The sequence below is a fragment of the Clavibacter sp. VKM Ac-2873 genome (assembly GCF_015351075.1).
In the GTDB taxonomy this organism is placed as follows: Bacteria; Actinomycetota; Actinomycetes; order Actinomycetales; family Microbacteriaceae; genus Clavibacter.
The window spans coordinates 61111-117254 of the sequence record NZ_JADKRS010000005.1 but is presented as its reverse complement, the minus strand read 5'-3'; the positions used below and the strand labels follow the sequence as shown (position 1 = coordinate 117254).

General features: G+C 72.3%; 54 protein-coding genes and 1 tRNA gene (1 of these 55 running past the window's edge). 32 read left to right on the top strand and 23 right to left on the bottom strand.

The genetic code is table 11. The features are described 5' to 3' along the window. Positions 1-25 precede the first annotated feature (25 nt). The 6 genes from ITJ44_RS13930 (at position 26) to ITJ44_RS13905 (ending at position 4681) form a co-directional block, all read left to right on the top strand. Positions 26-367 carry a hypothetical protein gene (locus ITJ44_RS13930; protein WP_194636143.1) on the top strand — a complete coding sequence of 114 codons (342 nt, stop codon included), beginning with the start codon at positions 26-28 and terminating at the stop codon, positions 365-367. 59 nt (positions 368-426) lie between these two features. Then, positions 427-1302, top strand: a complete 876-nt coding sequence (locus ITJ44_RS13925) for a hypothetical protein (protein WP_194636142.1) — start codon at positions 427-429, stop codon at positions 1300-1302. A 37-nt stretch (positions 1303-1339) separates the two neighbouring features. Beyond that, complete coding sequence (locus tag ITJ44_RS13920; RefSeq protein ID WP_194636141.1) at positions 1340-1927, top strand: hypothetical protein; 588 nt, start codon at positions 1340-1342, stop codon at positions 1925-1927. After that, positions 1924-2655, top strand: a complete 732-nt coding sequence (locus ITJ44_RS13915; RefSeq protein WP_194636140.1) for a hypothetical protein — start codon at positions 1924-1926, stop codon at positions 2653-2655. The genes ITJ44_RS13920 and ITJ44_RS13915 overlap by 4 nt, the downstream gene beginning before the upstream one ends. After that, positions 2655-3986 (top strand): type IV secretory system conjugative DNA transfer family protein, encoded by a 1332-nt coding sequence (locus tag ITJ44_RS13910; RefSeq protein WP_194636139.1) that lies wholly within the window; start codon positions 2655-2657, stop codon positions 3984-3986. The genes ITJ44_RS13915 and ITJ44_RS13910 overlap by 1 nt, the downstream gene beginning before the upstream one ends. Positions 3987-4102: 116 nt before the next feature. Then, positions 4103-4681, top strand: a complete 579-nt coding sequence (locus ITJ44_RS13905; RefSeq protein ID WP_194636138.1) for a hypothetical protein — start codon at positions 4103-4105, stop codon at positions 4679-4681. Positions 4682-5287: 606 nt separating this feature from the next. Here ITJ44_RS13905 and ITJ44_RS13900 read toward each other — a convergent pair. Continuing rightward, positions 5288-6400, bottom strand: a complete 1113-nt coding sequence (locus ITJ44_RS13900) for a type I restriction endonuclease (protein ID WP_194636137.1) — start codon at positions 6398-6400, stop codon at positions 5288-5290. 131 nt (positions 6401-6531) lie between these two features. Here ITJ44_RS13900 and ITJ44_RS13895 point away from each other — a divergent pair, with 131 nt between their 5' ends. The 3 genes from ITJ44_RS13895 (at position 6532) to ITJ44_RS13885 (ending at position 9960) form a co-directional block, all read left to right on the top strand. Then, complete coding sequence (locus tag ITJ44_RS13895; RefSeq protein WP_194636136.1) at positions 6532-6852, top strand: nucleotide pyrophosphohydrolase; 321 nt, start codon at positions 6532-6534, stop codon at positions 6850-6852. Continuing rightward, positions 6839-8617, top strand: coding sequence for a DUF2075 domain-containing protein (locus tag ITJ44_RS13890; RefSeq protein WP_194636135.1), 1779 nt, complete (start codon positions 6839-6841; stop codon positions 8615-8617). The genes ITJ44_RS13895 and ITJ44_RS13890 overlap by 14 nt, the downstream gene beginning before the upstream one ends. A gap of 197 nt (positions 8618-8814) precedes the next feature. After that, positions 8815-9960 (top strand): LLM class flavin-dependent oxidoreductase, encoded by a 1146-nt coding sequence (locus tag ITJ44_RS13885; protein ID WP_194636134.1) that lies wholly within the window; start codon positions 8815-8817, stop codon positions 9958-9960. A 24-nt stretch (positions 9961-9984) separates the two neighbouring features. Here the strand turns inward: ITJ44_RS13885 and ITJ44_RS13880 are convergent, their stop codons facing one another. Further along, on the bottom strand, positions 9985-10587 hold the full coding sequence (locus tag ITJ44_RS13880; RefSeq protein ID WP_194636133.1) for a hypothetical protein: 603 nt from the start codon (positions 10585-10587) through the stop codon (positions 9985-9987). A 25-nt stretch (positions 10588-10612) separates the two neighbouring features. Further along, complete coding sequence (locus ITJ44_RS13875; protein WP_194636132.1) at positions 10613-11290, bottom strand: hypothetical protein; 678 nt, start codon at positions 11288-11290, stop codon at positions 10613-10615. 272 nt (positions 11291-11562) lie between these two features. Between ITJ44_RS13875 and ITJ44_RS13870 the strand changes: the two genes are divergently transcribed. The 9 genes from ITJ44_RS13870 (at position 11563) to ITJ44_RS16195 (ending at position 22510) form a co-directional block, all read left to right on the top strand. Beyond that, on the top strand, positions 11563-12936 hold the full coding sequence (locus tag ITJ44_RS13870; protein ID WP_194636131.1) for a cytosine permease: 1374 nt from the start codon (positions 11563-11565) through the stop codon (positions 12934-12936). Then, positions 12933-14492 (top strand): hydantoinase/oxoprolinase N-terminal domain-containing protein, encoded by a 1560-nt coding sequence (locus ITJ44_RS13865; protein ID WP_194636130.1) that lies wholly within the window; start codon positions 12933-12935, stop codon positions 14490-14492. The genes ITJ44_RS13870 and ITJ44_RS13865 overlap by 4 nt, the downstream gene beginning before the upstream one ends. After that, positions 14485-15612 carry a DUF917 domain-containing protein gene (locus tag ITJ44_RS13860; protein WP_194636129.1) on the top strand — a complete coding sequence of 376 codons (1128 nt, stop codon included), beginning with the start codon at positions 14485-14487 and terminating at the stop codon, positions 15610-15612. The genes ITJ44_RS13865 and ITJ44_RS13860 overlap by 8 nt, the downstream gene beginning before the upstream one ends. 23 nt (positions 15613-15635) lie before the next feature. Further along, entirely contained in the window at positions 15636-16730 is a 1095-nt protein-coding gene (locus ITJ44_RS13855; RefSeq protein WP_370551704.1) for a DUF917 domain-containing protein, read from the top strand. Next, positions 16727-18289: a helix-turn-helix domain-containing protein gene (locus ITJ44_RS13850; protein ID WP_194636127.1), complete on the top strand. Its 1563-nt coding sequence runs from the start codon at positions 16727-16729 to the stop codon at positions 18287-18289. The genes ITJ44_RS13855 and ITJ44_RS13850 overlap by 4 nt, the downstream gene beginning before the upstream one ends. 192 nt (positions 18290-18481) lie before the next feature. Further along, on the top strand, positions 18482-19264 hold the full coding sequence (locus ITJ44_RS13845) for an L-threonylcarbamoyladenylate synthase (protein ID WP_194636126.1): 783 nt from the start codon (positions 18482-18484) through the stop codon (positions 19262-19264). Positions 19265-19626: 362 nt separating this feature from the next. Then, on the top strand, positions 19627-19977 hold the full coding sequence (locus ITJ44_RS13840) for an Lsr2 family protein (RefSeq protein WP_043583279.1): 351 nt from the start codon (positions 19627-19629) through the stop codon (positions 19975-19977). Positions 19978-20198: 221 nt separating this feature from the next. Then, the gene (locus ITJ44_RS13835) at positions 20199-21524 is read left to right on the top strand and encodes a hypothetical protein (protein ID WP_194636125.1); all 1326 of its coding nucleotides are present in this window, start codon (positions 20199-20201) and stop codon (positions 21522-21524) included. A 221-nt stretch (positions 21525-21745) separates the two neighbouring features. Next, entirely contained in the window at positions 21746-22510 is a 765-nt protein-coding gene (locus ITJ44_RS16195; RefSeq protein ID WP_194636124.1) for a bacterial transcriptional activator domain-containing protein, read from the top strand. A 42-nt stretch (positions 22511-22552) separates the two neighbouring features. On the opposite strand, the gene ITJ44_RS13825 is transcribed toward ITJ44_RS16195, so the two are convergent. The 4 genes from ITJ44_RS13825 to ITJ44_RS13810 form a co-directional block, all read right to left on the bottom strand. Continuing rightward, on the bottom strand, positions 22553-24625 hold the full coding sequence (locus ITJ44_RS13825; RefSeq protein ID WP_194636123.1) for a prolyl oligopeptidase family protein: 2073 nt from the start codon (positions 24623-24625) through the stop codon (positions 22553-22555). A 32-nt stretch (positions 24626-24657) separates the two neighbouring features. Further along, positions 24658-25155, bottom strand: coding sequence for an HNH endonuclease (locus ITJ44_RS13820; protein ID WP_194636122.1), 498 nt, complete (start codon positions 25153-25155; stop codon positions 24658-24660). 359 nt (positions 25156-25514) lie between these two features. Continuing rightward, a complete protein-coding gene (locus ITJ44_RS16080; RefSeq protein WP_304519911.1) occupies positions 25515-26360 on the bottom strand; it encodes a C40 family peptidase in 846 nt (281 codons plus the stop codon). Positions 26361-26774: 414 nt separating this feature from the next. Further along, positions 26775-27473 carry a metal-dependent transcriptional regulator gene (locus tag ITJ44_RS13810; protein ID WP_194636120.1) on the bottom strand — a complete coding sequence of 233 codons (699 nt, stop codon included), beginning with the start codon at positions 27471-27473 and terminating at the stop codon, positions 26775-26777. 108 nt (positions 27474-27581) lie between these two features. Between ITJ44_RS13810 and serC the strand changes: the two genes are divergently transcribed. After that, positions 27582-28700 carry a phosphoserine transaminase gene (serC, locus tag ITJ44_RS13805; protein WP_194636119.1) on the top strand — a complete coding sequence of 373 codons (1119 nt, stop codon included), beginning with the start codon at positions 27582-27584 and terminating at the stop codon, positions 28698-28700. Between the two features lie 69 nt (positions 28701-28769). On the opposite strand, the gene ITJ44_RS13800 is transcribed toward serC, so the two are convergent. Further along, the gene (locus ITJ44_RS13800) at positions 28770-29417 is read right to left on the bottom strand and encodes a DUF3027 domain-containing protein (protein WP_194636118.1); all 648 of its coding nucleotides are present in this window, start codon (positions 29415-29417) and stop codon (positions 28770-28772) included. Beyond that, entirely contained in the window at positions 29410-29793 is a 384-nt protein-coding gene (locus tag ITJ44_RS13795) for a cold-shock protein (RefSeq protein ID WP_194636117.1), read from the bottom strand. Before ITJ44_RS13795 ends, ITJ44_RS13800 begins: the two co-directional genes overlap by 8 nt. 157 nt (positions 29794-29950) lie before the next feature. On the opposite strand from ITJ44_RS13795, the gene ITJ44_RS13790 reads away from it, so the two are divergent. From ITJ44_RS13790 to ITJ44_RS13765, 6 genes are all read left to right on the top strand, one after another. Next, on the top strand, positions 29951-30220 hold the full coding sequence (locus ITJ44_RS13790) for a hypothetical protein (RefSeq protein WP_194636116.1): 270 nt from the start codon (positions 29951-29953) through the stop codon (positions 30218-30220). Between the two features lie 10 nt (positions 30221-30230). Then, positions 30231-32117, top strand: coding sequence for a helicase-associated domain-containing protein (locus ITJ44_RS13785; protein WP_194636115.1), 1887 nt, complete (start codon positions 30231-30233; stop codon positions 32115-32117). A gap of 20 nt (positions 32118-32137) precedes the next feature. Further along, the gene (locus ITJ44_RS13780; protein ID WP_194636114.1) at positions 32138-33778 is read left to right on the top strand and encodes a DNA repair helicase XPB; all 1641 of its coding nucleotides are present in this window, start codon (positions 32138-32140) and stop codon (positions 33776-33778) included. 77 nt (positions 33779-33855) lie between these two features. After that, positions 33856-34548 (top strand): response regulator transcription factor, encoded by a 693-nt coding sequence (locus tag ITJ44_RS13775; protein ID WP_012039163.1) that lies wholly within the window; start codon positions 33856-33858, stop codon positions 34546-34548. A gap of 106 nt (positions 34549-34654) precedes the next feature. Beyond that, on the top strand, positions 34655-36430 hold the full coding sequence (locus ITJ44_RS13770; protein ID WP_228495126.1) for a cell wall metabolism sensor histidine kinase WalK: 1776 nt from the start codon (positions 34655-34657) through the stop codon (positions 36428-36430). Between the two features lie 46 nt (positions 36431-36476). Next, complete coding sequence (locus tag ITJ44_RS13765; protein WP_015491075.1) at positions 36477-36767, top strand: WXG100 family type VII secretion target; 291 nt, start codon at positions 36477-36479, stop codon at positions 36765-36767. Between the two features lie 141 nt (positions 36768-36908). Here the strand turns inward: ITJ44_RS13765 and groL are convergent, their stop codons facing one another. From groL to ITJ44_RS13745, 4 genes are all read right to left on the bottom strand, one after another. Next, a complete protein-coding gene (gene groL / locus ITJ44_RS13760; RefSeq protein WP_012039166.1) occupies positions 36909-38528 on the bottom strand; it encodes a chaperonin GroEL in 1620 nt (539 codons plus the stop codon). Positions 38529-38721: 193 nt separating this feature from the next. Next, a complete protein-coding gene (locus ITJ44_RS13755) occupies positions 38722-38940 on the bottom strand; it encodes a cold-shock protein (protein WP_012039167.1) in 219 nt (72 codons plus the stop codon). Positions 38941-39162: 222 nt separating this feature from the next. Further along, positions 39163-39735, bottom strand: coding sequence for a LytR C-terminal domain-containing protein (locus tag ITJ44_RS13750; RefSeq protein ID WP_194636113.1), 573 nt, complete (start codon positions 39733-39735; stop codon positions 39163-39165). Positions 39736-39768: 33 nt separating this feature from the next. Continuing rightward, positions 39769-40098, bottom strand: coding sequence for a DUF3263 domain-containing protein (locus tag ITJ44_RS13745; RefSeq protein WP_194636112.1), 330 nt, complete (start codon positions 40096-40098; stop codon positions 39769-39771). A gap of 236 nt (positions 40099-40334) precedes the next feature. Here ITJ44_RS13745 and msrB point away from each other — a divergent pair, with 236 nt between their 5' ends. Beyond that, positions 40335-40736: a peptide-methionine (R)-S-oxide reductase MsrB gene (gene msrB, locus ITJ44_RS13740; protein WP_012039170.1), complete on the top strand. Its 402-nt coding sequence runs from the start codon at positions 40335-40337 to the stop codon at positions 40734-40736. Positions 40737-40741: 5 nt separating this feature from the next. Further along, entirely contained in the window at positions 40742-41347 is a 606-nt protein-coding gene (locus ITJ44_RS13735) for a nitroreductase (protein ID WP_194636288.1), read from the top strand. A 14-nt stretch (positions 41348-41361) separates the two neighbouring features. Here ITJ44_RS13735 and ITJ44_RS13730 read toward each other — a convergent pair. Both ITJ44_RS13730 and ITJ44_RS13725 read right to left on the bottom strand, forming a co-directional pair. Continuing rightward, positions 41362-41434, bottom strand: a tRNA-Thr gene (locus ITJ44_RS13730). A 41-nt stretch (positions 41435-41475) separates the two neighbouring features. Beyond that, a complete protein-coding gene (locus tag ITJ44_RS13725; RefSeq protein ID WP_194636111.1) occupies positions 41476-42393 on the bottom strand; it encodes a thioredoxin domain-containing protein in 918 nt (305 codons plus the stop codon). A 315-nt stretch (positions 42394-42708) separates the two neighbouring features. Here ITJ44_RS13725 and ITJ44_RS13720 point away from each other — a divergent pair, with 315 nt between their 5' ends. Next, a complete protein-coding gene (locus tag ITJ44_RS13720) occupies positions 42709-43809 on the top strand; it encodes an ABC transporter ATP-binding protein (protein WP_194636110.1) in 1101 nt (366 codons plus the stop codon). A gap of 101 nt (positions 43810-43910) precedes the next feature. After that, positions 43911-45215, top strand: a complete 1305-nt coding sequence (locus tag ITJ44_RS13715) for a DUF4032 domain-containing protein (protein ID WP_194636109.1) — start codon at positions 43911-43913, stop codon at positions 45213-45215. A gap of 73 nt (positions 45216-45288) precedes the next feature. Here the strand turns inward: ITJ44_RS13715 and rlmB are convergent, their stop codons facing one another. The 4 genes from rlmB to ITJ44_RS13695 all read right to left on the bottom strand — a co-directional run bounded on the left by rlmB (position 45289) and on the right by ITJ44_RS13695 (position 49645). After that, positions 45289-46359, bottom strand: coding sequence for a 23S rRNA (guanosine(2251)-2'-O)-methyltransferase RlmB (gene rlmB / locus ITJ44_RS13710; RefSeq protein ID WP_194636108.1), 1071 nt, complete (start codon positions 46357-46359; stop codon positions 45289-45291). Beyond that, the gene (gene cysS, locus ITJ44_RS13705; protein WP_194636107.1) at positions 46349-47803 is read right to left on the bottom strand and encodes a cysteine--tRNA ligase; all 1455 of its coding nucleotides are present in this window, start codon (positions 47801-47803) and stop codon (positions 46349-46351) included. Before cysS ends, rlmB begins: the two co-directional genes overlap by 11 nt. A gap of 83 nt (positions 47804-47886) precedes the next feature. Further along, complete coding sequence (gene ispD, locus ITJ44_RS13700) at positions 47887-49119, bottom strand: 2-C-methyl-D-erythritol 4-phosphate cytidylyltransferase (protein ID WP_194636106.1); 1233 nt, start codon at positions 49117-49119, stop codon at positions 47887-47889. 43 nt (positions 49120-49162) lie between these two features. Next, on the bottom strand, positions 49163-49645 hold the full coding sequence (locus ITJ44_RS13695) for a CarD family transcriptional regulator (RefSeq protein ID WP_194636105.1): 483 nt from the start codon (positions 49643-49645) through the stop codon (positions 49163-49165). A 164-nt stretch (positions 49646-49809) separates the two neighbouring features. On the opposite strand from ITJ44_RS13695, the gene ITJ44_RS13690 reads away from it, so the two are divergent. Next, positions 49810-50346 (top strand): hypothetical protein, encoded by a 537-nt coding sequence (locus tag ITJ44_RS13690; protein ID WP_194636104.1) that lies wholly within the window; start codon positions 49810-49812, stop codon positions 50344-50346. An 87-nt stretch (positions 50347-50433) separates the two neighbouring features. On the opposite strand, the gene ITJ44_RS13685 is transcribed toward ITJ44_RS13690, so the two are convergent. Together ITJ44_RS13685 and ITJ44_RS13680 are read right to left on the bottom strand one after the other, a co-directional pair. Next, positions 50434-51114: a response regulator transcription factor gene (locus tag ITJ44_RS13685; protein WP_194636103.1), complete on the bottom strand. Its 681-nt coding sequence runs from the start codon at positions 51112-51114 to the stop codon at positions 50434-50436. Further along, complete coding sequence (locus ITJ44_RS13680) at positions 51111-52274, bottom strand: cell wall metabolism sensor histidine kinase WalK (RefSeq protein ID WP_194636102.1); 1164 nt, start codon at positions 52272-52274, stop codon at positions 51111-51113. Before ITJ44_RS13680 ends, ITJ44_RS13685 begins: the two co-directional genes overlap by 4 nt. 204 nt (positions 52275-52478) lie before the next feature. On the opposite strand from ITJ44_RS13680, the gene phoU reads away from it, so the two are divergent. Continuing rightward, a complete protein-coding gene (phoU, locus tag ITJ44_RS13675) occupies positions 52479-53132 on the top strand; it encodes a phosphate signaling complex protein PhoU (protein WP_012039182.1) in 654 nt (217 codons plus the stop codon). 83 nt (positions 53133-53215) lie between these two features. Here phoU and ITJ44_RS13670 read toward each other — a convergent pair whose 3' ends face one another. Next, positions 53216-53971: a phosphoglyceromutase gene (locus tag ITJ44_RS13670; protein ID WP_194636101.1), complete on the bottom strand. Its 756-nt coding sequence runs from the start codon at positions 53969-53971 to the stop codon at positions 53216-53218. A 35-nt stretch (positions 53972-54006) separates the two neighbouring features. Here ITJ44_RS13670 and ITJ44_RS13665 point away from each other — a divergent pair, with 35 nt between their 5' ends. Next, positions 54007-54846 (top strand): class I SAM-dependent methyltransferase, encoded by an 840-nt coding sequence (locus tag ITJ44_RS13665; protein WP_194636100.1) that lies wholly within the window; start codon positions 54007-54009, stop codon positions 54844-54846. Positions 54847-54868: 22 nt separating this feature from the next. Here the strand turns inward: ITJ44_RS13665 and ITJ44_RS13660 are convergent, their stop codons facing one another. Continuing rightward, positions 54869-56144, bottom strand: partial view of a zinc-dependent metalloprotease family protein gene (locus ITJ44_RS13660; RefSeq protein ID WP_194636099.1) — the 3' portion only. The gene runs 80 nt beyond the window's last position; only the last 1276 of its 1356 coding nucleotides appear in the window; its start codon lies off the right edge, out of view — the gene reads right to left on this strand; the stop codon is at positions 54869-54871.

Here is a 56144-nt window from a genome sequence, read left to right as displayed (position 1 = left end):
GATCACGCCGCAGACAGGGAGACACATGCACGTCGTGCAGCTGGGCCAGCTCCGGGACTCCGGGCCGACGCCGGACATCACCATCCAGGATCCCGTGACGAACGAGGCCCGGAGCTACGCCCTCACCCCGCGGCTGCTGGATCTGATCCGACGCGTCGACCCGGTCGCCGCCGACCAGCCCTTCACGGCGGATGAACGCCGGATCCTCCGCGACATGGCCGGGATCGGCGTCATCGCGCTCGTCCCCGACGACGCGCCGTTCGCCCGATTCGACTTCCTCCCCGTCACCCGCGACGACATCCTCTTCGACCAGGCGCTCGAGGACGGGTACCGCCTCACCTCGGAGCCGGGGGTCCGTTCGAGCTGAGCGAGTACGGCGCGAGGTTCCTGCGCGAGGCCGACGGCCGGCGCACCCTCGGCGAGATCGTGCAGAGCGTCAAGGATCGCGCGCTCGCGGATGACGACGAGCGCCGGGAGATCGAGGAGGACGAGCGACGCGGCGTCCCGTTCGACGATCTCCTCCGGGATGGACGCCCTCCGCGGGAACCCGACGGTCACCTTCGAGCCGGCGCCCACGGCGTCGGTCATCGGCGAGTCCCACGCCAGCGCTCCACCAGCGACAGCCATCACGACGACGGAGAAGAGGGCGGCATGCACGTCTTAGGGCTCGGATATCTGAGCGAGGTGGACGGTGAGCCCAATGTCACCATTCAGGATCCCCGTACGGAAGAGAGGAAGGCGTATCGGCTCGACCCGTCCATGTACGCGTTGCTGCACGAGCTCGACCCCGCGGACACTGTCCACGACTTCACGCCGGAGGAATGGCGGTACCTCCGCGGCTTCGCTCGTCTCGGAATCGTGGCCCTCACCAGCGACCGCGACTCCGTCGACGAGCTGACGTTCATCCCGGTCCCGCGCGCCGACATCCGCTTCATCGGGATGACCGATGGCGGCTATGAGCTGACGTCGACGCTCGGCCGAACATTCGAGCTGAGCGAGCACAGCACCCGCTTCCTCGGGATGGCCGACAGCAAACGGAGTCTCGCGGAGATCGTCGCGGCCGTCCAGCAGGAGGCTCTCGCGCGCGCGGAGGAGCAGCCCGCCATCGAGGAGATCGAGCGGGAATCGGGCGCGTCCTTCGGCGAGTTCCTCGAAGCCGAGGCGTACCGGTTCATCCGAGCGCTCCGCGGGAACGATGCGGTCTCGTTCGAACCGCACGCGATCCCCCTGGCCGTGGATGAGCCGATCGCGCGTCAGGCGGAGCCAGGCAGACTCCCCCCAACGGGCGAGTCCGGCGAGTGAACACGCATCGCACCTCACTCACAGCACCCTCGAGAGGATGAACGACATGCGCGTCGTGCAGCTCGGCCACATCGCCGAATTCGATGGCCGCCACAACATGGCCGTCCAGGATCCCCTCACGCGCAAGGCCGCGAGCTACGACCTCACCCCGCAGGCGCTCGAGCTCCTCCTCTCCCTCGACCCCACCGAGACCGGCCGCGTGTTCACCCCGGAAGAGCATCGCCTCCTCGAGATCTGCATCGCACTCCGCATGGTCGCGATCATCGAGGACGGAGCGCCCCTGTCCGAGCTGTCGATCATCCCGGCTCCTCGGTACGACGTGGTCCTCGACGCCATCCTCGACGACGGCTACCGCTTCACGTCGGAGGTGGACGAGCCCTTCGAGCTCACCGAGTACGGGGGAAGGTTCCTGCTCCGGGTCGACGGCGAACGCACCCTCGGGGAGATCGCCCTCGCAGTGAAGGAGGACGCGCTCGCGAACGAGGAGGACCGCGCCGCGATCCGCGTCGGCGAGGTGGAACTGCAGCAGACGTTCGACGAGTACATCGAGGACGAGGCCTTCCGCTTCGTCGCCGCCCTGCGCGGGCGGGAAGCGATCACGTTCGAGGCGACCGCCGGGACATGAGAGGCAGGACGTTCATCGGCGGGGGCCTCCTGGGAGGAACCGTCGTCATCGCGTCGCTGGGCGGGGCGCCGCACCTCGCGGACTCCGACCCCGAGGCACTCCTCGACGGCATCGAGGCGGTCGCCGTGACGCCCACCGAGAGGAGAGAGGAGCTGGAAGCGCGCCTCGACGAGGCGAGCATCTCGTCTGACGACGAGACTCCATCTCTCCGGGACGACCTCCCGGAGCCCGACGCCATCGAATCGACGGGCACTACGTCGGTCGCCGTCGATCCCGTCGAATCTGAACCGGGCGCCGGCGAGGGCGGGCCAGCGCCGGTCGGTGGATCCGCGGATCCGGCGACCGGAGCAGAAACGGAGCCCGAACCCGAGCCGGAGCCGGAGCCGGAGCCGGAGCCCGAACCCGAACCCGAACCCGAACCCGAACCCGAACCCGAACCCGAACCCGAGGATGCAGCTTCCGCGCTTCCCCGGAGAGCCGACGCGCCCCAGGGCGGCGTGGAGGAGACGGCGACGGATGCGACCGCGAGCGATCCGCCCGTCAGACCGGACAGCGCTCCCGCGGATGTCGACTCGTCGGGCGACCGTGAAGTCGTGGAAGAGGCAGCGACCGAGGCGGGCGGAGAGCAGCAGGTGGATGCTGCGGCGCCTGAGCCATCGACGCCGTCGGAGGGCTCCGAGGACGCCGGTCCGGACCCCGACACCGACGACCCCGAACCGGAGTGGTGATGCCCTACTCGGAGGAGGTCGTCAGCGGCACCGCGCTGCGGGACTGCACGGGGCACATCGGTCCGCGGCCGGCCGAGTTCGGGGTCCACGGCGTCGCCGGGACGAGCATCGGGTTCGACGACGCGATGCTCGGCCGGCACGTGCTCTACCTCGGCGGCATCGGCACGGGGAAGACCGTGGGCATCTCCGCGCTCGTCGCCTCCGTGCGCGCGAGCATGACCGCGGACGACGTGATGGTCGTGTTCGACACCAAGGGCGACTACCACGAGACGTTCCACCGGCCGGGCGATGCGGTCATCGCGGCGACGCTCGCCGACGAGTTCGCGGGCCAGGTGTCGTGGAACCTGTTCGAGGAGTTCCGCGCGCTGCCGCCGGGCCGCCTGCCCGAGGACGAGATCTTCGAGATGTGCAGCGGCCTGTCCTCCCGCCTCATCGCCGACGCCGGCGACAACGCGTACTTCGCCAACGCGGCGCGCGACGTGTTCACGGCCCTCGTCACGGCGATGTACCGGGAATCCGAGGAGCGGTCGAACCGCGACATCCGCATGATCGTCGGCGGCATGGGCATCGGCGAGATGCACGCGCTGCTCGACCGACCGGGCAACGCCGACCTCCGCGGCGCGCGCCACTACATCGCCAAGGAGGGGTCGAACTCGACCATGGCGACGATGGCGTTCATGCAGCAGGTGATCCAGGAGTCGTTCCGGTCGTCGTTCGGGCGGCCGGGCGACTTCTCCATCCGCGCGTTCCTCCGCGCGAAGGGGGCGCGGGCGCTGTTCCTCGAGTACGACATCGCCTCGGGCAGCACCCTCGCCCCGGTGTTCACGACCATGCTCGACGTCGCGATGAAGGAGGCCATGTCCCGCCGCCGCGCGGCCGGGCGCGTCTTCTTCGTGCTCGACGAGTTCGCGCTGCTCCCCGAGCTGACGCACCTCTCGGACGGCGTGAACTTCGGCCGCTCGCTGGGGTTGCGGTTCATCGTCGGCACGCAGAACGTGAAGCAGGTGCAGGAGATGTACGGGCCGGAGATGGCCGCGTCGGTGCTGTCGGCGTTCGGATCCGTGTTCGCGTTCCGCCTCTACGACGGGGATTCGCGGCGCTTCGTCGGCGACCGCTTCGGCGCGAACCGCAAGCTGACGCGCTTCGACGCCGCCGTGCGTGGGTCGGGACTCCGCGAGGAGGTCATCACGGGAGCGATGGTCGAGGACTGGGACCTCTCGAGCCTGGGAGTCGGGACCTGTGTGGCGGCGCTGCCGGACGGCCCGCCGGTGCGGTTCCGGTTCGCGCCGCCGTCGTCGTCGTCGTCGCCGCCGTCGCCTACGTCGCGGTAGGACCGCGGGGCACAGCTCCGGCGAGCCGCACCGCGCCGTCGCTACCATCGCCAGACGGGTGCCCGCCTGAGCGTGCGCGACGCATCGAAGCAGTCCCACGACAGGAAGGAGCACCCGTGCACGTCGTCCCACTCGGGTACTTGGGCGAGTTCGAGGGCAAGCCGAACCTCGCGCTGCTGGATCCCCTCACGTCGAAGACCAGGAACCACACGCTCGCGCCGGAGACGGCCCAGCTGCTGCGGTCGATCGACCCGACCCTGGCCGACCAGGATCTCGACGAGCAGGAGCGCCGTCTCCTCGTCGGGTACGCGAAGCTCGGCATCGTCGCCCTCATCGGCGACGACGCACCTCTATCGGCCCTGGACGTCATACCCGTGCCGCGCGTGGACATCATCCTCGATGAGGTGCTCGACGACGGATACCGCTTCAGCTCGGGATCCGACGAGCCGTTCGAGCTGACCGAGTACGGCGCCCGGTTCCTCACCAAGGCCGACGGCCGACGCACGCTCGGAGAGATCGCCGAGGCGACGCGCGACGATGCCCTCGCGGACGACGCCGACCGCACCGCGATCGAGGAGGGCGTTGCGCGCACCGGGCAGTCGTTCGAGCGCTTCCTGATGGACGAGGCCTACCGCCTCATCTCCGCCCTCCAGGGTCGCGTGGCCGTGACATTCGAGGCGACCGAGGGGCCGTGAAAGGGCACCGGATCCTGGGCGGCGTCCTGGTCGGAGGAGTCGCCTTCATCGGCGCCGCGGGCATCCCCCCTCAGGCCGACGGTCCGGATCCGAACGCGCTGCTGGACAGCGTCGAGGCAGCAGCCGTGACACCGGTCGAGAGACGCGAGGAGCAGGAGGAGCGGATCGAAGCCGCGCGCGATTCCACCCGGAGCGATGCCCCGGCTCTCCGAGGCGACCTGCCTCATCCGCAGGATCTCCCCGTGGCCGGAACACGATCGGTTCCCGTGGCGTCGGCGGGCGAGCGCGAGGGACGCCCAGGAGGGCCAGCGGAGGACGGTGAACCTACGACGGCGAGCGCAGGCGCATCTCCAGCTCCGCGGACACATCCCACCGGACTGCCGGCGGCGATCGTCCGACGTGCGACGCCGGCCGCGGCACGGCTCGGGAGGGGCGCCGGTCGCCGTGATGCGCCCGGAGGACGCGGCCGGTGACCGGGCACGATGGCCGAGCCCGGAGCCAGCGCTGATCGGAGCGAGCTCGGATCCGCGGATCCGGAAGGCCGCCCTCGTCTCCCCGACTAGATGAGGTGAGGCACAGACCATCCGCCCCGGTCGGCGCCTCGGACTACGTGCCGACCGGCTCCCCCGCGTGGATGCGGATGGCCTCGCGGATCGTATCCGCGTGCGCGTAGATCTCGTCGAGCGACCCGATCGGGTGGCGCGTCTCGACCTTGTGCGCGTCGAAGAGCCCCAGGTACTTCTGCTTCTTGCCGTTGAAGTGCAGGCGCGCGATGGGCTTGCGGTTGTTGTCGTCGAGGAGGATCGCCAGGTACGACTTCGCGTCGCGGTGCACCACGCGCTGCGGCTTCACCTCGCTGCAGGCGATCGCCTTGACGATCTGGTAGCCCTCGAGCTCCTCGAGCGTCGTCTCGATCTCGGTGTCGCGGTCGAGGTCCGCCTCGACGGCCTCCTCGCTGGTGATCACGTCGGCCGAGGCCGCGGTCGGCGCCGAGGGGAACGCGGGAGCCCCGAGCGCCGTCTTCAGCCGGTCGTTCACCTGCTCGTTGAGGTACTGCTTCGACGCCTTGCCGACGAGGGTAGTGAACTGGTCGCGGACCTTCTCCGTGAACGACCCCTCGTACACGCGGCGGGTGAGGAGCTTCACCCACTCCGGGGTCGGCTCGCGGAACTCGGCGGCGATGGCGCGCTTCAGAGCACCGACGTACTTGAGCTCGCCCGCGGCGCTGATGATCGAGTCGAGGTCGAAGACGTCCTTGGTGAGCTTCATCAGCTCGGGCAGCAGGGTCTCGTCGATGTCGGCCAGGTCGAGCACGAGGAACGGCTTCTCGTCCATGCGGTTCGGCGCGTCGAGGTCCGTGTAGAAGTGGTACACCTCGCCGTTGGTGAGCACCGCGATGCGCGCGTTCGTCACGGCGAAGTAGCGGAAGAGCTGCGACGCGTGCTCGATCTTGAGCGGCTCCGTCGACTTCTTGCACTCGATGAGGATCTGCACCTCGCCGTCGCGCATGATCGCGTAGTCGATCTTCTCGCCCTTCTTGAGGCCGAGGTCCGCCGTGAACTCGGGGACCACCTCGAGCGGGTTGAAGACGTCGTATCCGAGGATCGTGGAGATGAACGGCATGATGAACGCGTTCTTCGTCGCCTCCTCCGTCTGGATGGCCTCGCGCTGGTTGCGCACCTTCAGGGCCAGGGCGGCCAGTCGTTCGGCGAATTCCATGGGGACTCCCTCGTCTCGGTGATGCCGACGATACGGATGTCGATGCGCGTTCATGGAACAGCGGGTGCCCCCATTTCGGGATGGCCGTGCTCCCCTCGGACGGCGCGCGCGACGGCTGCTACCGTGACCGCATGCCCAGCCGAGACGTGCGCGAGGAGCTCGCGGCCTTCGTCGCCGAGCGGGAATGGGCGCAGTTCCACACGCCGGAGAATCTCGCCAAGAGCATCGCGATCGAGGCCGGCGAGCTGCTCGAGTGCTACCAGTGGGACGCCGAAGGGGATCCCGAGCAGGTGCAGGCGGAGCTCGCCGACGTGCTCACGTACTGCCTCCTCCTCGCCGAGCGCCTGGGCGTGGATCCCGATCGGATCGTGCTCGACAAGCTCGCTGTCACGCGCGCCAAGTACCCGGTCGACAAGGCTCGCGGACGCAGCACACGGTATGACGCGCTCTGAGATCCACCCGACGTCCCTCGACCGCGATGTCGTCACGGGGTGGGCGGACGAGGATCCTCGCCACGCGAACTGGCCGGTCGTCTACGTGCTCGACGGGCCGCCCTCCACGCGCCCCGCCCGGGGACCCCGCCGGGATGACGTGTACGTCGGCGAATCGCTGAATGCCGCGGGTCGGCTGCGCCAGCACATCGCCTCCCCGAGACGGGGGCACCTCCGCACCGCACGCGTGATCGTCAGCGACACGTTCAACAAGTCGGCGTGCCTCGACCTCGAGTCGCGCCTCATCGAGCTGTTCTCGGGCGACGGCCGCTACACGGTGCTGAACCGCAACATCGGCATCACGAACGCCGAGTACTACGACCGCGTCGCCTATACGGCCCAGTTCGAGGCGGTCTTCGACCAGCTGCGTGCCGAGGGGCTCTTCCGGCGCTCGATCACCGAGATCGAGAACGACGACCTCTTCAAGCTCTCGCCGTTCAAGGCGCTGACGCGCGATCAGGAGGTGGCGGTCGAGGGCGTGCTCGAGGCGCTGGTCGAGGACCTTCGCGCCGGCACGACGAGCACCACGGTGATCCAGGGCGAGCCCGGCACGGGCAAGACCATCCTCGCGATCTACCTGCTCAAGCTGATCGCGGATGTCCGTCGCCTCGAACCGGACGACGTGATCGACAGCGACTCGCTCCTCACCGACTACTTCCTGGGCGAGAACCGCGGTCTCCTCGAGGGGCTGCGCACGGCGTTCGTCGTCCCCCAGCAGTCGCTCCGGAGATCGGTCGCGAAGGTGTTCGCGAGCACTCCGGGCCTGCAGGACATCGCGGTGCTCACGCCGTTCCAGGTGGGCGAGAGCCGCGAGCGCTTCGGCCTGCTCGTGGTGGACGAGGCGCATCGGCTGAACCAGCGCGCGAACCAGGCATCTGGCCCGCTGAACACGAAGTTCTCGGAGATCACCGCACGGCTGTTCGGCTCCGATGACACGAGGAAGACGCAGCTCGACTGGATCCGCGCCCAGAGCGACCACCAGATCCTGATGCTCGATCCCGCGCAGACCGTCCGACCCGCCGACCTCCCGGCGGCCACGGTCGGCGCGCTCCTCGACGACGCCCGTCGTGACGATCGCCTCTTCCCGCTCATGTCCCAGATGCGGGTCGCCGCGGGCTCCGACTACGTCGGCCACATCCGTCGCATCCTCGGCGCCACCTCGAGCGCGGGATCGGAGCGGCGGCTCCCATCCGCTTCCCTCGGCGACTACGAGTTCCGCATGTTCGACGACGTCGCGGCGATGCATCAGGTCATCCGCGAGCGTGATGCCGAGCACGGCCTCGCCCGCATGGTCGCGGGATACGCGTGGAAGTGGGTCTCGAAGAAGGACCCGGCCGCGTTCGACATCGTGATCGGCGACTACCGCGCGCGCTGGAACAGCACGACGAAGGACTGGATCGGCTCGCGCACGGCGCTCGACGAGGTCGGGTCCATCCACACGGTCCAGGGATACGACCTCAACTACGCGGGCGTGATCATCGGCCCGGACCTCCGCTACGACACCGGGAGCGGCCGCCTCGCCATGGATCGCGCGTCGTACTTCGACGCGAAGGGCCAGGAGAACAACCCGACGCTCGGGATCACCTACACGGACGCCGACCTCCGGCTCCTCATCAGCAACGTCTACGCCGTTCTCATGACGCGCGGGATCCGCGGCACCTTCGTCCACGTAGTGGACCCGGCTCTGCGCGACCACCTGCGCCGCTTCATCCCGTCGTCCCCCTGAGCCGAGCGAGCGCTCCGGCGCGGTGGACAACCTGACCGGTCGGGATCCCCCTCAGCGCACACTGGGGCCTTCCCCACGCTCGCGGCCAGCATGCGTCTCCCCGGCTGATCCGACGGCGCAGCCGCTCCGGGCAGCAGCCATCGGCTCGGCGCGCGTCGCCCGGCAAGCCCGCACCCCCGATCCGAGGAGCCCCGCCCATGACCCCTGCGAGCGACCGGATCGACTCCCGCACCCGCGCCCCGCTCTCCGTCCTCGACCTGGTCCCCGTGTCCGCCGGATCGTCGTCCGCCGAGGCCCTCCGCGACAGCCTCGACCTCTCCGTGCGCGCGGAAGCGGCCGGCTACGCGCGGTACTGGCTCGCCGAGCACCACATGAACCCGGGTCTCGCGGGATCCAGCCCGCACGCGATGCTGGCCGCCGTCGCCGCGGCGACCCGCTCCATCCGGGTCGGCTCGGCGGCGACCCTCATCGGGAACCACAGCGCGCTGCAGGTCGCCGAGGCGTTCGGCACCGTCACGGGGCTCTACGGGCCGCGGTTCGACCTGGGGCTGGGCCGCAGCCCGATGCCGCCGAAGCGGCCGGCGGGGGCGGGAGCCGATGCCGACGCGCAGGCCCGTGTCGTCGACGGCCTCGTCGTGCCCGCGCGCGCCGTGATGTTCAAGGACCGGTCCCGCGCCCAGCTGCAGGCCCGGCTCCTCCGTCGCGGCGACTCCGAGGTCGCGCCATTCGGCGAGACGGTCGACGACCTGCTGGCCTTCCTCGACGGGACGTACGCGGATCCGGAGTTCGGGCCGATCGCGGCTCCCCCGTCGGACGGGTCCGCCGTCGAGGTGTGGATCCACGGGTCGTCCGCCGGCGAGAGCGCCCGCGTCGCCGGATCCCGCGGCCTCCCCTTCGGCGCCAACTACCACTCGACCCCGTGGGGCGTCCTCGACGCGGTCGCGGCCTACCGGGAGCACTTCGTGCCGGGCGTCCTCGCTGCCCCGCGGGTGATCGTCTCGGCCGACGTGCTCGTGGCCGACACCGACGCGGAGGCCCGGCGCCTCGCCTCCGGGTTCGCGTGCTGGGTGCTCTCGATCCGCTCGGGTCGCGGCGCGATCCCCGACCCCGCCCCCGACGACGAGGCCGCCGCACCGCCCGACGCCGCGGAGCTCGCGCAGGTGCAGGACCGCCTCGACACGCGCATCGTCGGGGATCCCGCGACGGTCACGCGGAAGCTGGAGACGCTCCAGCGTGTGACGGGGGCCGACGAGCTGCTGATCACGACGACGACGCACGACCACGCGGCGCGGGTGCGCTCCTACGAGCTGCTCGCGGAGGCGTGGGGTCCGCGCGGCCTCTGAGCGGTTCCGCGCCGAGGCGACGCATCAGCGCGGGTCCCCGTCCCCACCCGCCTCCCGCCGCTTCCGCTCGATGGCGGCGCGATACCTCCGCATGGTCCGTTCCCCGGCACGACGACGGATCTCCTCCACGTCAGGCGCGAAGGTCTCGCGGGTCATGTCCTTCAGCTCGGCGTACTTCCCGTAGAATTCGTCCTGCGTCATGCCGGGCTCCCACGGGCGGCCGATGGCGATCCCGACCGCGGATGCCAGCCCCCAGGCAGCTCCCACCGCCGTGCCCATCGCGAACGAGCCGCTCATGAGCCAGCCGAGGGCCACCACGCCGACCAGCGCGACGAGCGGGGGCACGAGCGCGAAGTCCCAGCCGCCCGGCGACGAGAGCTTCCGCCGCCGGGCGAAGGGATCCTCGACCAGGACCTCGATCAACGCGCCGACGCTGATGGCCACGGCGACGAGCGCCACCAGGTCACCGACTCCCCGCGAGGGGACGGCGGGCAGGAGGGTCGCGAGCCACAAGAGCACGAGCACGACCGGCGCCTTGACCAGCCCGAGGACGAGATGTCCTGACAGGGGTGCCCACAGGCCAGGCGGCTCCCACGAGTCGGGGTTGCGTGGTCGATCACCTGTCATGAGAGCGCCCTCCTTCTAGATCGGTTCATCCGAAGCAGTCTGCGATAACTCCGTCGACTCCAAGCAACGCTTCGATCACCTCAGCAGCGTCATCGCCGACGGCCACTGCGAAGTCGCCTCTGGCGATCGCACGAACGATCCCCGACAGCGAACCGAAGATGGAGCGAGCTTCCTTGATCCAGCCGATGACCCTGCCGACCGGAATGCCGTATTGGACAATCAAGCCGACGATGTCAGTCGCGCACGCGAACCAGTTGGCGGCGAGACGGACCTGCGGCACTCCTCCTACCGGGCTCTGGCTCGACTTGCGAAAGGACACCGTGCTCACTACGAGCGCTTCCGAAGCAGTTTGAGCCGGCACAGACGCGTTGCTGACCCTGGCGTTGATCGCGTCAGCAAGTCGGCGCTCGTAGCCGGGAGTCGAAGCTGGATCGGCGTCCTTGAGGTCCGCAGGAAGTGACTCGAGTAGCGACAGCAACTGATCGAGTTGGTCGACGGAGGAACCCTGTGTACTGGAGGACTCAGAGGCGAGAAGCGCGTTCGTACCTGCGGCACCGGACTTCGACATCGCATGATGAACAGGAGTTGGCGGCCCAGACGGAACAACAGTCGTGACGGCCAGAGCGATGGTGACCGCTCCAGCGATCGCGGCGGCGACGGCTCCGGTGCGGAAGTTGCGCGCGAGTCGAGCTTCAAACCTCATGGGTGGCTACCTTCTACGTGCGAGGCTTCGTCGCCTCGTCGAGACGAGGCTGACGCAACACGCGGTCGCTGTGGCGGCCTGTCCACAACGCAGCCTCGCGCTCGATCGGACATCTTCGACAGCTCGGCCATCCGGCCTAGCGGCGGCGGCGGAAGCCCCCCCGGGCACTCCGCCCCGCTTCACGCCCCCGACACGACACTCTGCACATGGTGCCCTCCCGCGGCGGATCCCTACCCTGTGTCAACCCGTCGCCACACCCGAGGAGACTCCCCATGGCATCCACCGCACCCGACGACTACGCGCTCGCGCGGGTCCCGCAGGAGGCGCGCTACCACTGGTTCCAGATCGCGACCCAGCGCGTCGGCCAGCTCTCGGCGCTGAGCGCCTTCGTCGTCGCCGCCACGCTCGGCTTCAGCATGAGCTTCTGGGATGCCTTCTGGGCCATCACCATCGGCGCCGTGATCCTCGAGGTCGTCTGCGTCTTCACGGGACTCATCGGGCAGCGCGAGGGCCTGAACACCTCGATCCTGTCGCGCTGGACGGGCTTCGGGCACAACGGCTCGGCGCTCATCGGCCTGGCCATCGGCGTCAGCCTCATCGGCTGGTTCGGGATCCAGTCGGGCGTCTCCGCGTCGGGCCTCCACTCGATCATGCCGTGGCTCCCGGTGTGGGCCTGGTCGCTCGCGTTCGGCCTCATCATCACGGCGGTCGTGATGCTCGGCTTCCACGGCATGCAGTGGGTCGCCAACGTCGCCGTGCCGCTCTTCCTGCTGCTGGTGGGCTGGGCCGTGGTGATCGAGCTGCAGAAGCACGACATCTCGGAGCTCCTGACGCAGCCGGCGCCCGGCCCGCCGATGTCGATCATCGCGGGCGCCTCGATCGTGGCCGGCGGCTTCATCGTCGGCGCGCTCATCTCGCCCGACCAGACGCGCTACAACCGGTCGGCCGCCGATGTCGTGAAGCAGACGGTCGTGAGCATCACGGTCGGCGAGTACCTCACGGGGCTGTCCGGCGTGCTGCTCGCCCACGCGGTGCGCACGGCCGACGTGTCGGCCATCATCCTGTCGTCGGTCGGCTGGGTCGGCGTGCTGGTGATCCTGCTGGGCACCATCAAGATCAACGACTGGAACCTCTACTCGTCGGGCCTCGGCGTCGTGAACTTCATCGACACGGTGTTCGGGCGGCGGGTGAACCGGGCGCTCGTCACGGTCGTCGTCGGCGTGATCGGGTCGGTGCTCGCGGCCGCCGGGATCCTCGGGCAGTTCACCGCGTTCCTCACCCTGCTCGGGGTCGCGTTCCCGCCGATCGTCGGGATCATGATCGCCGAGTACTTCGTCGTCAAGAGCTGGCGGCCGGCGCTCGACGCCTCGCGGGAGGCCGGCACGCTCCCGGCGAGCGCCCCGCGCTGGGTGCCCGTGAGCCTCGTGATCTGGGTGGTCTCCGCGCTCGTCGGCTACTACGCGACCTTCGGCCTCGGCAGCCTCAACGCCGTCATCACGGCGTTCGTGCTCTACGCGGTGCTCGGCAAGGCGGGGCTGATCCGCGGCGTCGGCGAGGTGCGCACCGAGACGGCCGACCAGGCCGCCCCCGGCGTCGCGGCGCCGGACGCGGCCTCGGCCACGGCAGGGAAGGTGGCGACCCGATGAGGATCGGCATCGACGTCGGCGGCACCAACACGGACGCCGTGCTCATGGACGGCGACCGCGTGGTCGTCGGCATCAAGTCCTCGACCACCCAGGACGTGACGAGCGGCATCGTCGGCGCGCTCGCCGAGCTCGACCGGCAGCACCCGTTCGACCCGGCTGGCATCGACGGCGTCATGATCGGCACGACCCACTTCATCAACGCGCTCGTCGAGGCCAGGCGGCTCGCGCCGACGGCGGCCGTGCGGCTCGCGCTGCCCGCCACCGCGTCGCTGCCGCCCTTCGTCGACTGGCCGGAGGAGCTCGTGGCCGCCGTGCGCGGCACGGGGTACCTCGCCCACGGCGGCCACGAGTTCGACGGGCGGGTCATCTCGCCGCTCGACCACGACGAGCTGAAGCGCCACGCGGCCGACATCGCCCGGCGCGGCCTCCGCTCCGTCGCGATCTCCAGCGTCTTCGCGCCCGTGAACAGCGAGTTCGAGGTGGAGGCCGCCGCGGTGCTCGCCGCCGAGCTCGGACCGGACGTCGCCATCTCGCTCTCGCACGAGATCGGCCGCATCGGCCTGCTCGAGCGCGAGAACGCCACCATCATCAACGCGTCGCTGCGGGAGCTCGCCGACCAGATCGTCGGCGGGCTGGAGCGGGCGGTGCGCGGGCACGGGATCACCGCTCCCCTCTACCTGTCGCAGAACGACGGCACGCTCATGGGCGTGGACTTCGCGCGCCGCTACCCGGTGGCGACCTTCGCGTCGGGCCCCACCAACTCGATGCGCGGCGCGGCGCTGCTGTCCGGCCTCGGCACGTGCGCGGTCGTCGACATCGGCGGCACCACGAGCGACGTGGGCGTGCTCGCGGGCGGGTTCCCGCGGGAGGCGACCGCGGAGATCAGCGTGGCCGGCGTCCGCACCAACTTCCGCATGCCGGACGTGCTCTCCATCGGCATCGGCGGCGGATCCCTCGTGCGCGGCGACGGCGACGTCGTCGGGCCCGACTCGGTCGGCTACGAGCTCGGGCGCCGCGCGCTCGTCTTCGGCGGCGACACCCTGACGACCACGGACATCGCGGTCGCGGCCGGCATGGTCGACGTCGGCGATCCGGCGTGCGTGGCGCACCTGTCGCCGCAGCTCGTCCGCCGCGTGCTCGACACCATCGCGATGCGCGTCGCCGACGTCGTGGAGCGCATGCGCACGTCGTCCGCCCCGCTGCCCGTCGTGGCCGTGGGCGGCGGATCCATCCTGCTGCCCGACGAGCTCGAGGGCCTCGGCCGGGTGCACCGCCCCGACAACTTCGCCGTCGCGAACGCCGTGGGAGCGGCCATCGCACAGGTCTCCGGCGAGCTCGACCGCGTCTACAGCGTGAGCGAGGGATCCCGCCAGCAGGCCCTCGACGACGCCAGGCAGGAGGCCGTCGAGCGGGCGGTCGCCGCCGGCGCCTCCCCCTCGACCGTGGAGATCGTCGACTTCGACGAGCTCCCCATCCCGTACCTGCCCGGCAACGCGATCCGCATCCGCGCCAAGGCCGTCGGCGACCTCGACATCAGGAAGGCCGCGAATGTCTGACACGACCGTGCCCCGCACCCGCCTCACCGAGATCCGGCTGGAGCACCTGCCCGCCATCGCGCGCGGCGCGGCCATCCTCGGCACAGGCGGCGGCGGCGACCCGTACATCGGCCGGCTGCTCGCGGGCGAGGCGATCAAGGAGCTCGGGCCCATCCCGCTCGCCGACCCGTTCGAGCTCCCGGACGACGCCGTGGTGATCCCCGTCGCGATGATGGGCGCGCCCACCGTGATGGTCGAGAAGCTGCCGACGGTCGAGCAGCTGCAGGGGGCGATCCTCTCGCTCGCCCGCTACCTGGGCGTCACGCCCACGCACGTGGCGTGCATCGAGGTGGGCGGCGCGAACTCCACCATCCCGATGGTCGCGGCCGCGCGCATGGGCCTGCCCATCGTGGACGGCGACGGGATGGGGCGCGCGTTCCCCGAGATCCAGATGGTGATCCCGACCATCGACGGCATCCGCGCCACCCCCATGTCGTTCGCCGACGAGAAGGGCAACACGGGCGTCGTCGACACCATCGACAACGCGTGGGCCGAACGCCTCACGCGGCCGGTCGCGGTGCAGATGGGCAGCTCGATGATCATGTCGAACTACGCGATGACCGGCGCCCAGGTGAAGGCGTCCTTCGTGCCGCACACCCTGTCGCTCTGCCACGAGCTCGGCACGCTCGTGGAGGAGGCGCGCGAGGCCCTCGTCGACCCGGTCGAGGCGGTCGCCGCGCGTCTCGGCGGCGCGGTCCTGCTGGGCGGCAAGGTCGTGGACGTCGCGCGGCGCACCGTCGCGGGCTTCGCACGGGGCGAGGCCAGGATCCAGGGCACGGGCGCGGACGCCGACCGCGTGATCGTGCTCGGGTTCCAGAACGAGATGCTGCTCGCGTCGATCGACGGCGTCCCGGTCGCCTCCACGCCCGACCTGATCATGGTGCTCGACAGCGAGACGGGCGAGCCGATCACGACGGAGACGCTCCGCTTCGGGCAGCGCGTGCGCGTGGTCTCCGCGCCGGCCGACGAGCGGTGGCACAGCCCGGGCGGCATCGCGCTCGCCGGGCCCCGCTACTTCGGCTACGACATCGACCCCGTCCGCTCGCCCGTGGACGACTTCTCCGAGCCGCCGGGCGCATAGGGCCGGGTGCTACCGTGACGCCCGTGAGCCGGGACCTGGGAGTCGACGACCTCCCCGACCTCGTCTCCGGGCTCCTCCTGCTCGGCTCGGGCGGGGGCGGCGACCCGCGGATCCTCGCGGCCGCCACCGCCCGCCAGCTGCGGGACGCGCCGGTGCGCGGACTCGCGCTCGACGACCTCGACGCGGACGACCTCGTGGTGCCGGTGGGCTACATCGGATCCACGTCGGTGCTGCGCGAGAAGCTCCCGTCCGGCACGGAGCTGGCCGAGGCCGTCGAGGCGCTCACCCGCTGGACGGGCACGCCTCCCGCTGCCCTCATGGCGCTCGAGATGGCGGGCGTCAACGGGCTCGCGCCCCTCTCGGCCGCCTCGACGCTCGGCCTCCCCCTCCTCGACGCCGACCTCACGGGGCGCGCGCTCCCCCGCATCGACCAGTCGAGCCTCGTCGTCTCCGGCCGCGACATCTCGCCGTGCGCCATCACCGAGCCGGGCGGTCGCACGATGCTGCTCGACGGCATGACGCCCGCCGAGGTCGAGGCACTGCTCCGGCTCGTGATCGCGCACTCCTCCGGCTGGGCGGCGCTCGCCCTGCCGCCGCAGCGGGCCGCCGACCTCCGCGCCACCGCCATCCCCGGCACCGCCGAGCGCGCCATCCGGCTCGGCCGCGCCCTCCGCGACGCCGCCGGCGCGGGCACCCCGGCCGGCCTCGCGGCCGCCCTCGGCGGCGCGCTCCTCGGGCACGGCCGCATCGCGGACGTGGTCACGTCGCCCCGCCCCGGCCGCTTCGACGTGACGACGGTGAGCGTGGTCGACGAGTCGACGGGCGCGGTGATCCGGCTCGAGGCCGAGAACGAGTTCGTGATCGCGCTCGCGGACGGCCGACCGGTCGCGGCATCGCCCGACCTCATCGCGGTGATCGCCGTCCCCGGCACGTCCGTGGCCGGGGCCCGCGTGCTCCTCGTCGACGACGCGCGCCCGGGCACGCGCGTCGTGGTCGTGTCCCTCGACGCGCCCGCGTGGTGGACCGCGACGCCCGAGCGCCTGGCCGCCGTCTCGCCCGCGGCGTTCGGGTTCGGCCGGGTCGACGTCGGATCCGACGCCGTCGGTGCTCCCGCGTGATCCGGCCCGTCCCCCTCTCCGCGCTGCTCGACCACGCGTCGCTCGCGGACGTGCGCCGGGTGGCGGGCACCGCGGATCCCGCCGTCTCCGGCGTGCGCGGCGTGCGCATGGACGCGCCGGCGGACGACGCGACGGCCGGCGACGGAGCGGGCCGGGCCGGCGGGGCCGACGTCCTCGTCGTCCTCGACCGCGCCGAGCGGACCACCTGGCGCTTCGACGCGCGACTGCGCCGCCTCGCCGACCGGGGCGTCGCGGCCGTCGTGCTCGACGCGTCCGTCGTGGTGGATCCCGCGACGACGCTCCTCGCGGACCGCCTCGGCATCGTCGTGCTGGCCTGCGACGACGCGTGGGCGACCTCCATCGCCCTGCACGACCGCCTCGGCGACGCGCGGGCCGCCGCCGGCCGCGCCGCGCTCGACGCCGTGGCGGCGGTGGCGGACGCGGGCCCGGATCCCGCGGACGCCCTGCGCGCGGCCGCCGCGACCCTCGGGCGCACCGCCCTCCTCGTCGACTCCTCCGGCCGCGCGCTCGCGCCCGAGCGCTCAGCGCCCTCTCCCGCCGCGCACGCCGCCATCGCCGCCGGCCTCCCCGGGCACGTCGACGCCCGCCCCGTCGGCGAGGGCGGCACGCTCGTCACGGCGCCCGTCGACTCGGGCCTCATGGCGCCGAGCTGGATCGCGGTCGAGGTGCCCGGATCCGTCGCCGCCGAGGTCGACGCCGTCACCGCCGCGCTCCCCGTCGTCGCCCTCGCGCTCGGGCAGCGCCTCTCGCTCCGCCGCGTGATCGACGAGCGCGAGGCGCGCTGGCGCATCGCCCTCCTCGGCGAGCTCCTCGAGGCCGGCGACTCCCCCGGCGCCGGGCTCCTGCGGCGCGCGCTCGAGCTAGGGTGGCGCGTCGAGGGCTGGCACATGGGGATCCGCGTCGTCGCGCGCCAGGACGCCGACCACGTCGGCCGCCGCTACGAGCTCATCGAGGCGCTCGCGGCGGAGGGCCTCGACGTCGGCGTGGTCGAGCAGGGCGACGGCTGGGCCGCGTGGATCTCGTTCGCGCTCGAGCCCGACGTCCCCGCCGCGAACGACGCCGCGCGCGCGGTCCGCCGCGCCCACCAGCGCTGGGACGACGACCTGCCGAGCGACGTCGGCGTCGGCCGCGTGCACCACGGCCCTGCGGGCATCGCCCGGTCGCTGGCCGAGGCCGCCGACGCCGCCCGCCTGGCCGCGTCCCGCCCGCAGTCGGGCCGCTTCCTGCACGTCGACCGGCTCGGCCTCGCCCAGCTCCTCCTCGCCTGGACCCAGACCGACACCTTCCAGCCCGCCGCCCTCGAGCTGCTGGCCCCGCTGCGCCGCCAGACCACGGGCGACCTGCTCGCCACGCTCGCCACCTACCTCGACGCCGAATCGTCGGTCGCGGAGACCGCGTCGATCCTCGCGGTGCACCGCAACACCGTGGCCGAGCGGATCCAGCGCGTCCAGCGCATCCTCCAGGTCGACCTGCAGGACGCCGAGACGCGCCTCGCCCTGCACCTCGCCTGCCGCACGGTGCTGGCGGCGGGAGCGTAGGCCGGGCCGCCGGGAGCCCCCGTCCGAGGCGGCGTCCGCGCTATCCTGTGGACGCTCGCCCGCTTCGCCGATCCCGCGCGCCTACCGTCGACATCACCGCTCTTCCGCCGCACGCGCGGCCAGGCGCGCCCCGCCCCGACGCAGGTGCGCCGGCCGGCGGATCCACCCCACACGCACGAGAGGCACCCGCCCATGACCGACACCACCCGCACGATCCCCTGGGACGGCACGCTCGACGAGCGCGCGGCCCGGGCCCTCGAGGCGCCAGGAGGCCTCGTCGTCGCCGCCACCAAGGTCGGCTACATCCTCATGACGACCGACGGCACCGGCCTCGAGCGCAAGTTCGACGCGAAGCAGCGCAACCGCGACAAGCCGGGCGTGGTGCTCTGCACGAGCATCGAGCAGCTGACGCAGCTCGCCGTGCTCAACGACGAGATCCTCGCCTTCTACCAGGAGCACTGGGACGCCGACGTGCTCCTCGGCTGCATCCTCCCGTGGCGCGAGGACGCGAAGCACCTCCTCCCCGACGAGACGGCGCAGCAGCTCGCCATGGACCGCCGCGGCACCAGCTGCTTCGTGATCCGCTTCGGCCGCCCCGCCGAACAGCTCGCCGAGCACCTGTGGAAGAGCGGCCGCCTGGCGTTCGCGAGCTCCGCGAACCCGTCCGGCAAGGGCAACCGCGGACGCGTCGAGGGCATCGGCGAGCGCATCGAGCAGCAGGCCGACGTCATCGTGGCCGCCGACGACTACGTCGCCTCCATCCAGCCGGGCCTCGACGAGACGAGCCGCCACGAGCAGGGCGTCATGGTCTCCATGGTCGACGCATCCGGCGCGCTCATCCCGGAGCAGCACGGCGAGCGCTCGGTCACCCCGAACCCGACGCTCATCCGTCGCGGACTCGCGGTGGACGTCATCATGTCGGCGCTCGCGCGGTCGTTCCCGTCGTGGGACTACCGTCACGGCGAGTACTACTGATCCCGTCCGGATCAGCACCTCGAGGGCCCGCGGAGCACGTCTCCGCGGGCCCTCCCGCGTCCCCGCGCGCCCATTCGCGGGGCGCCCCTGCAATTCCCTAGGCGGGGAGATCGAACGGCATTCCCCCGGGATATGCCGGCGACACGCCGCCGCGATGCGCGGGAAACCGCGCCGGGGATCGCGCGCGGATGCGTCGGAATGCGCGCGGCGACGACGCGGCGACGTATCGGGGACCGTCTTCCCGTGGATTGTCGGTCAATTCCGTCGCCGATTCACGAACGATGTCGGATTTCCCGCGGACAACGGGTATCGTGGTTCTCGCCGCATCATCTGATGCACCATCTGCAATGAGAGGAACAGACGTGGCTCGCAAGGTTGTCACCACGCTCGTCGACGACATCGACGGCGTCGTCATCGAAGAGGGAAAGGGCGAGACCGTCCCGTTCGCGCTCGACGGCGTGAATTACGAGATCGATCTGAGCGACGCCAACGCCGCGAAGCTCCGTGAGGCGCTCGACACGTACGTCGACCGCGCGCGCCGCGTCGGCCGCGCCTCCACCGGCCGTTCGGCCGGCTCGCGCCGCTCGTCCTCCAGCGCCCCCAAGGAAGACCTCGGCGCCGCCCGCGAGTGGCTCCGCGAGCACGGCCACAAGGTCTCCGAGCGCGGCCGCATCTCCGCCGACCTGCTCGAGGAGTACCGCGCCAACAAGTAGGCGACACGACGCGCGCATCGCGCGCAGCACTTGCGAAGAGGGCCGATCCGCCAGCGGATCGGCCCTCTTCGTCGTCCCGGGGGCTCCCCGTAATGAATTACGCAGCCCCCGGAATGCCGGGGGCCGGCATGCGCGGCGCGCCGGGTGTCACGGGCCCGTCACGCGGGCGTCGCGGGCACGTCGCGGGGTCGCGAGCACGCTCGCCGGGAAGAAGGAGCACCGTGCCGAATCACCTCGCATCATCCGGGACCGCAATTCCCGCCCGCCGTCCGCGTCGTCCCCTCCGCGGGCGCTTCCTCGCGTCGGCGGGCGCCGCGCTCATCGCGCTGGTCGCCGTGGTCGGCGTGAGCGGCCAGATCCAGTCCGCGTCCGCTGCCGTCTCCCCGACGACCACGGCGCAGTGCAACGACACCCCGAACGGCGGTGGCGACCAGGTCGAATGCGACGTGACGGTCGTCAACGAATTGAACGTCGCGACGCAGACCGGATCCTCGACGGTCACCACCCGCGTGTGCGCCGGTGCCGCGGGAGCGGCGCCCCTCTGCACCACCACGGTGTCGCAGCGCGACGGCATCATCATCACCGCGGTCCAGCAGTGCAACGGCGTCGCCAACGGCGGCGGCAGCAATGTCATCTGCAACGTGGACATCACCAACAACATCGTCGGCGACAGCACCACGACGCCCGCGACGGTGAACCAGTGCGTCGGATCCGCCACGGACGGCGCGGCGGGCGGAACGGCCTGCAATCCGGTCTCCAGCACCACGGGCGCCGACGTCACCCAGTGCAACGGCTCCGGCAACGGCGGCGGCGCCGCGGGCCGCGTCACCTGCACCGTGCCGACCTCCACCTCCACCTCCGCGCTCCTCGTCCAGGTGAACCAGTGCAACGGCTCCGGCAACGGCGGCGGCGCGACCGTCACCTGCAGCACGAACATCAGCAACTTCGTCACGGCGGTCGTGACGCCGACCCCGACCCCGACGGCGACGCCCACCGCGACCCCGACGGTGCAGCCCACCACGCCCGCGCCCACTCCCACGCCCACCGCCCCGACGCCCACCCCGACGGCCCCCACGCCGACGCCCACCGCGCCGACCCCCACGCCCACGGCTCCGACCCCGACGCCCACCGCGCCGACCCCGACGCCCACGGCTCCCACGCCGACGCCCACCGCGCCGACCCCCACGCCGACGGCCCCGACGCCCACTCCGACGGCCCCGACGCCGACGGCCACCGCGCCGACCCCGACGCCCACCGTCCCGACGCCCACCGCGACGGCTCCCACGCCCACGCCCACGGCTCCGACGCCCACCGCCACGGCCCCCACGCCCACCCCGACCGTCGGGACCCCCACCCCGACCGTGGGGACGCCCACCCCCACGAGCACGACCGCCACCCCGATCGTCCCCGGCGGCACGACGCCGGGCGGATCGCTGCCGGTGACGGGCTACGACCCCACGCCCACGATCGGCTGGGGCCTGGCCGCGCTCGTCCTGGGTGCGCTCGGCCTGGGCTGGAACGCGCGACGCCGGTCCGCCCAGCGGTAGCCGCACCGCGGATCCCCTGACGCATCGCCCGACGACACGTCGTCGGGCGATGCGTCGTGCGTAGCCCCAAAAGCACGTCCATGGTGGGCTTTCGCCCCCGAGCGGATACGGTGGCCGCGATGGAGGTGCCGGATGCATGAGCGAGTCCACGGCGGATCCCTCCGCTCGACGCGCGATTCGCCTGCGCTCGCCCGCCGCCCTCTCCCCGGCGAGGCGCCGTGGTGATCCGCGTCGACGTGCTCGGCGGATTCCGCGTCCAGGGTCTCGGCGCGGGTCCCGCCTCCGCGTCGATCGGCCCGGATCCGACCGGAGCCGCCCTCTCCGACGGCACCAGGCGGCTCATCGCCGCACTCGCGATCCGGGCCCGCCCCGCCGACCGCGGCACGCTCGCCAGCCAGCTGTGGCCCGACGCCGTGGACGGCCGTGCCGCATCGAGCCTCCGATCCGCCATCGCGCGTCTCGGCGACGGCGGCCGCGAGATCGTCGGCTCCGCACCCGGCGGGCTGACGCTGAACGACGCGGTCGCCGTCGACCTCCGGACGGCCCGGGCGACGGCGGCACGCCTGCTCGAACCACGAGAGGAGGAGCCGGACGACGCGGACATCTCGCCCGCCGCGGTGGCCCTCTTCAGCGCGGACCTCCTGCCCGACTGGTTCGACGCCTGGCTGGAGCCCGCGGCGGAGGAGTGGCGGCACCTGCGCGTCAACGCGCTGGAGGCCCAGTCCCAGGCGCTCCTGACCCGTTCGCGCCTGCACGAGGCGGCCTCGGCCGCCCGACGCGCCATCGACGTCGATCCCCTCCGCGAGACCGCGCAGCGCTGCCTGATCGCGGTGCACGTCGCGGCCGGCAACCAGTCGGACGCCCTGCGCGCCTTCGAGGTCTACCGCACGCGCCTCGAGCGCGAGGTGGGCCTGGAGCCGACGGCGATGCTGACCGGCCTCGTGTCCGGCCTGCGACCCCGAGCCACGGTCCGCCGCGACGCCTGACCGCCTGGGCGACCGCCCGGCATCAGGCCGCCGCGCGGCGGCTCACACGCGCGCCGCTGCGCCCCCGAGCCGCTCCCAGAGGAACGCGTGGATGAGCGACTGCAGCCTCGCCGTCGCGGGATTGTCCGCCGATCCGCCGTGCCCGCCCGCGGTGTTCTCGAAGTACCAGGCATCCTCGACGCCGGTCTCGTGCAGCAGCGCGACCATCTTCCGCGCCTGCACCGGGCCGACGCGGTCGTCGCTCGTGGCCGCGTAGACCAGCGTCGCCGGGTATGCGATCCCGGCGCGCACGTTGTGGTACGGCGAGAAGGTCCGGATGAAGTCCCAGTCGGACGGCACGTCCGGGTCCCCGTACTCGGCGATCCACGAGGCTCCCGCCGACAGGCGCGTGTACCGCCGCATGTCCAGGAGCGGCACCCCGCAGATCACGGCGCCGAACAGCTCCGGGTAGGTCGTGAGCATGTTGCCGACCAGCAGGCCGCCGTTGCTCCGGCCCTCGCAGCCGAGGCGCGCCGGGACGGTCACGCCGCGCTCCACGAGATCGCGCGCGACGGCGGCGAAGTCCTCGTACGCGCGATGCCGGCGCTCCCGCAGCGCGGCGCGGTGCCACGCCGGCCCGTACTCGCCGCCGCCGCGGATGTTGGCGAGCACGTAGACCCCGCCGCGCGCGAGCCAGCCGCGCCCCACGACGCCGCTGTACGACGGCAGGCGGCTGTTCTCGAAGCCGCCGTAGCCGGAGAGGAGCGTCGGCGCGGATCCGTCGAGCGGCAGGCCACGCGGCCCCACCTGGAAGTAGGGCACGCGCGTCCCGTCGTCCGACACGGCGAAGTGCTGCTGCACCTCGAGGCCCGTGGCGTCGAAGGACGCGGGCTGCTCCTTGACCGGCCGGGGCGCGCCCTCGCCCACCACGCCGCGCAGCAGCGTCGGCGGGGTGAGGAACCCGGTCACGGCGAGCCAGTACTCGTCGGTCTCCCGGTCCGTCGCGACGACGGAGACGGATGCGAGCGGCGTCCCCACGCGCACGTCCTCCTCCCGCCAGCCGCCGGAGCCGACCGCCGTCGGCGGCGTGAGGACGCGGATCCGGCTCGCGACGTCCTCGAGCAGCGTCAGCACGAGGTGCCCCGCGGTCCAGGCCCAGTCCTCGAGGCTCCGCGACGAGGTCGGCGCGAACAGCACGGCGAGCTCGCGGGATCCGGCGAGGAAGTCGTCGAGGCGCGCCGCCAGCAGCGAGCCCGCGGCGTGCACGACGCCGCCGATCTCCGTGTCGGTGCGCGGCCGCAGCACGAGCCACTCGCGGTGCAGGTCGACGTCCACGTCCTCGGGCACGTCGATCGGGACGGTCCCCGCGTCCGTCAGCAGGAGCGTCCTGGACGTGAAGAAGTCGGGCACCTCCCGCACCACGTCGCGCTCGAATCCCGGCGTGGGGTCGTGCGTCACGTGGACGAGCATGTCGGTGGCCGCGACCGCGTGCACCTCCGGCGCGTCCGCGAGCGCCTGCCCGCGGCCCCAGCGGCGCGCGGTCCGGGCGTACGAGCTCTCGGTGAGGCTGCCCGGCCCGAAGTCGGTGCCGACGAAGACCGTGTCCCGGTCGATCCACGACACCATCGTCTTCGCGACCGGCACCTCGAATCCGTCCTCGACGAACAGCCCGGTGCCGAGGTCGAGCTCGCGGACCGCGACCGCGTCGCCGCCGTCGGGCGAGAGCGACACGAGCGCCCGGTCGCGCGCGGGCGACAGCAGCTGCGCCCGCGAGAACTGCCACGGGATCCCCTCGGCGGCGCCCAGCGCGTCCAGGTCGAGCAGCACCTCCCACTCGGGCGCCGGCGCCTCGTACTCGTCGAGCGTCGTCCGCCGCCAGAGGCCCTGCACGTGGTCCGCGTCGCGCCAGAGGTTGTAGAGGTGCTCCCCGTGCCGCGAGACGTACGGGATCCGCTCGTCGGACTCCAGCACCGCGAGCAGCTCGCCCGTGAGCTCCGCGCGGTCGCGCTCCGGCGATCGGCCGAGCGTCCGCTCGTTCTCCGCGCGCACCCATTCGAGGGCGCGGTCGCCGTGGATCTCCTCCAGCCAGAGGAAGGGATCGTCAGGTGTCGAGGAGGTGCGAGCGTCGGCGGTCATCCCCTCAGCCTACGGAGGCGACGGGGCGCGGATCAGGCCGCGGGCGCCAGGAACTCGTCCCACCCGGGGGCGGGCCGCTCCATCCCGCTGACCACCCAGCCGCTCCCCTGCGGTGCCCGCGGCGACGTCCGGAGCGTCCAGCCCATCTCCTCGGGCGTGCGGTCGCTCTTGCGGTTGTTGCACGACAGGCAGCAGGCCACGAGGTTCTCCCACGTGTCCTTGCCGCCGCGCGAGCGCGGGAGGACGTGGTCGATGGTGGTCGCGTTCCGGGCGCAGTACGCGCACCGGCCCCCGTCGCGCCGCAGCACGCCGCGCCGCGAGACGGGCACGCGGCGCGCGTGCGGGAGCCGCACGTACCGCGTGAGCAGGATCACGGACGGGCGGCCCCAGGCGCCGCCGCTGCCGAGGATCGGGTGCTCCTCGTCCTGGGCGAGCATGGTGGCCTTGCCGCTCAGCACGAGCACCAGGGCCCGCTTGAACGACACGACGGCGAGCGGCTCGAAGCCCGCGTTGAGTACCAGTGTGCGCACGACATCCCTCTCAGACCGGCCTGGACGGCTTCCAGGAATCCGAATGAGGCGTCCCGCCCCCGGGAACACGCGAAGGCACCGCCGAGTGCTCGGCGATGCCTTCTAGGAGAGCGGGTGACCGCTCGGGTGGAACAGGTGGCTGCCCATCCGGGGATGGTGCCGATGGCCGTGGCGCACGTGCGCATCCATGGTGCGGATGTCAGGTGCGGTGGTCATCGGGGCTCCCGAGCGGGTCGAGGGACGTCTCACCGGACAGGGTAACCCCTCGATCCCCGTTTGTCCCGGGGAACGCAGGAGGCCGGCGGCGCATCCCACAGGATGCGTGCCGCCGGCCTCCCGGGGTCGTTCTCGTGACGGTGTCAGCCCAGGAGGCGGACGTAGTGCACGTTGGAGCTCCAGACGGGGCGCTCCTTGACGTGGTCGCCGGGCTTCGGCGCGTCGATCATGATGCCGTTGCCGGTGTAGATGCCGTCGTGGCTGAAGTCGTTCCAGACGACGATGTCGCCGGCACGCGCCTCGGAGGCGGGTACCGTGACGCCGGCCGCGCCCTGTGCCCGCACCGAGTGCGCCAGGTTGAGGCCGAACTGGGCGAACACGTACTGGACGAGGCCCGAGCAGTCGAAGCCCGCGGGGGTGTTGCCGCCGAAGACGTAGGGCACGTTGAGGTACTGGCGGGCGACGGCGGCGACGCCGGTGGCCGAGGTGCCCGGGTAGATCGGGTTCTGGGAGAGCTGCGATGCGGACGCGCCCGTGTAGCTCGTGACCGAGGACGCGAGCTGCGTGCGCCGCTGCTCCGCGAGGGCGGCGCGCGCGGAGGCGGCCTTCTGCGCGTTGAGGTCGGCGACGGAGGTGGCGGTGAAGCCCTCCTCCTCGACCGGAGCCGACGACGCGTTGTCTGCGGTGACGACCTGCGCGTTGGCGGCCGTGTAGTCCTGTAGCGACGCACCGGGCGCCGACGCGGTGTGCTCGAGCGAGGATCCGGCGGCGTAGGCCGGGATGGCCATGACGCCCACGAGGCCGGTGACGAAGGTCATGACGACCGCGTTGGCGGCCTTCGTGCGGCGCGAACGTCCCGTGGGCACGGGTGCCGGGGACAGGCGGGGCGCGGGAGCCTGGAGCGTGCGGGTCGCGGAGTCGCGCCGGGGGCGGACGGCCTTCGCGGTCTCGGCGGCGCGGAGCTCGCGGCGAGTGGGCAGGCGATCCATCCCGGGTGCGGGCGGTCGGGTCGGGTCGGACGGGTTCCCGACGGAACCGCTGATGTCACCATGGGCCAAGTTGTCAACCTCCTGCGTCTCGACGCCGGACATGCTGGCGCCCCGTCCCTCCAAGGTCGTCGAGGGGTACTCATGCAGGGGACGGGTGTCGAGACGCCCTGCATCGGGCCCGGAACCTCTGTGGTGGTCGGTCGGGCCTGTTCGAGAGTAAGGGACGCGCACCCGTTTGTCATCCTGAGGGACCATATTTCTAACGAATCCATAACGGCAGACGTCATCCTCGCGACGGATGCGGGACAGAACCCCCGGTGAGCGCGGCGTGCCCCGCTTGCGTACCCCGTCCGGGGGTGGTCCTGGGGATCCGCCCAGCGCCGACCGCGACAGCGATGCCGACGCGACGCGGGATCAGCGCTCGATGAAGATGTGCCCGGCGACCTCGAGCGGGAGCTCCAGCCCCGCCCCCGCCCCCTCGACCCGCACCAGGACGTAGGCGCCCTCGCGGGAGAAGGACCCGGTCGCGCCCGGCAGCACGCCGGCCTGCTTGAGCTGCGCGAGGAGCTCGGGATCGAACTGGACGGGCTCGCCCAGCCGGCGGATCACGCCGCGCGCGGGCGCGTCCTCGGTGGTGCCGAGCGAGGCCTCGACGATGCTCACGACGCCGGCCATGAACGCGACGGCGGGCGAGTCGCCCAGCTCGTCGAGCCCGGGGATGGGGTTGCCGTACGGCGACTCCGTCGGGTGCCCGAGGAGGTCGAGGATCTTGCGCTCCACCTGCTCGCTCATCACGTGCTCCCAGCGACAGGCCTCGTCGTGGACGAACTCCCACTCGAGGCCGATGACGTCGCTCAGGAGGCGCTCGGCGAGGCGGTGCTTGCGCATCACGTGCACGGCCTTGCTGCGGCCCTCCGGGGTGAGCTCGAGGTGGCGGTCGCCGCTCACGATCACGAGGCCGTCGCGCTCCATGCGCGCGACCGTCTGCGAGACGGTGGGACCCGAGTGGCCGAGGCGCTCGGAGATGCGCGCCCGCAGCGGGACGATGGCCTCCTCCTCGAGGTCGAGGATGGTGCGGAGGTACATCTCCGTCGTGTCCACGAGATCAGTCATCGGGCCTCCCTTGCGCCGTGGACCAGCCTACTTCCCCGGGTGCGGGATGACCGGCGCGGGTCGCGGGACGGCCGGGGGCGGCGGCGGACGGTCCCCTACCATTGCCGCATGCCGACCACGAAGATCCCCACCGAACTGCTGCCCCTCGACGGACGATTCGGCTGCGGGCCGTCCAAGGTGCGGCAGGCGCAGCTCGACCACCTCGCGCTCGCGGGGGCGCAGATCCTCGGGACCTCCCACCGCCAGGCGCCCGTGAAGGACATGGTCGGACGCGTCCGCGACGGGCTCTCCCGGCTCTTCCGCCTGCCCGACGGCTACGAGGTCGTGCTGGGCAACGGCGGGTCCACCGCCTTCTGGGACGCCGCGGCCTTCTCCCTCATCGAGCGCCGCAGCCAGAACCTCGTGTTCGGCGAGTTCGGCGGCAAGTTCGCGAAGTCCGCCGGCGCGCCCTTCCTCGAGGCGCCCGACGTCATCGGCGCCGAGCCCGGCAGCCGCGCCTCCGCGAACCCGGTCGAGGGCGTCGACGTCTACGCGTGGCCGCACAACGAGACCTCGACCGGCGTGATGGCCCCGGTGACGCGCGTCCAGGGAGACGCGGGCGCGCTCACGGTCGTGGACGCGACGAGCGCGGCCGGCGGCATCGACTTCGACGTGACCCAGGCCGACGTCTACTACTTCGCCCCCCAGAAGAACCTGGCGAGCGACGGCGGGGTCTGGCTCGCGCTGTTCTCCCCCGCCGCCCTCGAGCGCGTCGAGCGCATCGCGGCGTCCGGCCGGTGGATCCCCGAGTTCCTGAGCCTCAAGAACGCCGTGGACAACTCCCGCCTGAACCAGACGCTGAACACCCCGGCGCTCGCCACGCTCCTCATGCTCGAGGACCAGCTGGACTGGATCGAGCGGGCCGGCGGGCTGGCGTGGGCGGATGCCCGCACGCGCGAGTCGTCCTCCGTCCTCTACGAGTGGGCGGAGCGCGTGGACTACGCGCGGCCGTTCGTGGCGGATCCCGCGCACCGCTCGCAGGTGGTGGTGACGATGGACTTCGACGACGGGATCGACGCCGCCGCCATCGCGAAGACGCTCCGCGCCAACGGCATCGTCGACACCGAGCCGTACCGCAAGCTCGGGCGCAACCAGCTGCGGGTGGCGACGTTCACGGCCATCGAGCCGGACGACGTGCGAGCGCTCGTGCGCTGCATCGAGTTCGTGGTGGAGCAGGGCGCGGGCTGATCCCGCCCCGCGCATGACGACGGCGGCGGTCCCCTCGAGGGCCGCCGCCGTCGTCATGCGGGACGCGCGTCAGCGATCGGCGCCGTCGAAGCTCGTGTCGTCGTCGTCATCATCATCATCGTCATCGTCATCGTCATCGTCATCGTCATCGTCGTCGTCGTCGTCCGACGCGGGCGCCTCGAAGTCGACGCCGTCGAGCACGTCGTCCGTGTCCTCGGCGTCCTCCGCGGAGTCGTCGTCGTCCTCGTCGTCGTCGTCGGACTCCGACGCGAGGCGCTCCGCCTCCTGGTCGGCCTCGATGCCGGCGAGCCGATCGGACCACGGCAGCCACTCGGGCGAGAGGAGGGCGCCCTCGCCGGGCATCAGCTCGGCCTCGAGCACCGTCGGCGCGGCGTCGTCGACGCGGGCGAGCGTGACCGTCCAGAACCAGCCGGGGTAGCCGGGCATCGTGTTCGCGAAGAGGAGCGACAGGACGCGGTCGTCCTCGACGATCGAGCCGGCCGGCTCGCCGACGGTGTCCGCGGGCGTGATCTCGAGGAGCGCCGCGCGCGCGAGGTCCACGGCCGCGAGCAGCTCGGCGTCGGGGACGACGGGCTCCCGGGGCGACTCGGCCTCCGTCGCCGTGTCGCCGGGCGTCACGTCGTCGGGCATCGCATCAGCCGCGTCCACGGGTACCTCGTCCACCGTCGTCGTCTCCTCGTCCCGCGGCTCAGGCATCGAGCTCCTCCGCGACCCGGCGCAGCAGCGCCGCGATCTTGCGGCCGTGCGCGTCGTCGGGGTAGCGGCCTCGCTTGAGGCCGGTGCCGATCCCGTCGAGGACCTTCACGAGGTCCTCGACGATCACGGCCATGTCGTCGGCGGGCTTGCGGGACATGCGGGCGAGCGAGGGCGGGGCGTCGAGGATCCGCGCGGAGAGGGCCTGCGCGCCGCGCTTGCCGTCCGCGATGCCGAACTCGAGCCGGGTGCCGGCCTTCACGCCGGCGACGCCCGAGGGCAGGGCCGAGGCGTGCAGGAAGACCTCCTGGCCGTCGTCCGAGCTGATGAACCCGAACCCCTTGTCCTCGTCGTAGAACTTCACCTTGCCGGTGGGCATGCGTTCCTCTTCCCTCGCCCCGGAGGGGCTCGATGTGCTGATTGGCGGTCCAGTCTATTCGCCGAGCCCCGCCGCGGCCCGTGCCGGCCGGCGGCGACCGCCCGCTCCGGATCGCCCGAGACGCGCCCGGGCGCGTGCCACGGCGTAGTCTGGGCGGATGGCATCCGAGACCGCACCGAGCGAGGGACGGGCCGAGCGCATCCTCGCGTACATGCTCGCCGGCATCCTCCTGATCGCCGTGCTGAGCATCCTCGCGATCCTGCTGGCGCCGCTCATCGCCGTCGACGCGTCGCAGTACAGCACCCCCATGTGGCAGGTCATCCTGCTGCTGCCGGCCGTGGGCATCCCCATCGCCGCGCTCCTCTTCATCGCGATCCTGATCATCAGCGTCCGGCGCCGACGTCGCATGGACGGCACGTCCCGCTAGCGGGACGACCATGACCGACGCCCTCGTGCTCGCGGCCCGCCTGCGCGCGCTCGACGACGCATCGCTCGCCGCCCTTGTCCGCGACCGGGGGGTCGACGTCGCCCGCATCGCCGACCTCTTCGACCTCGCGGACGCGCTCCTCACCCCGGACGCCGTCGCGCGGGCCATGGAGCAGCTCGATCGCACGGCGCTGGCCGTCCTCGCCGTCGCCGCCGAGGAAGGGGCGACAGCGAGGCCCGTCGCCCTGGACGCGATCCGCGACGCGCTGGCCCGGCGCTCGGGAGAGGACCCGCGGGATCCGGCGGATCTGGCGGACGCCGCCCACCGCGCTGCGGACACGCTCCTGGCCGTGGTCGACGACGCGGGCATCACGACGCATCCGGAGGTCGCGGCCGCGCTCGCCGCCTGGCCGGCGGCCGGCCTCCCGGGGGCCGACGAGCTCGCCCGCCTCGCGCCTCCCGCGCCGCTTGCCGCCGTCCCGCGGGTCGACCCGGACGAGGTCGATCGACGCGCGGGCGAGAGCGCCTTCCGTTCCGTGGTCGCCGTCGCGGCCCTCGTCGAGGAGCTCGGCCGTGAACCGGCGCGCGAGCTGAGCCGGGGCGGCATGTCCCTGCCCGACGCGCGCCGGCTGGCGGCCGCGCTCGGCGCCGACGTCGACGACGTCCCCGCCCACCTCTCGCTCGCCGCCCGCGCGGCGCTCGTGGCGCGGTCCGGCCGCACCTGGTCCACGTCCGCGACGGCGGCCGCGTGGTCCGCGCATCCGACCGCCGAGCGCTGGGAGGCCCTCGCCGCGGCCTGGCTGGACGCGCTGGCGCCCGCGACCCGCGGCATCCTCGCCGAGCGCGCCGACGCGTCGTGGGGAGCGGGGCTCGTGGACAGCGTCCTCTGGCGCTTCCCCGGGGGATCCGCCTGGATCGGCGAGCGCATCACCGCCTTCACCCGCGACGCCGGCCTCCTCGGGATCACGACGGGCGACGTCCCGAGCTCCGCGGGCCGCGCCCTCCTCACGACGGGATCCGGAGCCGCGGCCGACGCGCTGGCGCCGCACCTGCCCGCCGAGGTCGACCGGGTCTACCTGCAGCACGACCTCACCGTCGTCTCCCCCGGGCCGCTCGATCCCGGCGTCGAGTCGCGCCTGCTCGAGATCGCCGTCGCGGAGGGCCGAGGCCTCGCCGCGACCTACCGGATCTCCGCCGCATCCATCACGCGCGCCCTCGCCTCCGGCGCGACGGTGGACGCCATCCGCACCTTCTTGACGGACGTCTCGCTGACCGGCGTCCCCCAGCCCCTCGACTACCTCATCGACGAGGCCGCCGCCCGGTTCGGGCGCCTCCGCATCCGGCCGGCGTCGCCCTCCGACGCGGTCACGGACGCCCGGACGGCGGTCGTGTCCGAGGACGGATCGCTGCTCGCCACCCTCCTCGTCGACCGGGACCTGGCGCCGCTGCGGCTGGTGCGCGCGTCGGGCGCGGTGCTCACGTCCGCCGCGTCGCCCGAGGCCGTCGAGCGCGCGCTCGCGGCCGCACGGCTCGCCCCCGTCCGCGAGGACGCCGAGGGCCGCCGCGTGGCGCTCGCGCCGCGGGCCGCGCCGCCGATCCCGTCCGCCGCGGATCCCGAGCCCGACGCCGTGGACGCCCTGGTGGCCCGCGTCCGCGCCGCCGACGGCCATGACGACGGCGCCGCCTGGACGGCGCGCCAGCTCGAGGTGGCGATCCGCGCCAAGGCCGCCCTGCGCGTGCGCGTGCGCATGCCGGACGGGCGCGAGGTGGATCACGTGCTCGAGCCCTCCAGCGTGGCCGGCGGTCGGCTGCGCGCCCGCGACCGCGTCGCCGACGTCGAGCGCACCCTGCCGCTGTCGAGCATCGTGGCGATCTCCCCCGGGCCGGCGACCGCGTGAGCGCGCCTAGGCTGGCGGGCATGCCCGACGGCCCCCTCATCGTCCAGAGCGACCGCACCGTCCTCCTCGAGGTGGCCCACCCGGACGCGGAGGACGCGCGCCACGACCTCGCGGTCTTCGCCGAGCTGGAGCGCGCCCCCGAGCACATCCACACGTACCGGATCACCCGGCTCGGCCTCTGGAACGCCCGCGCCGCCGGGCACACGGCCGAGGACATGCTCGCCACCCTCGAGCGATACTCCCGGTTCCCCGTGCCGCAGTCGGTCACGGTCGACGTGACCGACACCGTGGGCCGCTACGGTCGGCTGGTCATCGGGCGTGACGCCGACGGCGAGCTGCAGGTGTCGAGCACCGAGTCCGCGGTCCTCTCCGAGGTCGCGAGCTCCCGCCGCATCGCGCCGCTGCTCACCGAGCGCGTCGACGCGACGACCTACCGCGTGCAGGCCTGGGCGCGCGGCCAGCTCAAGCAGGAGCTCGTGAAGATCGGCTGGCCCGCCGAGGACCTCGCGGGCTACACGCCCGGGACGCCCCACGACATGGCGCTCGTGGAGGACGGCTGGACCTTGCGGGGGTACCAGACGGACGCGGTCGACCACTTCCTCGACGGCGGATCCGGCGTGGTCGTCCTCCCCTGCGGCGCGGGCAAGACGCTCGTCGGCGCCGCCGCGATGGCCCGCGCGAAGACGACGACGCTGATCCTCGTCACCAACACGGTGTCGGCGCGCCAGTGGCGCTCGGAGCTGCTGAAGCGCACCACGCTCACCGAGGACGAGATCGGCGAGTACTCCGGCCAGTCCCGCGAGGTGAAGCCCGTCACCATCGCCACGTACCAGATCCTCACCGCCAAGAGGAAGGGCGAGTACGCCCACCTCGCCCTCCTCGACGCGCTCGACTGGGGCCTCGTCGTCTACGACGAGGTGCACCTCCTGCCCGCGCCCGTCTTCAAGCTGACCGCAGACCTCCAGGCCCGCCGCCGCCTCGGCCTCACGGCCACGCTCGTGCGGGAGGACGGCCGCGAGGGCGACGTCTTCAGCCTCATCGGTCCCAAGCGCTTCGACGCGCCGTGGAAGGAGATCGAGGCCCAGGGCTTCATCTCCCCCGCCGAGTGCTTCGAGGTGCGGATCGACCTGCCCGACGACGAGCGCCTCGTCTACGCGGCCGCCGCGGACGACGAGCGCTACCGCCTCGCCGCCACCGCACCGGCCAAGCTCGACGTGACGCGCGCCCTGGTCGAGCGGCATCGCGGCGAGAGCATCCTCGTCATCGGCCAGTACCTGGACCAGATCGACGAGCTCGCGGAGGCGCTCGGCGCCCCGAAGCTCACGGGCGCGACGCCCGTCGCCGAGCGGGAGCGGCTCTACCAGGCGTTCCGCGACGGCACGGAGCGCGTCCTGGTCGTGAGCAAGGTCGCCAACTTCTCGGTGGACCTGCCGGACGCCACCGTCGCGATCCAGGTGTCCGGCTCGTTCGGATCCCGCCAGGAGGAGGCCCAGCGCCTCGGCCGCCTGCTCCGCCCCGAGGCGTCGGGCCTCTCCGCGAGCTTCTACACGCTCGTCTCCCGCGACACCGTCGACCAGGACTTCGCCCAGAACCGCCAGCGCTTCCTCGCGGAGCAGGGCTACAGCTACACGATCCTCGACGCCTCCGGCATCGCCGCCTGATCCTCCCGGCCGACGCTCTCCACGGCCGCCTCCGCTCGTCCAGGTAGCTCCCAGCGAGCGCGCAGATACTTCATCCCATGAGCGATGGCCCGAAGATCCTTATCGTCGATGACGAACCCAACATCCGTGACCTGCTGACCACGAGCCTCCGGTTCGCCGGGTTCGCGGTCCGCGCCGTCGGCAACGGCGCCCAGGCCATCTCGGCCGTCCTCGAGGAGGAGCCCGACCTGATCATCCTCGACGTGATGCTGCCGGACATGAACGGCTTCGGCGTCACCAAGCGCCTCCGCGCCGCCGGGTACACGGCGCCCATCCTCTTCCTCACGGCGAAGGACGACACCGAGGACAAGATCACGGGCCTCACCGTCGGCGGCGACGACTACGTCACCAAGCCGTTCAGCCTCGACGAGATCGTCGCGCGCATCAAGGCGATCCTCCGCCGCACGATGCACGCCGACGAGGACGCGATCATCCGCGCCGGCGAGCTCACGATGGATCAGGACACGCACGAGGTCCTCGTGGGCGAGGAGCCCATCGAGCTCAGCCCCACCGAGTTCAAGCTGCTGCGCTACCTGATGCTCAACCCCAACCGCGTCCTGTCGAAGGCCCAGATCCTCGACCACGTGTGGGAGTACGACTTCAACGGCGACGCGGGGATCGTGGAGTCGTACATCTCCTACCTGCGTCGCAAGCTCGACCAGCACTCCTCGGAGCCGGTCATCCAGACCAAGCGCGGCTTCGGTTACATGCTGAAGGCCGCCAAGTCCTGAACGGCGGTCGCGTGGGCGACCCGCATCACCAGATCGGCCGGGTGCCCGCGGGCGCCCGGCCGATCGCACATCCGGCGTCGCATATCCTCATGACGACACGGTCACCATGAGGGAACACGAGGTGCGGCCAGTGCACGACTACGTCGCGGCGAAGTGGAACAACGTCTCCCTCCGCACCAAGATCACGGGCGTCACGGTCCTCCTCCTCCTGCTCGGGCTCCTCGTCTCCGGCGCGGGCACCATGTACCTGCTGCGGCAGCAGATGGTGAGCCAGCTCGACGCCCAGCTCCGGGTGACGATCACGCAGCTCCCGAAGGTCCTCAACACGGACGCGACCATGCCGGACACGTTCACCCAGGACGACGTGGCCACCGCCGATCCGGCCTGGTTCGTGGTGCTCCTCGACGCCCAGGGCGACGTCCTCGCCGACAACTGGTCGGGCGACTCCGCCGAGCATCCCCGCGTGTTCGGGCTCGACCTGGCTCGGGCCTCCCAGATCAACAACGAGATCGTCGTCTTCTCGGACAACTCCGGCAAGAAGGCGTGGCACGGCATAGTCCGGGTCTCGCAGAACGCCTCGCCGGACGCGATGGAGTACTCGACGCTCGTCGTCGCCCGCCCGCTCGAGCAGGTGGACGACCTCGTCGCCACGTACATCGTGATCTTCGCCAGCTTCGGCCTCGCCGTCGTCGTGCTCGGCGCCGCGGTCACCCGCATGCTCGTGACCAGCACGTTCGGTCCGCTGCGCGAGGTCGAGCGCACCGCGGCCGCCATCGCCGGCGGCGACTTCAGCCAGCGCCTCGGCGGCGCCACGCCGAACACCGAGGTCGGGCGCCTCAACCGCTCCCTCAACATGATGCTCAGCCGGATCGACCGCGCGTTCGCCGACCGCGCGAAGACCATCGACCAGATGCGGCGCTTCGTCGGCGACGCCAGCCATGAGCTCCGCACGCCGCTGGTCTCGGTGCGCGGCTACGCCGAGCTGTACCGGATGGGCGCGCTGCAGACGCCCGAGGAGGTCTCGCAGGCCATGGAGCGCATCGAGAAGGAGGCCATCCGCATGGGCGGGCTCGTCGAGGACCTCCTCGAGCTCGCGCGTCTGGACGAGACGAAGCCGCTGCAGCTCGCCCCCGTCGACCTCTACCCCATCGCGCGCGACGCCGCCCTCGACGCCATGGCCTCCTCCCAGACACGGACCGTCACCGCCCTGCCGCCGGTGCTCGTCAACCCCGTCGGCCCGGTCCTCGACGCCGACGGCCTCGAGCCCACCCAGGAGCTCTCGCCGGACGCGCCGCGCGGCACCGGGACCGCCACCGGCAACGACGCAACGGGGCCCATCGCCTTCGCGGGCGCCACCCTGTCCCGGTTCCGCTCGCGCCGTTCGCGTCGCCCCGGCGAGACGGCCACGGATGCCCTCGCGCCGGCCCGCCCCGGTGACGACGACGCCCGCATCCCCGCCGAGGGGTTCGCCATGGTCCAGGCGGAGGAGAACAAGATCCGGCAGGTGGTGACCAACCTCATCGGCAACGCGGTCCGCTTCACGCCCGCCGGCAGCCCGATCGAGCTCGCCACCGTCGTCGACGAGGCCGCACGGGAGGCCCGCATCGAGGTCCGCGACCATGGGGACGGCGTGCCCCCGCAGATCCGGGAGAAGATCTTCCAGCGCTTCTGGCGCGCGGACACGTCACGCACCCGGGAGACCGGCGGCAGCGGGCTCGGCCTGGCCATCGTGTCCGCCATCGTCGCCGCGCACCGCGGCCGGGTCGACGTCGTCGAGACCGAGGGCGGCGGCGCCACCTTCCGTGTGATCCTGCCCCTCCTCCCCAGCTCCGAGAACCCCACGGCGCCCACCGCCAGCGTCCCCGCCGACCCCGCGTCCTGAACGACGCGTAGCCTCCGCCCGTCCCACGACGAGAAGGAGGAGACGCATGACGAGGTACCAGGTGGACAGCGAGGCCGTCCTGTCGGCCACCGCGGCCGTCCAGGGCAGCATCGGTCGCATCCAAGCGGAGGTGGCGGGCCTGCACGGTCAGCTCGCCGACCTGCAGGGGTCGTGGTCCGGCAGCGCGGCCACGGCGTTCCAGGGCGTGGTCGCCGAGTGGAAGGGCACGCAGCAGCGCGTCGAGGAGGCGCTCGCGAGCATCAACCAGGCGCTCAGCTCCGCAGCGCGCCAGTACGCGGAGGTGGAGGAAGGCAACGCGCGCATGTTCGCCCACTAGCGCGGCGCGGCGGCCGAGAGGCGGCCCCGGGGGCCCCGGAGGCCCCGTGCACGACGAAGCGGGCGGCCCCGTGAGGAGCCGCCCGCTTCGTCGTGCTGATCGTGCTGGGGGCCGGAGCGCTGCCGCTCCGGCCCGGTCGGACTAGAAGTCCATGCCACCCGTGGGGTCGCCGGCCGGGGCCGGGTTCTTCTCGGGCTTGTCGGCGACGACCGCCTCGGTCGTGAGGAACAGACCGGCGATGGACGCGGCGTTCAGCAGAGCCGAGCGCGTGACCTTCACCGGGTCGTTGATCCCCGCGGCGAGCATGTCGACGTACTCGCCCGTGGCGGCGTTGAGGCCGTGACCCGAGGGGAGGTTGCGGACGCGCTCGGCCACGACGCCGGGCTCGAGGCCCGCGTTGAGGGCGATCTGCTTGAGCGGAGCGTCGACCGCGACGCGGACGATGTTCGCGCCCGTCGCCTCGTCGCCCTCGAGCTGGAGCTTCTCGAAGGCGAGCTTGCCCGCCTGGATGAGGGCGACGCCACCACCGGCGACGATGCCCTCCTCGACGGCGGCCTTCGCGTTGCGGACGGCGTCCTCGATGCGGTGCTTGCGCTCCTTGAGCTCCACCTCGGTCGCCGCGCCGGCCTTGATGACGGCCACGCCGCCGGCCAGCTTCGCGAGGCGCTCCTGGAGCTTCTCGCGGTCGTAGTCGCTGTCCGTGTTGCCGATCTCGTTGCGGATCTGCTGCACGCGGGCCGCGATCTCGGTGGCGTCGCCGCCGCCCTCGACGATCGTGGTCTCGTCCTTGGTGATGACGACCTTGCGGGCCGTGCCGAGCAGGTCGAGGGTGACGTTCTCGAGCTTGAGGCCGACCTCCTCGGCGATGACCTGGCCACCGGTGAGGATGGCGATGTCCTGCAGCTGCGCCTTGCGGCGGTCGCCGAAGCCGGGCGCCTTGACGGCGACCGACTTGAAGATGCCGCGGATCTTGTTCACGACGAGCGTGGCCAGGGCCTCGCCGTCGACGTCCTCGGCGATGATGAGGAGCTGCTTGCCCGACTGGATGACCTTGTCGACGATCGGCAGCAGGTCCTTGATGTTCGAGATCTTCGAGTTGACGATCAGGATGTACGCGTCCTCGAACACGGCCTCCTGGCGCTCGGGGTCGGTCACGAAGTACTGCGACAGGTAGCCCTTGTCGAAGCGCATGCCCTCGGTGAGCTCGAGCTCGGTGCCGAAGGTGTTGGACTCCTCGACGGTGACGACGCCCTCCTTGCCGACCTTGTCGATCGCCTCGGCGATGATGGCGCCGATGGTGGAGTCGCCGGCGGAGATGGACGCGGTGGCGGCGATCTCCTCCTTGGTCTCGATCTCCTTCGCGGCGGCCTTGAGCTCCTCCGTGACGGCCGCGACGGCCTTCTCGATGCCGCGCTTGAGGCTGATGGGGTCGGCGCCCGCGGCGACGTTGCGGAGGCCCTCGCGGACCAGGGCCTGCGCGAGGACGGTCGCGGTGGTCGTGCCGTCGCCGGCGACGTCGTCGGTCTTCTTGGCGACCTCCTTGACGAGCTCCGCGCCGATCTTCTCGAACGGGTCGTCGAGCTCGATCTCCTTGGCGATGGACACGCCGTCGTTCGTGATGGTGGGGGCGCCCCACTTCTTCTCGAGGACGACGTTGCGGCCACGCGGGCCGAGGGTCACGCGGACCGCGTCGGCCAGGATGTTCAGGCCGCGCTCGAGGCCGCGGCGGGCTTCTTCGTCAAAAGCGATGATCTTAGCCATGTGTATCTCTCGTCCCTCCCGGACGTCAGGAAAAAGGCAGTCGTCTAGCACTCCCCGTGAGGGAGTGCCAGGGACGATTCTGGCACTCGCCCTACGGGAGTGCAAGCGAGCCGCTCACAGGCGCGAGCAGGTCCGGACATGACGACGCCGCCGCCCGGACGGGCGACGGCGTCGTGGTGGTGCTGGGCTGCCCCTAGGCCAGCGTGACGTTCTCCGCCTGCAGGCCCTTGGACCCCTGGCCGATCTCGAAGGCGACGCGCTGCCCCTCCTCCAGGACCTTGTAGCCGGACATCTCGATCGCCGAGTAGTGGACGAAGACGTCCTGCTGGGCAGGACCGCCCTCGACGGCGTCCACGGTGATGAACCCGAACCCCTTCTCCCCGTTGAACCACTTCACGGTGCCGTTGGCCATGTGCTTCTCCATGTGCGAATGCGAGCTGTCGGGAGCGCGGTGCCGCCACCCCCGGGTCGGCCGCGGGACCCTGCATCGACCCCGCGCCACGCCCTCGGGACGTACGGCGCGCAGCACCTGGTACGCGGCGGGCGTGCGACCAGTCAGCACGATAGACAGAGCCGTGGATGCCCCGCCGGGTTAGTCCACGGAGAGGGTCCGGCAGCCCGATGCGGGGACCGCTCAGCCCTTGGCGACGTAGTCCGCGCCGAGCACGGCCGTGAGCTTCGCCGCCTGCGCCGCCGGCGTGCCCGCTGCCGGCCGGAACTGGTCGGACTGCTCCACGTCACCCACGCCCAGCGCCGCCACCAGGCCGCGGGCTGCGCCCTCGTCCGCCTCGTCGTAGTAGTAGACGGTCGTGGTGGAGATGTCGTTGGAGCTGGCGTTCAGACGCGACGCGATCGCCCAGCCGCCCGATTGCAGCGTGGTCGCCGCGCGCGCGGAGAGGCCCGAGGTCTTCGTGCCGTTGAGGACGCTGACGATCATGCCGGGGACGGCGGTGGGCGCCGCGGTGGGCGCATCCGTCGGCGCCGCCTCCTCCGAGGCGCCACCGCTCGGGGTGATGTCGGTGAACGAGACCCGGTCGTCGATGACGAAGAGCCCCACGACGCCGAGGCCCACGAGGAGGCCGGTCGCGAGCGCCGCCCAGGCGAACGCGCGGAAGCGGTGGTGGCGGGGACGGGGGGCGCGGTGCGCGCCCACACGACTCAGGTCGCCGGGGACCTCGTCGAAGCGGTCGGGAGCGTGGGAGGGCATGCGGGTCTCGTGTCTCCTCGGTGGGGCGCGGGGTCAGCGTGCGGTCGGTCGGTGCGGGAGACCGGTGGGCAGGGCGCGGGCCGCTCGTGCCGCGGCGCGCGTCTCTCGGAGGCGCAGGAGGCGCCCGACGAGGAGGGGATCGTAGGCGAGGGCCTGGCGCGTCTCGATGAGCGACCCGAGCAGCTGGTAGTAGCGGGTGGCGGAGAGGCCGAAGGTCTGGCGGATCGCCTCCTCCTTCGCCCCGGCGTGACGCGTCCAGTCGCGTTCGAAGTCGAGGACCTCGCGGTCGCGCGGATCGAGCTCGGCGACGGGATGCGGCCCGGCCGCCGAAGCGGTCGCGGAGCGGGTCTCGCGCTGGTCCACGGCGTGCTCCTTCCCCGACATCCACCACATACTAGGTGCGGCTCGCTGAGCGCCCCGCGCAGGTCCCCGGGGTGTCCGCGCGCCGCCGCCCGCGGCGCGCCCCGGGCGCGCATCCGCCCGCGCCCCGGGGCGGATCATCCCCCGCATGCAGGAATCGACGGGGCCCCGCGGCGGTTGACCATGGAGGCGCGCTGGGACGCCGCCCCTAGGATCGACCAGCGAGAAAGGACCCGCACATGGCCTACGAGATCGAGAAGACCGACGACGAGTGGCGTCAGGAGCTCTCCCCGGAGGAGTACGCGGTGCTGCGCCAGCAGGCCACCGAGCGCCCCTGGACCGGCGAGCTGCTGGACGAGGAGCGCACCGGCGTCTACGGCTGCAAGGCCTGCGGCGCCGAGCTCTTCACGAGCGACACCAAGTTCGACTCCCACTGCGGGTGGCCGAGCTTCTACGCGCCGAAGGAGAGCGACGCCGTCAAGCTCTACACCGACACGAGCCTCGGCATGAAGCGCGTCGAGGTCGTCTGCGCCCGCTGCGGATCCCACCTCGGGCACGTCTTCGACGACGCGCCGCAGACGCCCACCGGCGACCGGTTCTGCATGAACTCGGTCTCCATGTCGTTCCGCACCGCGGAGTGACCGACGTGCCGCGGCATCGGGCGGGCGGCGCCGCCGATCCGTCCGGGCCCGGCACTGGCGCGCACGGCGGACCCGTTCTCGAGGCGCTCCGCGGCCGACGCTCGCGCTCGTCCGTGGGCGACGCGTCCCCGACGCACGAGGAGCTCGTGCCGCTCGTGGAGGCCGCGTCCCGGCTCGCCGACCATGGCGCGCTCCGTCCCTGGCGGGTCATCGAGATCCGCGCAGGAGCACGCGACCGCCTCGGCGCCGCGATGGACGAGGCCGCGGGAGATCCCGGCTCCGGCAAGCACCGCAAGAAGACCCATCGCGCGAGCCTGCTCGTCGCCGTCGTCGTCTGTCGCACGCCGAGCAGGAAGGTGCCGGACTGGGAGCAGGAGGCGGTCGCCGCGGGTGTCGCCCACGCCCTCACCCTGACGCTCGAGGAGCGGGGATGGGGCGTGTTCTGGCGCACGGGCGGCCTGACGCGCAGCGACGCGGTGCGGCGGATGCACGGCCTGCACGACGGCGAGGATCTCCTCGGCTGGCTCTACGTCGGCGACGTCGCCGCCGACGACGCCAAGGGCCCTCGCTCGACCGTCGAGGGCGAGCGCATGATCACCGTCCTGGACTGAGGTCGGGCGTCGAGAGCCGGCCACGGGACTCGAACCCGTAACCGCCGCATTACAAGTGCGGTGCGCTACCAATTGCGCCAGGCCGGCCGACGGACCTCGCGGGCCGTCGATCCATCATACGAGCCGCGCTAAGGGGCGGTCGTCGGCGTCTCGGAGGGCGACGGGGTCGGGGTGGGCGACGTCGTCGCGTCCTGGCCGGCGGCCTGGAGCACGAACGCCGCGAACGCCTTGGCGTCGTCGGGCTGTCCCGTGTACTGGCGGTCGCCGACCACGATGACGGGCGCGCCCACCACCTTGTCGACGTTCGAGTCCGGGATGTCCCCGTCCAGGACGCGATCGGTCGCGGCGTTCACCCACGACTGGAACCGCTGGTCGGAGACGCACTTCGCGACGTCGGGCGAGCCGGCGCCCGCCTGCCCGGCGAGCTCGACGATGCGATCGTCGCTGAGTCCCGTGCTCTGCTCAGCAGGCTGGTCCGCGAAGAGCGCGGAGTTGAAGGCCCAGAAGTCGTCCGGGGAGGAGTCGGCCACGCAGGCGGCGGCGTTGGCCGCACGCAGCGAGTACGCCTGCGACTTGCTGGTGAGGATCGCGACGGGGTGGATCTCGACGGTGGCGGCGCCGGACTGGAGCCACCCCTCCATCTGCGCGCCGTTGGTGTCCTGGAACTCCTTGCACGCGGTGCAGAGGTAGTCGACGTAGACGCGGATGCGGGCGACGCCGGCCGCGTCCGACGCGGCGGGGACCGGATCCTGCTGGGGGTCGAGGGCCTTCGTCGGGGTCGCGGCCAGGTCCTTGCCGATGAGGATGCCGTCGCTCGCCATGTTCTGGGGGCCGGGTCCCGCGGGCCGCGCACCCTGGACGACGACGAGGCCCACCACCACGACCACCGCGACGAGGGCCGCCGCGATGCCGCCGCGGATGAGGTAGCGGCCCACGACGTCGCGACGGCGCTGCTTCATCCGGTTGAGCCGCGCCTTCTCGCGCGCGGCCTCGCGGCGTCGTCGGTGACCGCCGTGCGGTTCGTGCGCGGGCGGCGTGCTGCTCATGGATCCTCGCTCAGGGGATGGGGAGTCGGGTTCGGGCGGGCTCCCGGACGACCTCAGGACTCTAGGCGGCCAGTCTGGGAAAGCGGTGACGCGGCGGGCGCGGGTACGGCGCCGCAGGAGACGATACAGGCCCGAGGCACCCTGTCCCCAGGTGAGGAATCACCGCCGATCCCCGTCGTGCCGCGCTTCCCGACCACAGACCCCCGTGCAATACTCAACACGTGGTCGTCGTCGCCCACAGCGATGAGCCATGAGCATCACATCCATCACCACGGATCGTCGGGCACGTACCTGCCCGTGAAGGAGAACACCGAAATGGCATCTGTAACTTTCGACAAGGCCACGCGCCTGTACCCGGGCTCGACGCGCCCCGCGGTCGACCAGATCGACCTGGAGGTCGCCGACGGCGAGTTCCTCGTCCTCGTCGGACCGTCCGGCTGCGGCAAGTCGACCACCCTCCGCATGCTCGCGGGCCTCGAGGAGGTCAACGACGGCAACATCTTCATCGGCGACCGCAACGTCACGGACGTGCCGCCGAAGGACCGCGACATCGCGATGGTCTTCCAGAACTACGCGCTGTACCCCCACATGACCGTCGCCGAGAACATGGGCTTCGCGCTCAAGATCGCGGGCGTCGGCAAGGACGAGCGCGCCACCCGCGTCCTCGAGGCGGCCAAGCTCCTCGACCTCGAGCCGTACCTCAGCCGCAAGCCGAAGGCCCTCTCCGGCGGCCAGCGCCAGCGCGTCGCCATGGGCCGCGCCATCGTGCGCCAGCCGCAGGTGTTCCTCATGGACGAGCCGCTGTCGAACCTCGACGCCAAGCTCCGCGTCCAGACCCGCACGCAGATCGCGTCGCTCCAGCGCCGCCTGGGCGTCACCACGGTCTACGTCACCCACGACCAGACCGAGGCGCTCACCATGGGCGACCGCATCGCGGTCCTCAAGGACGGCGTCCTGCAGCAGGTCGGCACCCCCCGCGACCTGTACGAGAAGCCGCAGAACGTGTTCGTGGCCGGATTCATCGGCTCCCCCGCGATGAACCTCTTCACGGCGAACGTGGTCGACGGCGGCGTGCAGTTCGGCAGCGCGGTGGTCCCGGTCGAGCGCGACGTGCTCACCAACGCCACCGGCGGAGCCGTCACCATCGGCGTGCGTCCCGAGGACGTCGTCGTCAGCACGACGCAGGGCCAGGGCCTCTCCGTCACGGTGGACCTCGTCGAGGAGCTCGGCGCGGACGGCTACCTCTACGGCCACACCGACATCGAGGGCAAGCGCACCGACCTCGTCGCGCGCGTCGACGGCCGACTGCACCCCAACGCCGGCGACACCGTGTTCATCACGCCCCAGCCAGGTCACCTCCACGCCTTCGACGCCGAGAGCGGCCTCCGCCTCAACGCGCCGGTCGCCGCGGGCTGATCGACCTCCCGCACCACCGCTGCCGCGGTCCCCACGCTCCCCTCGCCGGGAGCACCGGGGGCCGCGGCAGCCGCGTTTCCGGGGTCGGGTAGGGTCGCAGCATGGCCGGATCCCTGAACATCACCTCGGCGACGGTCGATCCCGCGCTCCTCGACCTGCCCTGGCAGCTGCCGCTCGACGAGTGGCCGTCCTCGGCCATCGCGACCCTCCCGAAGGGCATCTCCCGCCACCTCGTGCGCTTCGCGAACCTCTCCGGCTACGTCATCGCCATCAAGGAGACGACGGACGAGATGGCCCGCGGCGAGTACGACATGCTGCGGACCCTGCAGCGGCTCGAGATCCCCTGCGTGGAGCCCGTCGCCGTGATCACGAACCGCACCGACGAGGACGGCGATCCGCTGAAGTCGGTGCTCGTCACCCGGCACCTCAAGTTCTCGCTCCCCTACCGGGCGCTCTTCTCGCAGCAGCTGCGACCCGACACGGCGACGCGCCTCGTGGACGCCCTGGCCGTCCTGCTCGTGCGGCTGCACATGATCGGCTTCTTCTGGGGAGACGTCTCGCTCTCCAACACGCTGTTCCGTCGAGACGCGGGCGCGTTCGCCGCCTACCTGGTGGACGCGGAGACCGGCAAGCTCTTCAACGGCGGGCTCTCCAACGGACAGCGCGAGAACGACCTCGAGATCGCGCGCGTGAACATCGCCGGCGAGCTCATGGACCTCGAGGCCGGCGGCCGGATCGAGGAGGGCCTCGACCCGCTCGAGACGAGCACGCGCATCGTGGCGCAGTACCGCACGCTCTGGAAGGAGCTCACCGGCCGCGAGGAGTTCCCGACCTCGGAGCGCTGGCGGATCAACGAGCGCGTCGATCGCCTCAACGACCTCGGCTTCGACATCGAGGAGCTCGCGATCCGCACGACCGCCGAGGGCTCGCAGGTGCGGATCCAGCCCAAGGTCGTCGACGCCGGGCACCACCAGCGCCGGCTGCTGCGCCTCACGGGCGTGGACGCGCAGGAGAACCAGGCCAGGCGCCTGCTCAACGACCTCGACTCGTACACCGCGGCGGCCGACAAGCAGGACCTCGACGAGGAGATGGTCGCGCACGAGTGGCTGGCCCGCGTGTTCGAGCCCGTCGTGCGGGCGATCCCACGGGACCTCCGCGGCAAGCTCGAGCCGGCCGAGGTCTTCCACCAGCTGCTCGAGCACCGCTGGTACATGTCGCAGAAGCTGAGCCGCGACATCCCGCTCGCCGAGGCCGTGACCGCCTACGTGCAGGACATCCTGCGGCACCGGCGCGACGAGGCGACGGTCATCGACCCGCCCACCGAGTCCATCGGCGTGATCGAGGACGAGTCGGACGTGCCGATCACCGAGGCCGAGGCCGCGGAGGACTGGCGCACGAAGGTCTGAACGGCGCGGGCCGAGGCCCGCACGCAGGAGGAGCCGGGACCCGTGGGCCCCGGCTCCTCCTGCGTGCGGCGTCCTACTTGCGCGCGGCCGCCCGCAGCTTGCCGATCTCGTAGAGCGTGACGCTCGCCGCGATGCCGGCGTTGAGCGACTCCGTCGATGCGCCGATCGGGATCGAGACGACGGTGTCGCACGTCTCGGTGACGAGGCGCGACAGGCCCTTGCCCTCGGATCCGACGACGACCACGATCGGCCGGTCGGCGAGCGTGAACTCGTGCAGCGACATGTCGCCGCCGCCGTCGAGGCCGACGACGAAGACGCCGCGCTGCTTGAGCGCCTTGAGCGTCTGGGTGAGGTTCGACGCCATGGCGACGGGCGTGCGCGCAGCCGCGCCCGCCGAGGTCTTCCAGGCGCTGGCGGTGAGGCCGACCGAGCGACGCTGCGGAACGATGACGCCGTGGCCGCCGAACGCGGCGACAGAGCGGATGATCGCCCCGAGGTTGCGCGGATCCGTGATCCCGTCGAGGGCGACCATGAGCGGCACCTGGCCGCGCGAGATGGTCTTGTCGAGCAGCTCGAGCGCGTCCGCGTACTCGTACGGCGGCACCTTGAGCGCGAGGCCCTGGTGCACCGCGTCATGGCCGGCGATGCGGTCGAGCTCGGGGCGCATGACCTCGAGCACGGGGATCCCGCGCCCGGTGGCGAGCGACAGGACCTCCTTGACGCGGTCGTCGTACTCGATGCGCGAGGCGATGTAGAGGGCGGTCGCGGGGATCTTGGCGCGGAGCGCCTCGACCACCGAGTTGCGGCCGGTGACGACCTCGGACTCGTCCTGCTGCTTCGCACGCCGGGCGCGCGGGGCGTCGGCCCCGGCGGGGCGGTCGGTCGCGCGAGCGCGCGGCGCCGCGGACCGGGGTGCGGGCGAGCGCTCGGCGCGCTCGTCACGGCCGCGGTTCGCGCCCGCGGACGCCGCCTCGTACCGGTCCTTCGCGAGCTTGCGCTTGCCGGCGGGGTGGTACGGCCGGTCCTCGGCCTTGGGCGTGGGCTTCTTGCCCTCGAGGGCCTGCCTGCCCTGCCCTCCTGATCCCTTGAGCGGGCCCTTCTTGGTCTTCCGTACCGCGCCTGAGCGGCTGGGCTTATTCGCCATCGATGCTCCAATGCGACCCGCCAGGCGAGTCCTCTATCGTGATGCCGGCCTCGGCCAGCTCCTGTCTGATGCGGTCGGCGAGGGCGAAGTCCCTGGCCTCCCGCGCGGTCTGTCGCTCGGCGATCCGGTGCTCGACCAGGGCCTGCAGCGCACGGCGCGCGGGCTGGTCGGACGCGGTGCGCCACTCGTCGGCCAGCGGGTCGATCCCGAGCACGGCCACCATGGCGGAGACGTCCGCGCGCAGCGATGCGGCCTCCTGCAGGTCGCCGGCGTCGAGGGCGGCGTTGCCCGCGCGGACGGCGTCATGGAGGACGGCGAGCGCCTGCGGGACGCTCAGGTCGTCGTCCATGGCCTCGGCGAACTCGTCGGGCACGGTCGCGGGCGCGCTGCCCGGCACCGCCGCCGCGGCCTGGAAGCGCGTGCCGGCGAGGCGGCGGGCGCTGCGGTCGAGGAAGGTCTCGATGCGGTCGAGGGCGGCCTCCGCCTCGGCGAGCGCGCCGTCGTGGAACTCGAGGGTGGACCGGTAGTGCGCGGATCCGAGGAAGTAGCGGACCACGACCGGCCGTGCGGAGGCGAGCAGGTCGGCGGCGAAGAGCGAGTTGCCGAGCGACTTGCTCATCTTCTGGCCGGCCACGGCGACGAGCCCGTTGTGCAGCCAGTAGCGGGCGAACGGATCCCCCGCGGCCCGCGACTGCGCGAGCTCGTTCTCGTGGTGCGGGAAGCGCAGGTCGAGGCCGCCGCCGTGGATGTCGAACTCGGCGCCGAGGTAGCGCGTGGACATGGCGGAGCACTCGATGTGCCAGCCCGGGCGGCCGGCGCCCCACGGCGACGGCCAGGACGCGCTCGCGGGCTCGCCGTGCTTGGCGCCCTTCCAGAGGGCGAAGTCGCGCACGTCGCGCTTGGCGCGCGGATCGGCGTCGGTCGCGGCCTCCATGTCGCCGGCGCGCTGGCGGGTGAGCTCGCCGTACTCGGGCCAGGAGGCGGTGTCGAAGTAGACGTCGCCGGATCCGTCGTCGGCCGCGTACGCGTGCCCGCGGTCGACGAGGCGCCGCACGATCTCCTGCATCTCGCCGATGCTCGCCGTCGCGCGCGGCTCGTAGCTGGGCGGGAGGATCCCGAGGGCCGCGTAGGCGGCGGAGAACTCGAGCTCGACGCGGTACGCGAGCGCCCACCACTCCTCCGTGCCGCCGGCCTCCTGGCCGCGCCGGGCGTTGTCGATGACCTTGTCGTCGATGTCGGTGACGTTGCGGACGAGGGTGACGTCGAGCCCGCGGTGGGTGAGCCAGCGGCGCAGCTGGTCGTAGGCCAGCGCGCTCCGGAGGTGGCCGATGTGCGGCGCCGACTGCACGGTGGGGCCGCAGACGTAGATGCCGACCCTGCCGTCGACGAGCGGCACGAAGTCCCGCAGGGACTGCGTCCGGGAGTCATGGAGGCGCAGGGTCACAGAGAGATCCTAGTCAGCGCGCATCCGCGCCCCCGCCGGATGACGGGGCGGGACGGCGTGCGACGACCGCCGCGACGACGCGGTCAGAGGCGCTCGACGAGGGCCGTCGCGACCGCCGCGACGCCGTCGCCGCGACCCGTGAAGCCGAGCCCGTCCGTGGTGGTGCCGGCGAGCGAGACGGGCGCGCCGACGGCGGCCGAGAGGATCCGCTCGGCCTCGGCCCGCCGCGGCGACAGCTTGGGCCGGACGGCCATGACCTGCACGGCCACGTTGACGATCCGGTAGCCGGCGCCGCGCACGAGCTCCGCGGTGCGCCGGAGGAAGACCTCGCCGTGGGCGCCGTCGAGCTCCGGGTCGTCGGTGCCGAAGATCCCGCCGATGTCGCCGAGGCCCGCGGCCGAGAGCAGGGCGTCGCACATCGCGTGGCTGACCGCGTCGCCGTCGCTGTGGCCGGCGAGCCCCGCCTCGCCCGGCCAGTGCAGGCCCGCGAGCCAGAGCGGCTGGGTCGGGTCGACCGCGTGGACGTCGGTGCCGATGCCCGAGCGGAGGCGGGTGGCGGCGGATCCGACGCCCGCGTCCCGCGCGACGAGCTCCTCGGCGCGCCGGAGGTCCCACGCGGTGGTGACCTTGAACGCGAGCGCGTCGCCGGGGATCACGCGGACGCGGGCGCCCGAGGCCTGGAACAGGGCCGCGTCGTCGGTGTGCTCGGCGGCGGCCCGCGCGTACGCGGCGTCGAGGGCTGCGCGCGGGAAGCCCTGCGGGGTCTGGACCCCGACCAGGTCGCTGCGGTCGACGGTGCCGAGGCACTCCCCTTCCGGGTCCACGCGCTTGACCGTGTCGGTGACGGGCAGGCCCGGGACGACGCCGGCGCCCTCGGCGCGGACGGCGCGCGCCACGGCGGCGAAGAGGGCGGTGGGCGTGAGCGCGCGGGCGGCGTCGTGCACGAGGACGGTGTCGACGGACACGGCGAGCGCCACGAGGCCCGCCCGCACGGACCCCTGCCGGGTCGCTCCCCCGACGACGACGGCGACGGATCCGCGCGCCACCCCGGCGACCGCGTCCGCGACGGCGGTGGTCTCGGCCAGGTGGGTGCCCGGCGCGACGACCACGACGTGCGCCTCCTCCGCGAGGGCGAGGATCGCCCCGAGGGAGCGCGCCAGCAGCGTGACGCCGCCGACCTCGACGAGCGCCTTCGGGATCCCCGCCCCCAGCCGCGTGCCGCTGCCCGCGGCCACGACGACGACGCCGAGCCGGGGCCCGTCCGTCGCGCCGTCGTCGATCACGCGGGCGGACGGGACGACGGGGTCGTGGCTCATGCCGTCAGGCTACCCGCGGCCGCGCGGGCCGACGCCGGGCGGGTCAGGAGGCGAGGACCTCGTCGAGCAGCGTGGACGCGTGCTCCTCGTCCGTCTTCTCGGCCAGGGCGAGCTCGCCCACGAGGATGCCGCGCGCCTTCTGGAGCATGCTCTTCTCGCCCGCGGACAGGCCACGGTCCTGGTTGCGACGCCACAGGTCGCGCACGACCTCGGCGACCTTCAGCACGTCGCCCGACGCGAGCTTCTCGAGGTTCGCCTTGTAGCGCCTCGACCAGTTGGTGGGCTCCTCGGTGAACTCGGCGCGCAGCACCTCGAACACGCGCTCCACGCCCTCGCGCCCGATGACGTCGCGCACGCCGACCATGTCGACGTTCTCCGCGGGGACCTCGATCTGCAAGCCGCCCTGGTTGACGTCGAGCTTGAGGTACAGCTTCTCCTCGCCGCGGATGACGCGCTTCTTCACCTCGATGATGGTCGCGGCACCGTGATGCGGGTACACGACGGTCTCGCCGACCTCGAAGATCATGGGTTCCCCGTTCTGTGGACGTGATCTCCAGGTTACCAGCCGGGTCCCGCGCGCCCCCGGGCGGCCGCCCGCCACCCGATCCCGTAGGCTGAGCGGGTCAGCTGATCCAGCGCGGACGCCTCCGGACGCCCCGGCGCCGGCCCGCGCGACAACCGGAGGGTCCCGTGAGAGCGCGTACCGCATCGTCCATCGTCCTCGCGGCCCTGATCGCGGTCGGCACGTCGTCGTGCACGTTCATCACGCCCCAGGCCACGCAGATCTCCTACTTCCCGAGCGACGGCTTCGACGCCACGGTCGGCGACGTCCAGGTGCGCAACGCGATCCTCCTCGCCGAGGACGGGTCATCGGCCGGCGCGAGCCTCGTCGTCACGCTCGTCAACGACTCGGGCGCCAGCCAGCGCGTCTCGTTCCAGCACGAGCTCACCGAGGGCAGCGCGGATCGCGAGACGCGCACCGTCACCGCGGCCCCCGGCCTCACGAAGTTCGGTGCCGAGGACTCCCAGCGCATCACCTTCGACTCGGTCGACGCGACCCCGGGCTCGCTCACCAAGGTCTACATCCAGTACGGCGACGCCGAGGGCGTCGAGATGGACGTGCCCGTGCTCAACGGCGACCAGGGGACCTACACGGACCTGGTCCCCGGAGAGACCGGGTCCACCCCGGACACGAAGGCCACCACCACTCCGGGCACCACGAACTAGCCAGCGGGTCGCGTCCGCGTCCCGGCCACGACCACGGCCCCGCCCTCCCGAGGGCGGGGCCGTCGTCGTCGCCGGCGGATCGTCGGGCTAGGCCTCGAAGCGGTAGCCCAGCCCGCGGACGGTGACGAGGAGCACGGGGTCGGACGGCTCCCGCTCGATCTTGGAGCGGATCCGCTTGATGTGCACGTCGAGCGTCTTGGTGTCGCCGAAGTAGTCGGATCCCCACACCCGGTCGATGAGCTGACCGCGCGTGAGCACGCGCCCGGCGTTGCGCAGCAGCAGCTCGAGCAGCTCGAACTCCTTCAGCGGCATCGCGATCTCGCGGCCGTCGACCTCGACCGTGTGCCGCTCGACGTCCATGCGCACCGCGCCGACCTCGAGGACGTTCAGCGGCTCGTCGTCGACCTCGACGCGGCGGCGCAGGACCGCGCGGATCCGCGCCAGGAGCTCGCGCGTCGAGTAGGGCTTCGTCACGTAGTCGTCGGCCCCCAGCTCGAGGCCCACGACGATGTCCACCTCGGAGTCCTTGGCGGTGAGCATGATGATCGGCACGGCCGAGCGCGTGCGGATCTCGCGGCACACCTCGGTGCCGGGGAGGCCGGGGAGCATGAGGTCGAGCAGGATCAGGTCGGCGCCGTCCTTGTCGAACGCGGCGACCGCGGCGGGACCGTCCTCGACGACGTCCACCTCGTATCCCTCGCGCTGGAGCAGGAAGGCGAGCGGCTCGCTGAGCGACGCCTCGTCCTCGACGAGCATGATGCGTGTCACGTGGGTTCTCCGATGTCCGTACCGGCGAGCGCCGGGGTCTGCGATGCCTCGGGGAGGCGGATGGTGAAGGTGGAGCCGCGGCCCGGCCGGGACCAGACGCGCACGTCGCCGCCATGATTCTGCACGACGTGCTTGACGATGCTGAGCCCGAGACCCGTGCCGCCGGTGTCGCGGGCACGGGCCTGGTCGACGCGGAAGAAGCGCTCGAAGATCCGGCCCTGCTCGTCCTCGGGGATGCCGATGCCCTGGTCGGTGACCACGACCTCGACGGCCCCGTCGTCGACCATGACGCCGATGCCGACCCGGGATCCGTCGGGCGAGTAGTTGACCGCGTTGCTCAGCAGGTTGTGCACGGCGACCACGAGGAGGGCCTCGTCGCCGTAGACGGTGGAGCGCGACCGCTTGCCGCGGGCGAGCTCGATGCCGCGGAGCTCCGCGCCGAGGCGCACCTGGTCGAGCGCGACGCTGATCACGTGGTCGACGTCGACGGGCTCCGCCTTCTCCAGCGCGTTGGCCGCCTCGAGCCGGGAGAGCTCGATGATCTCCTGCGTGATGCGCGCGAGCCGGGCCGACTCCGTGGTGAGCCGGGCCGCGAAGCGCCGCACCTGCACGCCGTCGTCCGCGCACGAGTCGAGCGCCTCCGCGAGGAGGCCGACGGCGCCGATGGGCGTCTTCAGCTCGTGGCTGATGTTGGCCACGAAGTCGCGGCGCACCTGGTCGAGGCGATGGGACTCGGTGCGGTCCTGCGCGAGGAGGAGCACGTAGCGCGTTCCGAGGCGGGCGACGCGGACGTGCATCTGGAACTCGGCCGCGCCGAACGGGCCGCGCGCGAGCGACACCTCCTCGGCCAGCGGCTCGCCGGATCGACGCACGCGGTCGACCATCGAGACGAGCTCGGGGTGGACGAGCGCCTGGTGGAAGACGAGGCCGGAGGAGATGGCGCCGGGCGACGCCTTCATGACGTTGTTGGAGGGGTCGAGCACGATGCCCGCCGACTCGAGCGCCTCGAGCACCTGGTCGACGCCGTCGGGGACGACCGGGTTCGTGATCTCGACGGCACGGTCGCCGCGGTCCGCCGCGTGGTGCAGCAGCCACACGAATCCCGCGCCGACCGCCAGACCGATGAGGAGGCAGACGAGCACCAACGCACCGGTGTCCATGCGCCCACACTAGGAGACGGCGTCGGGCCGTCCCGGCCGTCCGGCCCCGCCATCCGCCCGAGGAGGCCGCGAATTCAGCTCGCCGGCACCGTGCGTTAACCTCGCATGACCAGAGTCGGAGGATGTGGGCCCGTCACCAGGGGTCCGCCGTGCCCGAGAACCACCCCGCCCCTCGCAGCGGGGCGGCCTGAAAGGACGTCCCCCATGCGCGAAGTGTTCCAGCAGGAGCTCCACGAGGTCCAGGAGCGTCTCATCGAGATCTCCGCGCTCGTCGCCATCTCCATCGAGAACGCGACCCGGGCGTTCAACGAGTCGAACGTCAGCCTCGCCGAGACCGTCATCGAGCAGGACCGCCGCATCGACGAGCTCGCCACGAGCCTCGACGAGCTCGCGATCAACATCCTCGCCCGGCAGCAGCCGGTGGCGCGCGACCTGCGCATCGTCGTGAGCGCCCTCCGCATCAGCGCGTCGCTCGAGCGCATGGGCGACCTCGCCGAGCACATCGCCCAGCTGTCGCGCTACCGCTTCCCCGACAAGGTGGTGCCGAAGTCGCTGCGCCCCACGTTCCTCGAGCTCGGCCAGCTCGACGTGGCCATCGCCCGCAAGCTCACGGACCTCCTCACCACGGAGGACCCGAAGCTCGCCGAGGAGATCCGCAACGACGACGACCGCATCGACGAGCTGCACCTCAGCGTCTTCGACAAGGTGCTCGGCGAGACCTGGAAGGGCGCGGCCGTCGACACGGTCGACTCCACGCTCGCCAGCCGCTACCACGAGCGCTTCGCCGACCACGCGGTGTCCATCGCGAAGACGGTCCAGTACCTCGCGACCGGCGACTGGGTGCAGGCCGACGCCTGATCCCGCCGCGGGCCACGACCCGCAGCGATGACGAGAGCCCGACCGGATGATCCGGTCGGGCTCTCGTCGTCCGTGCGGGCGGGCTACTTCTTGGAGCCCTGCGCGGCCACCGCGGCGGCGCCGGCGGCGGCGGCCTCCGGGTCGAGGTACTCGCCGCCGGGGACGATCGGGCGGTAGTCCTCGTCGAGGCGGTACACGAGCGGGATGCCCGTGGGGATGTTGAGCTCGGCGATGTCCGCGTCGGAGATCCCGTCGAGGTGCTTCACGAGCGCGCGCAGCGAGTTGCCGTGCGCCGTGACGAGCACGGTGCGGCCGGAGGCGAGGTCGGGCTGGATGTCGGACTCCCAGTACGGCAGCATCCGCTCGATGACGTCCTTGAGGCACTCGGTGCGGGGCAGGGCGTCGCCGAGGTCGGCGTAACGGGGGTCGGCCGACTGCGAGAACTCGTCGTCGTCGGCGATGGCGGGCGGCGGCACGTCGAACGAGCGGCGCCAGGTGGCGAACTGCTCGGGGCCGTACTCGGCGAGGGTCTGCGCCTTGTCCTTGCCCTGCAGCGCGCCGTAGTGGCGCTCGTTGAGGCGCCAGGTGCGCTGGACGGGGATCCAGGAGCGGCCGGCGCGCTTGAGCGCGATGTTGGCGGTGTCGATGGCGCGGATGAGCACGGAGGTGTGCAGCACGTCGGGGAGGATGCCGGACTCGGCGAGGAGCTCGCCGGCGCGCTGGCCCTCCGCGACGCCCTGCTCGCTCAGCTCGACGTCCACCCATCCGGTGAACAGGTTCTTCTGGTTCCAGTCGCTGTTGCCGTGACGCAGCAGCACGAGGGTGCGGGGTTCAGCCATGCCGCCAGCCTATCGAGCGATGGGAGACTGGTCCCATGCCGGGCGCCGTCTCCCCCGTCGGCTCCGTCACGCGCGGGACGACCAACACGAACCGCCTCCGGCGCGTCGACAGGTGGATCGCGACCCTCGGCTCGCTGCGCACCGCGGATGCCCCGCTGGTGGTCGACCTCGGGTATGGCGCGAGCGGGATCACGGCGCTCGAGATGCACCGGCGGCTGCGCGCGACGCGGCCGGACGTGCGTGTCGTGGGCATCGAGATCGAGCCGGGACGCGTCGCGCGCGCCCGCGAGCAGCTCGCGGCGTGGCCCGACGCGGAGGCCCGGGAGCGCGTGTCGTTCGTCCGCGGCGGGTTCGAGGTGCCGTTGCCCGGCGGCGAGCGCCCGACCGTGATCCGCGCGTTCAACGTGCTGCGGCAGTACGACGAGGACGAGGTGCCCGCGGCGTGGGAGCGCATGGCCGCGCGGCTCGCTCCCGGCGGATCCGTCGTGGAGGGCACGTGCGACGAGATCGGCCGGGTCGCGAGCTGGGTCGACGTGCGGCCGGACGGGCCGCGCAGCCTGACCATCTCGCTGCGGCTCGCGGGACTGGAGCTGCCGTCGATCGTGGCCGAGCGGCTGCCCAAGGCGCTCATCCACCGCAACGTCCCCGGCGAGCGCGTGCACGGGCTGCTCGCCCTCCTCGACCGCAGCTGGATCCTCAGCGCCCCGCTCGGCGTGTACGGCCCCCGGCAGCAGTGGCTGGGCGCCGTCGCCCGGATGCGCGCCGCGGGCGTGCCCGTGGCGGACGGACCGGCGCGCTGGCGGCTGGGTGAGCTGACGGTGCCGTGGTCGACGGTCGCGCCCGGTGCAGAAGAGGTGCCTTCACCGCGCCCGTAGCCGTCATCGACGTGCGGGCGCCCTACCCGGCGCGGAGGACGGCGGCCGCGTCGAAGGAGAGGCGCCCGCCTGCGCCGGTCATGTGCGCCCGGGTGTCCATCAGCCTCATGCCCGGCATCATCGGCATGGCGGACATGCCCGGCATCCCGCCCGTGCCGCTCATCCCGGCCATGGGCGTCGCGCTCGAGCTGTCCATCTGGGTCGCCGTGGGAGCCGCGTCGGCCCTCGGCGCTGCCGTCACGGTCCGGCCGCCGGATCCGCACGGCACGGACACGTCGACCGTCGCCACGTGCGCATCCTCGTCCATCGCGACGACGCTGACCGACATGCCGTGCTGGAGCGGCACGACGTCGCCGGCGGCGAGGCGCTGGTGGGCGCTGGATCCGTCATCCGGACGGACGAGGGTGGACGCCGCCTCCGGGTGGAGCGGGTCCGTGCGCGAGATCTGCACGCCGGACGCGGGGACGTCGTAGTCCCTCGACGGCGACGGGTAGACGGACATGTACTCGTCGCCGTCCACCGCGTCGCGGTACTGCAGGAAGTACTGCACGGACGGATCGACCGGGTCGGCCCACGAGACGATGCGCTGCGCGTCGAAGCCGGCCGACATGGTCTGCAGCTCGATCCGGCGCGCACCCCCGCACGCGGGGACGACGCGGTGCGAGATGAGCCCGAGGCGGTCGAGCGTCCCGGCGCTGAACGGCACCAGCGTGCGCGGCGTGACGCCCATCAGGTCGCTGTCGTCGCCGTACTCGTCGCGGTGGCAGTCGGCGGGCACCCCCTGCGACGCATCGAGGTCCCACGTGGGGCACTGCACGCTCGACGCGTGGTACAGCGACATGTTGTGGCCGAGCTCGTGCGCGAACGTGGCCGGATCGTCCTTGCTCATGAAGACGATGCCGCCCTCGTTCACGTCGGCGCCCTCCGACGCGTTGGAGGTCGGGAGGCATCCGTTCGCGCTCGGCGTGACGGCCATGAGGTGGGCGTTCGCCGCGGGGGTGAAGCCCGACTCCCGGAGGGCGAAGGCGTTGACCGAGTCGAAGTCGTCGCAGCGCACGCTCGCGTCATCGGGCGTGATCCAGTCGGTGATCGACGCCACGTGGACGCGGATGGCCCCGTCGGTCTCGTGCGCGTAGTACGCGTCGACCTGGGACATGGAGGTCATCACGTCGACCCGCGAGAAGTCGGGCGCGACGCCCTGCGGAGCCACGAGCACGATCGTGACCTCCTGCGTCGCGGCCGTGGACCTCGGGGCGGCCGGCTGGACCGCGTACGCCGTGTCCGCGTGCGCGGCCGCG

Coding starts and splice junctions, on each gene's coding strand:
- ITJ44_RS13930 (WP_194636143.1), top strand. CDS start 26: ATGCACGTCGTGCAGCTGGGCCAGCTCCGGGACTCCGGGCCGACGCCG.
- ITJ44_RS13920 (WP_194636141.1), top strand. CDS start 1,340: ATGAACGACATGCGCGTCGTGCAGCTCGGCCACATCGCCGAATTCGAT.
- ITJ44_RS13915 (WP_194636140.1), top strand. CDS start 1,924: ATGAGAGGCAGGACGTTCATCGGCGGGGGCCTCCTGGGAGGAACCGTC.
- ITJ44_RS13910 (WP_194636139.1), top strand. CDS start 2,655: ATGCCCTACTCGGAGGAGGTCGTCAGCGGCACCGCGCTGCGGGACTGC.
- ITJ44_RS13900 (WP_194636137.1), bottom strand. CDS start 6,400: ATGGAATTCGCCGAACGACTGGCCGCCCTGGCCCTGAAGGTGCGCAAC.
- ITJ44_RS13895 (WP_194636136.1), top strand. CDS start 6,532: ATGCCCAGCCGAGACGTGCGCGAGGAGCTCGCGGCCTTCGTCGCCGAG.
- ITJ44_RS13890 (WP_194636135.1), top strand. CDS start 6,839: ATGACGCGCTCTGAGATCCACCCGACGTCCCTCGACCGCGATGTCGTC.
- ITJ44_RS13885 (WP_194636134.1), top strand. CDS start 8,815: ATGACCCCTGCGAGCGACCGGATCGACTCCCGCACCCGCGCCCCGCTC.
- ITJ44_RS13880 (WP_194636133.1), bottom strand. CDS start 10,587: ATGACAGGTGATCGACCACGCAACCCCGACTCGTGGGAGCCGCCTGGC.
- ITJ44_RS13875 (WP_194636132.1), bottom strand. CDS start 11,290: ATGAGGTTTGAAGCTCGACTCGCGCGCAACTTCCGCACCGGAGCCGTC.
- ITJ44_RS13870 (WP_194636131.1), top strand. CDS start 11,563: ATGGCATCCACCGCACCCGACGACTACGCGCTCGCGCGGGTCCCGCAG.
- ITJ44_RS13865 (WP_194636130.1), top strand. CDS start 12,933: ATGAGGATCGGCATCGACGTCGGCGGCACCAACACGGACGCCGTGCTC.
- ITJ44_RS13860 (WP_194636129.1), top strand. CDS start 14,485: ATGTCTGACACGACCGTGCCCCGCACCCGCCTCACCGAGATCCGGCTG.
- ITJ44_RS13845 (WP_194636126.1), top strand. CDS start 18,482: ATGACCGACACCACCCGCACGATCCCCTGGGACGGCACGCTCGACGAG.
- ITJ44_RS13825 (WP_194636123.1), bottom strand. CDS start 24,625: ATGACCGCCGACGCTCGCACCTCCTCGACACCTGACGATCCCTTCCTC.
- ITJ44_RS16080 (WP_304519911.1), bottom strand. CDS start 26,360: ATGGATCGCCTGCCCACTCGCCGCGAGCTCCGCGCCGCCGAGACCGCG.
- ITJ44_RS13810 (WP_194636120.1), bottom strand. CDS start 27,473: ATGACTGATCTCGTGGACACGACGGAGATGTACCTCCGCACCATCCTC.
- serC (WP_194636119.1), top strand. CDS start 27,582: ATGCCGACCACGAAGATCCCCACCGAACTGCTGCCCCTCGACGGACGA.
- ITJ44_RS13800 (WP_194636118.1), bottom strand. CDS start 29,417: ATGCCTGAGCCGCGGGACGAGGAGACGACGACGGTGGACGAGGTACCC.
- ITJ44_RS13795 (WP_194636117.1), bottom strand. CDS start 29,793: ATGCCCACCGGCAAGGTGAAGTTCTACGACGAGGACAAGGGGTTCGGG.
- ITJ44_RS13790 (WP_194636116.1), top strand. CDS start 29,951: ATGGCATCCGAGACCGCACCGAGCGAGGGACGGGCCGAGCGCATCCTC.
- ITJ44_RS13785 (WP_194636115.1), top strand. CDS start 30,231: ATGACCGACGCCCTCGTGCTCGCGGCCCGCCTGCGCGCGCTCGACGAC.
- ITJ44_RS13780 (WP_194636114.1), top strand. CDS start 32,138: ATGCCCGACGGCCCCCTCATCGTCCAGAGCGACCGCACCGTCCTCCTC.
- ITJ44_RS13775 (WP_012039163.1), top strand. CDS start 33,856: ATGAGCGATGGCCCGAAGATCCTTATCGTCGATGACGAACCCAACATC.
- ITJ44_RS13770 (WP_228495126.1), top strand. CDS start 34,655: ATGAGGGAACACGAGGTGCGGCCAGTGCACGACTACGTCGCGGCGAAG.
- ITJ44_RS13765 (WP_015491075.1), top strand. CDS start 36,477: ATGACGAGGTACCAGGTGGACAGCGAGGCCGTCCTGTCGGCCACCGCG.
- groL (WP_012039166.1), bottom strand. CDS start 38,528: ATGGCTAAGATCATCGCTTTTGACGAAGAAGCCCGCCGCGGCCTCGAG.
- ITJ44_RS13755 (WP_012039167.1), bottom strand. CDS start 38,940: ATGGCCAACGGCACCGTGAAGTGGTTCAACGGGGAGAAGGGGTTCGGG.
- ITJ44_RS13750 (WP_194636113.1), bottom strand. CDS start 39,735: ATGCCCTCCCACGCTCCCGACCGCTTCGACGAGGTCCCCGGCGACCTG.
- msrB (WP_012039170.1), top strand. CDS start 40,335: ATGGCCTACGAGATCGAGAAGACCGACGACGAGTGGCGTCAGGAGCTC.
- ITJ44_RS13725 (WP_194636111.1), bottom strand. CDS start 42,393: ATGAGCAGCACGCCGCCCGCGCACGAACCGCACGGCGGTCACCGACGA.
- ITJ44_RS13720 (WP_194636110.1), top strand. CDS start 42,709: ATGGCATCTGTAACTTTCGACAAGGCCACGCGCCTGTACCCGGGCTCG.
- ITJ44_RS13715 (WP_194636109.1), top strand. CDS start 43,911: ATGGCCGGATCCCTGAACATCACCTCGGCGACGGTCGATCCCGCGCTC.
- rlmB (WP_194636108.1), bottom strand. CDS start 46,359: ATGGCGAATAAGCCCAGCCGCTCAGGCGCGGTACGGAAGACCAAGAAG.
- ispD (WP_194636106.1), bottom strand. CDS start 49,119: ATGAGCCACGACCCCGTCGTCCCGTCCGCCCGCGTGATCGACGACGGC.
- ITJ44_RS13695 (WP_194636105.1), bottom strand. CDS start 49,645: ATGATCTTCGAGGTCGGCGAGACCGTCGTGTACCCGCATCACGGTGCC.
- ITJ44_RS13680 (WP_194636102.1), bottom strand. CDS start 52,274: ATGGACACCGGTGCGTTGGTGCTCGTCTGCCTCCTCATCGGTCTGGCG.
- phoU (WP_012039182.1), top strand. CDS start 52,479: ATGCGCGAAGTGTTCCAGCAGGAGCTCCACGAGGTCCAGGAGCGTCTC.
- ITJ44_RS13670 (WP_194636101.1), bottom strand. CDS start 53,971: ATGGCTGAACCCCGCACCCTCGTGCTGCTGCGTCACGGCAACAGCGAC.
- ITJ44_RS13665 (WP_194636100.1), top strand. CDS start 54,007: ATGCCGGGCGCCGTCTCCCCCGTCGGCTCCGTCACGCGCGGGACGACC.